Below are 47,822 nucleotides of genomic sequence, written 5' to 3' on the forward strand. Positions count from 1 at the left end.
TGATTGATGTGAAATATTTCATTAAAGAACCCTTGGTAGCAAAGGTAGACGGAGATATGGTAACAATTCGTATGGCTATTGGCGTATATCCAGAAGGGACTATGAAGCCAGGGGATATGTGGAAATTGGGCAAAGAGCAATACGGTTGGCCCGTAACAGATAGTTATTCTATTCACCGTGAAGCGATTTTGATTGAAACGGATGGGGCTTGTATTACGCCTCTAGAAGTGGAATAAGGAGAGACTATGAATCGATTATATGCCAATGTGATGAAAGAGGAAACCCGTCTTGCCATTGTGGATGAGGCGGGGGATTTACAACAAATTATATATGAACGACCACAGCTATCGAATCGCGTAAATCATATGTATAAAGGGGTAGTGAAAAATGTTCTACCTGGCATGAGTGCAGCTTTCCTCGACATTGGCATCGGTCAAAATGTGTACCTAAACCTACAAGAACAAGGGAAACAGAAAAAAGTTCACGTAGGGGAAGTACTGCTCGTGCAAATTGTAAAAGATGCCATGCTTGGTAAAAGTGCGCGTGTTACTACAGATGTAAGTTTAGCTGGTCATTACATGGTCTTATTGCCCAATGATCAACAGATTCATATTTCTAAAAAGATTACAGACCCAGAGTTGCGTCAGTCTTTAAAAGATATGGCGCAACCTTATTTAGAACGGGGTGTAGGATTTATTCTGCGCACTGCTGCTATGGGGGCGAGTCCAGAAGAGATTGCCAGGGATATGGCTTATTTGCATCAGACTTGGGAGCATTTACAAAAGCGCTATAAGGTTGCTCAGAACGGCACTGAAATCTATGGAGATGCGAACCTTTGGTATCGTGTCATCCGTGATTATGTAGGTCCTACGGTAGGTTCTATTATGGTGGATGATATGGCTGCCTATGAAGAGTTGCAACAGCTCTTAGGGGCAGGACGATTTGGTAAGCCTGTAGACGTGAGTTTGTGGAATCAAAAGGAAGATATTTTTAAGACACATGGTATCGAAGAACAAATCGATGCGCTGTTAAATCATCGTATTGATTTGCCATCTGGTGGTTCTTTGCAGATTGATCAAACAGAGGCGCTCACTGTCATCGATGTCAACTCGGCTCATTACAGTGGCAAGAATGAACAAGCGGGACAGGTAGCGAAACGTGTCAACCAAGAAGCGGCCCATATGATTGCTCGACAATTGCGATTGCGAAATCTTGGAGGTATCATCATCTGTGACTTTATCGATATGCCGAAGCAGGATATGGAAGAACTTGTGCAGTTGATGCATCATTTAGTGAAAAAAGATCCTATTAAAACCGTGGTATGTGGTATTACCTCCTTAGGGTTGTTGGAATTGACACGGAAACGGGAGCGCCAAAGTATTCCATCCATCCTCTTTGATACCTGTTCCAGTTGTGGTGGTACTGGACATGTACTAAAAGGAGAAACTGTGTATTTGCAAATCTTACGACGTCTGCGGGAATTGTATCGCTTTGGTCGATTAAAAACGGATGTATCCATTGTGGTGCATCCAGATGTGGGGCAATTCTTTACCAAACAAGTATTGGAGTCGTTACGTACAGAGTTGCAACGAATTATACAGATTGAAAATGATACCACAATGGGATTAGAAGCCTATTCCCTATTAGCCTTAGGTGATGTATAATAATAAAATTAGTACTAAAAACAATTACAGTTCTCTATATGAAATGTAATGTTTTTAAGAAAAGTGCTTGGGATTGCCAAGCACTTTTGTTGTTATTTGCAGGAGGGACTTGTGTCATACCTTGAAATATTAATTTTATCGGTAGGTCTTGCCATGGATGCCTTTGCGGTTTCTATTTGTAAATCATCGCAGATGAAAGCAGATCCAAAGATGAAAAAAATCACTTTGGCATTCTTGTTTGGTGCATTCCAGTGCTTAATGCCGATCATAGGGGCAGCTGTAGGAGCTCAATTTTCGCAGAATTTTGATGAGTGGGACCATTGGGTTATTTTCATTACTTTAGGCTATTTGGGTATTAATATGATTCGTACCTCTCTTAGCGATGAGGAAGAGGATACATCTTCCGTGGATTGGAAAGAAATGTTAGCGTTGTCCATTGCCACTAGTATCGATGCATTGGCAGTGGGAGTCACTATTGCGTTATTACATGCGGATGTACTCACTACGTCAGTTACCATTGGTGTGATTACCTTCTTGGTATGTCTGGTGGGCATATTTAGTGGGTACCATATGATGAAAGCATTCCGTGAAAGAGCGGAAATGGCTGGGGGCGTTATATTGATTCTGATTGGAGTGAAAATATTGCTGCAGCATTTGGGGTATCTACCTCGCTAAATCGTCTCTTGTATTGCTATTCTGTCCGTGGCTCTTTATTGTTAGTGTAAGGGAAAATCGCCACACATTCCTCCACAAACTGATACAGTGGTTAGGTTTGTTCCGGAACATGCGGCGCTTTTCTAGCGTTTGTGCTATTTAGGTAATTACAGTGCCATGGGACATTCTACGCGACATGGTGTTCCTCACGGAGGGGGCGCACTCTTCTTGGATTTATGCAAATTAGCTAGTAAGGGTCGCCACAAGGCTACTACACGCAACTGCGTTCCTCACGGGGTACTTTAAACAATCGCCGTACATTCCGCCTCGAACTGATACAGTGGTTAAGTTTGTTCCGGAATATGCGGTGCTTTTCTAGTGTTTGTGCTATTTAGGTAATTACAGTGCCACGGAACTTTCTACGCGACATGGCACTCCTCACGGAGGGGTAGCACTCTTCTTGGGTTTATGTAATTTAGCTAGTAAGGATCTCCACAAGGCTACTATGCGCAACTGAGTTCCTCTACGGGGAAGAAAAAAGTGCTTGACGGAATATATTTAGTGGTTTATAATAGTTAAGTATTCACTTGGAGAGGTGTCCGAGCGGCTTAAGGAGCATGATTGGAAATCATGTGTGCGGTGATACCGTACCGAGGGTTCAAATCCCTCTCTCTCCGCCAAGGTTTAAAAGCGTTTATGCATTGCATAGGCGCTTTTATTGTTATATCTATTGTATTTTGTGGCAAGATGGTATATAATTAACTCAACAAAAGTTATAGTCCCCATTATAGGGTAAACAAAAAAGGACGGGTGCAACCGTCCTTTTTGCTTTGTTTTACACCTAGTATCTTGCTCAAAAGAATGGTACAATAATTCCGTATGAGGAGGCGTTGTATGGATTTTTTATGGTTATTATTTGATATTATTGGAACGATTGCCTTTGCGATTTCTGGCGCACTTTTGGGGATTCAAAGGCGTATGGATATTTTTGGTATAGTGATTTTAGCACTGGTTACTGCTATTGGTGGTGGGATTGTGCGTGATATTATGGTAGGTCGTATACCTCCCACATCCTTGCAAACGGGCTTATATATTTCCATCACATTAATTACGGTAGGCATCATGTTCATTATGTATCGTTATGGATGGAATCGTTATATTGAAGGTAAAGGTGCGACGAAGGTATATCTTACAGCGGATGCCTTAGGGTTGGCTTCTTTCACAGTGACAGGAGCGACAATTGGAATAGCTACAGATCCAACTAACTTGGTGCTCACCGTTGTGTTAGGTGGAATTACAGCTGTGGGTGGCGGTATTATCCGAGATGTGTTAGCGCATCGCACGCCGAGTGTGTTGAAAGAAGAAGTGTATGCCTTGCCGGCCCTATTAGGAGGTATCACCTACTTTGTAGTGTATGGCATGGGACATCAAATTGTGGCGTCCTATGTGACTTTCCTCATCGTTTTCATCATTCGCATGGTAGCCATTGAGTATCATTGGAATCTGCCACGTATTGATCGGATTCACCGATAATCATGATATTTGACAGTATATAAAAGATTCTATTAATGAATTATATAAAAGATAATTTTGAGTGGTATACGAATTGGGAGTGGATGATTACGCATGAATCCCAATTATCCATCCAATATCAACATATTACAAACATATTTTGTGGAAATATAATGCATAAAGAACAGGATTAAATAAGAAGATAATTAGCGATTATGCTATGCAATAGGAGATATATATAACATGAGTAAACAACAATGGCGACATAAGTTTGCAATTATGGCTACAGCGGTGGCAACTGCGGTATTGAGCCATGCGAGTACTGCAGAGGCTACGACAGTGCTCTATGTACCACAAGATGACCGTCCTGTGAGCTTAGCCTATACGGTGGCGACGGCTCAAGATGCAGGGTATACGGTGTTAACACCACCTCAATACTATATTTCTGGGCGGAACTTTCAAGGAAATGCGGAGGCCATGTGGAGATGGGTGGACGAGAATGTTAGCAAAGCGGATGTGCTCGTGCTAAGTACAGATTCCTTAATTTATGGTGGCCTTGTAGATTCTAGAAAACATAATTTAGATTTGCATACGTTGGAATATCGTGTGCGTCATATCGAGGACTTGCACAAAAAATATCCCAATGTGCCAATCTATGCCTTTGGTACGGTGATGCGCTCTCCACGTGCTAGTGGAGGCGGTGTGGAGCCAGCCTATTATGATCAATATGGTCCGACTATTTTCCGTATTGCAGCTTTACAAGATAAATTAGACAGTCAAAAATTGACAGCAGATGAACAAAAAGAATTGTTCATGTTGCAAGCTACAGTGCCAGTGGAGTTTTTACAGGACTGGTTCCATCGTCGTCAAAAAAATATGGAAATCAACCGTCAGTTAATTGATATTACGAAAAAAGGTGTTTTTAAATATTTTGCATTGGGGCATGACGATACTAGTAGCTTATCTCAATCAGCTATGGAAGGGCGTTATTTACAGAAATATAGTAAAGGACTTTCGCCTACCCAATATGGCAGTTTTCCAGGGGCAGATCAATTAGGATTGTTATTAATTGCTCGTGACCATGTGGATCGTAATCACTTGACGCCAACATTTGAAGTTATTTATCCATTAGGTGGTGGTGGCGAGACAGTACCGCATTATGAGGACCAAAAAGTAGAAAAAACGATTGCCGAACATGTGGTAGCTGTAGGTGGCACGATGAAAGCCAAAGGCAAACCATCTGTGCTATTAGCAGTAAATACTCCTCTAGGTATGGTGACAGGTGAGTCAGAAGCTTTTGAAAACTTCCCGATGATTTCTAGAAGTACTAATGAATTTTTAGATCACATTCAAGCATCTATGAATCAAGGAGTACCTGTTAGTATTGCAGATATTGCTTTCTCCAATGGTTCGGATAATACGTTGGTTTATGGATTGTACCAACGGGATTTACTGTATAAAGTTAGTGCCTATAATGGATGGAATACGGCAAGTAATACTATTGGCTATGCCATAGCACAAGGTATTTTAGGGGTTCACATGGATGACCAAAGTCATCGAAATATGTTGACACAACAATATTTGGATAACTGGGCATACCAAGCAAATATCCGTAAAGATGTATATCGCATGCAAGATTCTATTCGTACAGATAATGTGAAATATACAGGTGCCTTAAATGAAGTGTTAGAAAGCTATTTAGGTGAGCGCGTGCAAGACTTTGCAGCAACCTATTTAAAATTGGATCCACGGACTGTATCAGCTCGATTCCCATGGGGACGATTGTTTGAAACAGATATTACTGTATATCGTGAACCGGTGGCTCCTTTACAAAAAGAATTGCGTTTACAACGTGAAGCGGCAGAACGAGAACGACTAGAAGCAGAATCGAAAGCAAAGGCGGAAGCTGAGGCAAAAGCTGCCAAAGAAAAAGCAGAGGCAGAAGCAACGAAAGTGAAACAAGCTCAATAATGTTATGTCATACAAGAAGAGGAGGGCGTAGCCCCTCTTTTTGGAGGAATTATGAGAAAGCCAGCTATACCGGCCATTACCTATATGCGGGGACTTTGTATGTTAGGTGTTATCGGTATTCATGTAGGGTCCTATGCGTTGGCAAACCCTGCGATTAATATACATCTATTAGGATTATTAGAAATTGTGTCTCGCTTTACAGTGCCAGCCTTTTTCTTTCTATCTGCCTTTGGATTGTTTTATCATACATCGGTGGAGAACGAATTTTCCTACTCCAATTTTTTGCGCCGGCGTATACAAGTGGTACTCTATCCATATATTGTGTGGACAATTTTATATACAGCCTATAATGCGGTGTTAGCCCATAGCGCTTGGGGATTGATGCCACATGTACTAGGACTGACTCTACTCTTTGGAAATGGCATGTATCACCTGTATTTTCTAGTTATACTTCTGTGGTTTTACGCTTTGATGCCACTTTGGCGCTGGGCTCTACGGTTTATACTGAAAGCGCCAATTCTTAGTATGACGATATTATTTTTTGTGCAAATGGCAGTGAACTATTGGTCATCTTATATGGCAGGTTCTGTGCAATTTTCACAAGAATGGTTGCAGTACATCTTTAGCATGCGCCTCAATTATTTTGTAGGATTTTATATATGGATTTTCCTACTAGGCGGACTCCTTGCAGAACGATTTGATGCGATGCTAGAATGGATTGATGCCCATGGTGTTGGTATCACTGTTGGATTTATCGTATCTTTGGTGACGATGCTAGGATCCTATTACTATGTGATGGCAGAGTGGGGATATACTCGGTTAGAGGCTATTTATACAGTTCATCAGTTGAGTCCTCAAGGGTTGGTATATACAGGGATGGGATGTATCTTTTTTGTATGGGCCTTTACCGTGTCATCCATGAGTGACATTGTGGAAACCTTTTGGACAGAACTGGGAAAAGCGTCTTACGGTATTTATTTGGTTCATCCGTTTATGCTGATTCTATTGGATAAAGTGTTACAAATCGGCGGACTAGGATATACAACAATGACAGTAGTGCTTATGTATGTGAGCGCAGTCATCTTGTCATTTGGTGTGACAAAAGGATTAGAAACATTGCCGAAATCTATACGTGGGTATTTCTTAGGTAAATAGATCGTCGCTTGTAACACTATGCAGCCTGTGGCGTTTTTAACTGAATAAGCAAAGGGAAGAGCACGGCATACCCCTCTCAAACGGTATTTCATAATGTTTGTTCGAGGCACGCCGTGCTCTTCTAGTGTTTGTGTGATTTAGGTAAAAAGGAACGCCACAAGGTTGCTACGTGTAACTGCGTTCCTCAGGTGGAGGGACGTTATTTGCAAACTTGCGCGTTGCTTAGTGTACGTTAGTGGTAGATTGTTTGCTCCTACAGGAGATTTGATGTAAAAGGTGTAGAATTTTATACTTGTCTGTACTATAATGAAGATAATACTTGATTCGTATGTATACTATGAGGTGTTACTATGAAAGAATTAACATATTTTAATGGCGAGATGGTAGAGTCTGGTGCCAAGGTGGTTAGTCTTGATGATAGAGGATATTGTTTTGGTGATGGTGTATACGAGGTAGTGCGTGTATATAATGGTCGCGCTTTTGCCTTTTCCTATCATCAAGATCGCTTGTATCGTTCGATGCGTGAAATGGACATTCCTGTGCGTATGCCGCCAGATGAGTTGCAAGAGTTGCACGAAATCATGATTGAGCAAAGTGAAATTACTGATGGATATATTTATTTACAAATCACTCGTGGTGTGAGTCCTCGTCATCATGCGTTTGAGCGGTCTAAATTAGAGCCGCAAATGTATATGTTTATTAAACCGATTACAACAGATTTAGGGGCCTTGCAAGAAGGGGTAAAAGCCATTACATTACCTGATGAACGGTGGGCTCGTGTAGACATCAAAACACTAAACTTAATTCCTAATATTTTGGCACAAACAAAAGCCGAGAAAAAAGGTGCTTATACAGCTATTTTAGTGCGTGATGGCATCGTTACGGAAGGGGCTACATCTAATGTATTTGTAATGAAAGATGGTGTGTGTTATACGCATCCAGCCAACCATCATATTTTAAAGGGCATCACTCGTCAGTTAGTGGTAACTCGTGTAGCACCAACAGCAGGGATTACGATTATTGAGCGTGAATTTGATGAAGCTTTCCTAAAAGATGCAGACGAAATCTTCTTCACCGATACGATTGGTGGTATTATTCCGATTACCACCTTGAATCGTGAACCTGTAGGTGATGGTAAACCAGGTAAAGCAGCAAAAGTATTAGCTGAACAATTACAACATTTAATGGAAGAAGGGTTAGCATAATGTCAGTCAAAACGATAACAGGAAGTGCCTTGCTCTTAGCGATTGCTTTGCTAAGCCAAGGATTTCTTCGCATGATTATTCCTATGCACGGGTTAGTGCAATTTTTAGTGGGCTCCATCGTAGGTGCTTGTACGGCACTGGCTACATGGCGCTATGGTTTGTGGAGTGGATTCGTAGTAGCTTGTGTGACACCGATTATGGCATTTCTACAAGGTATGTTGACTATACCTTTATTTGTACCTGTGGTGGCTATTGGTAGTATGGCATATGCAATTACTGTAAAGGTATTAGGAACAAAACGTGTATGGATGACAGCGATTACAGGTGCCATTGTAAAGAGTGTAGTTCTTTATGGACTATTCTTGGCTTTATTCCAATTGATGCCGGGCATTCCGGAAGCCATGCAAAAAGGGATTTTATTTAGCATGGGTTGGCCACAATTAATTACAGGCACTTGTGGTATTTTCTTAGCTGCATTCATTGCAAAACGCGGTGGTATTAAGCTACAGAAACAAGACTAGCTAGTATGTGAATTGTATGTAAGGGAGTGTATTTCATCACTATATAATAAGTATATAGTGAGTTAACATAGGGGTCCCTATCTAGGCGGGAGCACATTTGTTATAAAGAGTAAGCACCTCTAAATATGGAGTTATAGATTTAAGCTATAAAAGACGATAGGCAAGTAGTATAGTGGAAATTATTGACAGTCTGTCTACTCACATTGTACAATTTATGCATACCCAAGAGCTCTTAGGTAACTGAGGGCTCTTATTTTATTTAGTTTGAAAAGGAGAGGATTTCATGATAGAACTTAAACAGATTCGAAAAGTCTATGAAGGTGCTGTCCGCGTGGAAGCCTTGAAAGAAATTAATGTGACTATAAAAGAAGGCGAAATTTTTGGTGTTATCGGTCAATCTGGGGCTGGTAAATCTACCTTGATTCGCTGTATCAATATGTTGGAACGCCCTACATCTGGATCCGTTATTGTGGACGGTGTAGATTTAACGAAGTTGAACACAGCAGAACTTCGTGAAGAACGCAAACATATTGGTATGATTTTCCAACACTTTAATTTACTTTCATCCCGCACAGTCTATGAAAATGTAGCATTTCCATTGGAATTGCAAGGATTGTCAAAGGAAGAAATCAAAGAACGTATTTTGCCAATTTTGGACATAGTAAAATTGTCGGATCGTTTAGACAACTATCCGTCTCAATTGTCCGGTGGTCAAAAACAACGTGTCGGTATTGCCCGTGCCTTAGCAAGCAACCCAAAAGTGTTATTATGTGACGAAGCTACGTCAGCTCTCGACCCACAAACAACAAAATCTATTTTGGCATTGCTAAAAGATATCAATCGTCGATTAAACTTGACTATCGTCTTGATTACTCATGAAATGAATGTCATCAAAGAGATTTGTGATCGCGTAGCCGTTATTGAAGGTGGTACGATTATTGAAGAAGGTCCTGTAGTAGATGTATTTACAGAGCCAAAACAAGCTACAACGAAAGAATTCGTGTCTGCTATTATCAGACGTGATTTGCCAGAAGATGCATTGGCTCACTTGACGTTAAATGAAGCTTGGGTAGAAGGAGCCAATCCGATTGTACGATTGACTTTCAAAGGCAATGTAACAGATGAACCTGTGGTGGCAAGTATTATCCGTAAATTTGATACAGATGTAAGTATCTTGTTTGGCGGTGTAGATTATATTCAAGATATGAGCTTTGGTCATTTAATTGTAGAATTAAAAGGGGAGCGCACTAAATCCGAAGCGGCTATCGACTACTTACATAATTTACCAATCGGAAGCGAGGTGATCGGTTATGTCACAGCAAATCATTAATTTATTGCTACAAGGTTTCTTAGAAACTGTACAAATGACGGTGATTTCCACAGTGGTAGCCGTTCTATTAGGGATTCCATTGGGCGTAATTTTAGTCATCACCAGCCGTGGTCATATCATGCAAAATGAAGCGGTGAATAAAGTGCTAGGTGCTATCGTAAATGCCACACGTTCTATTCCGTTCATCATTTTAATGGTAGCCATCATTCCATTTACTCGATTAGTAGCAGGTACATCCATTGGTACGACCGCAGCTTGCGTGCCATTGACATTGGCGGCCATCCCATTCTTAGCTCGTTTAGTAGAAACAGCGATTAAAGAAGTGAATGGAGGTGTTATCGAGGCAGCTCAATCCATGGGGGCTACACCATTGCAGATTATTTGGAAAGTGTTGTTGCCAGAAGCGTTACCAACATTAATCGATAATATTACAGTCCTCATCGTTAACTTAATTAGCTATTCTGCTATGGCAGGTGCTATCGGTGGTGGCGGTCTTGGGGATATTGCGATTCGCTATGGATATCAACGTTTCCAAGGTGATGTTATGTTAGCCACTATCATCATTTTAATTGTATTAGTACAAGTTATCCAAAGTTTAGGGGACTACTTATCCCGCAAAGTAAATAAAAAATAAAGGAGATAGTTATGAAGAAAATTTTAGTCGGCTTATTAGCCATTGCATCCTTGGTGCTATTATTAGCAGGATGCGGTAAAGAAGAAACGAAACCAGCAGCAGATGCACCAATTAAAGTAGGTGTAACAGCAGGTCCACATGCAAAAGTTATGGAATTTGTAAAAGGTGAAGCAGCAAAACAAGGATTGAACATCGAAATCGTTGAGTTCAGCGATTATATTCAACCGAATATTGCCTTAGATCAAAAAGAATTGAATGTGAACTCTTTCCAACATCAACCATTCTTGGATAACACAGTAAAAGATAAAGGTTTGAAAATTCAATCTATCGGCAAAACAATCTTATTACCAATGGCGATTTACTCTAACAAATATAAAGATTTGAAAGATGTACCAAATGGTGCTACTGTAGCGATTCCTAACGATCCTACCAATGGTGGTCGTGCATTGTTATTATTACAACAAGCAGGTTTGATTACATTGAAAGACGGCGGTAATGTTAAATCTTCCGTAGCAGATATTACAAGTAATCCTAAAAACATTGATATTCGTGAATTAGAAGCGGCACAAATTGCTCGTTCCCTAAATGATGTGGATGTAGCAGCAGTTAATACAAACTATGCAATTCCAGCAGGTTTGAACCCACAAAAAGATGCTGTTGTAGTGGAAAGCACAGATTCTCCATATGCTAATGTCATCGCTGTTCGCACAGAAGATGTAAATAATGAGACATATCAAAAACTGTTGAAAATTTACCAATCTGAACCTGTACGCAAATTCATTCAAGAAGAATTCAAAGGATCCATTATCCCAGCATTCTAAGTGAATAAAAGCAACAAAGAAATATAAAACAGAGGCTAGTTGATGAACTATCATCAACGGCCTCTGTTTTTTGTATAAGAATGATGAATTTATGATATGTGTATAGTATTTCCTATGGTATAATGGTAGTGAAATAAAGTACATTCTGAATAGAATTATGAAGGAGTAGAAGGTTGAATCAAAAACTTAAGAATCCAATGCACGACCAGTTATTTCGGGCAGTCTTGTCTTTGGAAACACTAGAAGAATGTTATGAATTTTTTGAAGATATTTGTACCATCGGAGAATTGAAATCCATTTCTCAACGCTTAGAAGTGGCACGACTGTTAAAGGCGGGTACAGGATATGACCAAATTGTAGAAGTAACAGGAGCTAGTACAGCTACGATAAGCCGTGTAAAACGGTGCTTAAATTATGGCGCGGATGGTTATAATAAAGTTTTACCTCGTATTGAAGACTAGAAGATAGAAAAAGACATCAAAGTGATGTATATAAGAGAGGAGGGCTCATACTATGGAAGGTGATTTACTCATAGGTATTATACTATTTTTTGCAGGAGCCCTAGCGGGGTTTATTGACTCTATTGTAGGTGGAGGAGGGCTGATTTCGTTGCCAGCGTTGATGCTGACGAATATGCCGGTAGCCATGTGCTTAGGAACCAATAAATTATCTAGCGTTTTTGGATCTGGCACAGCGATGATTAACTTCGCCAGAAACAAATTGGTAGATTGGGCATTCGTGAAATGGATTATGCCATTTACTCTTCTTATCTCCATGGTAGGTGCTTATATAGCAGTCTATGTGCCAGGCACATTTTTAAAACCCCTTATCATTGTATTATTGCTAGCTGTATTCATTGTGGTGCTTACTAAAAAAGATTGGGGTGCCATAGCACAAGTAGAACGTAAAACAGGATGGAAGCTACTTGCTTATATAGCAGTGGCTATCGCCATCGGTTTATATGATGGATTTCTAGGACCTGGAACAGGAATGTTTTTAATATTCTATTTCTTGTTTATGGGCTACGATTTCTTAGGCGCATCAGGAAATGCCAAAGTACTAAATACAGTGAGCAACTTTGGGTCCTTACTAGTGTTCATCTATATGGATCAAGTGAATTATGGATATGGGCTAGCGGTCGCAGCAGGACAAATTATTGGTGCTACTACGGGATCTAAGTTAGCTATGGTGAAAGGCGCTGGACTAGTGCGATTTTTATTTATCGCTATGTCTTTGACGATGTTAATGAAATTGTCCTATGACTATTTACTTTCACTGGGAATTATATAGTAGGAGTGATTATGCAAAAGTTTAGTGATAATCAAGTAGCATTAATCAGTGGCGGCACATCGGGTATCGGGTTTGCTACCGCGGAATTACTGCTAAAGCAAGGTTGGTGCGTTGTCATCAATGGTCGCAATGAATGGGATGGACAAGAAGCGGTAGTAAAATTGCGCCGTATTTCCTCAAAAGTACGATTTGTACAAGGCGATGTAAGTAAAGTTATGAATTGCCGTCGTATTGTAGAAGATACGATTCGTTTATTTGGCAACTTGAATGCTTTGGTAACGGCAGCTGGTTACTATGAAGAGCGACTATTGGAAGATGTGGACGAGCAAAACTTTGATGAGATGTTCGGAACCAATGTAAAAGGCACTGTTTTTTTATGCCAAGCGGCAGCACCGTACTTGAAACAAGTGCATGGTAGTATTGTGACCATATCAAGTGATGCAGGACTACAAGGTAATGTGGCGTGCACTGTGTACGGAGCATCCAAAGGGGCTGTAGTGAGTTTTACGAAATCCCTGTCCTTAGAAATGGCACCTCATCGTGTTCGTGTTAATTGTGTATGTCCTGGTGATGTAGACACGTCATTAGTGGCAAAACAATTAGCCAATGAACCTTCTGGGGATATTGTAAAAGCTAAGGAAGAGATGGCACTGCACTATCCGTTGGGACGGATTGCGCAACCAAAAGAAGTAGGAGAAGTCATTGCTTTTCTAATTAGTGAGAAAGCCTCTTTTGTGACGGGAGCAGCGTGGACGGTAGATGGTGGATTAACAAGTTGGTAATTCATGGCGAAATTTGATACAATAAGGGTAATCAGTACATTTACACTTAAATGTTTTGTGGTAAGTATAGGAGACAAATATGGAACAGTTGGAATACAATAATGAAACACTTGCTCAAGCAACGAATGTACAAGAAGAAGTAGAAACAATTTGTCGTTGGGCAGCAGCTCGTGCAGCAGGAATTGCAGCATTGCCAAGTTTTACATATGCTGGATTATTGGCCAATGACGTATATATGGTGAGCCGTATCGCTCAAGCCTATGGTGTATGTCCTGCCAAAGAGGGTGTGACTAGCTTTTTAGTGGGCCTAGGTGGCAGCGCTGTAGCAGCCTTAGTGTGTACCATCGTGCCAACAGTGATTCTTCGTGTGCCAATAGCAGCAGCCATCACTTACGGAGTTGGTAAAATAGCGGCACAATGGATCGAAGAAGGCATGCCAGCATGTCCTAACTTTGAAAGTTATCGCCAACGTTTGGTGGAAATTTATGAACATAATAAAGAAACAGTAATGACATTAGCGTATACGCCACTTCGCGAGAAACCATTGGGCAATGAAAGCGAAGATTTCTTGAGTGATGTTCACATATCTGGTAACGACTATTTAGCAGGGGCAAAAGGTTTTGTAGGATCCTTCATATCCCCAGAAGCATTGGCGGCAAACATAGGGGCTGTAAAAGACCTTGCTGTAGGGGCAGCATCCATCCTGGCAGCTACGGTAAAAGACACATTAGAGAAAAGTGGTAATGAAGAATTATTAGATAATGCTCGTCATGCTGCAAAAGGCGTAGGCTCTTTACTTAAAATTTTAGCTACGGAAGCGTTGTCCTTAACAGGTGCTGTAGCAGGTACATCAGCATCTAAAGCAAGTGTATATACAAAAGCAGCTTATGAAAAAGCAGATACGGTGCGACAAACATTAAATGATTCCTTACAAACTAAAGTAGAACCAGTGGTGGAAAAAGCCACAGCTGTTATGCAAGATGTAAAAGAAGTGGTAGAACCAAAACTACAACAAGTAAAAGAAAAGGTAGAGCCGAAATTACAGCAAGTAAAAGAGGCAGTAGAGCCAACACTACAGCAAGTAGAAGAAAAAGCTTCTGAATTAACAGCCAAAGCGATTGACCAAGCACAAGAAGCTGTACAAGACATTCGTGAAAAAGCAGAAGTTGTGAAGGAAACAGCCGTAGAATTAGCGGAACAAACAAAAGAAAAAGCCGTCGATTTAGCAGAACAAGCAAAAGATAAGTTCAAACAATAATCAGAGAGGTCATCACTATGAATATCTTACAAATCCTTAAGTATGGAAAAACATTTACATCTGATGCCTTTATGTCTACTGTAAATCGTATGGGCCGTAATATTATGTTTGCACGAAAAGCAGTTATGTTATATTATTGTTTACGTGATAATGACACACCAAAATTTGTGAAAGCTGTTATAGCTGGGGCTCTGGGATATTTAATTTTACCTATCGATTTCATTCCAGATAGTGTACCAGGTCTTGGCTGGGTAGATGATGTAGCTGTTTTAGCTATTGCTATGAAAGTAGCCAATCGCTATATTAAGGCTTCTCATAAAGAGCAAGCACAAAAATTTGTGCCAATCGGATCAATTGATTAAGTAGTAGAAGGGGCTCCTTGGAGCCTCTTATTGCATAGGAAAGGTAGTATACGATGATTTCTACATCTTTACGTGTCCGATTTTATGAAACGGATATGATGGAGATTGCCCATCATACGAATCATTTACGGTGGTTTGAAATGGGGAGAATTGAATATTTTCGCCGCTGTGGTATTAGTCTATGGGACATGATGCAAGAGGGCATCGTCTTTCCTATTACAAAAGTGAGCTGTGAGTATAAGGAAGTGGCACGCTTTGATGATGTATTGCGGGTGGAATTAACAGTAGCCTCTTTGTCGAGGGCTCAATGTACTTTCACATATCGGATTATCCGTGACAGTGATAATGCATTGATCTGTACAGGGGAAACACAAAATGTGTTTACGGCTAAAGAAACAGGTAAAATTATTCGCTTGCCAGATGTATTTTTTAAACCCATGAAAGCCGTAGCAGAGGAGGAGTAGGGAATGACGCCCATACAGAAGGAATTACCTATTGGAGTATTCGACTCTGGAATCGGTGGATTATCTGTATTATCTGTGCTAGCACAAGAATTTCCGGAAGAAGATTTTATTTATGTTGGAGATAGTGCAAACAATCCAGTAGGCAATAGGCCGATTGAGGAAATTGAAGGCATTGCTACGAAAATTGCAGAGTTTTTAGTGGCCCAACCAGTGAAACTAATAGTCATCGCTTGCAATACATTTTCTGTGGTAGCCTTGGACAAACTATCCAAACAATTTGATGTACCTATTGTGGGGATGGCCCAGGGGATTCATGATGCTCTGCGTATCAAAGTCAAACAGAAACGTAAAGGACCTTTAGGCATTATGGCTACCGTCGCGACTATTAATAGTCATAAACATATGGATGCAGTTCATACCTTGAAGCCTCATGTAAAAGTAGTAGAACAAGGCTGTAAAGATTTGGCGGCCTGTATTGAAGAAGGTCATTTAGATGATGCAGTTTTACGACATTGTGCAAAAGAATATGTACAGCCTTTGGTAGAGGCAAATGTGGAAGTGACCATTTTAGGATGTACCCACTATCCTTTAGTAGAACCCATATTGCGTGAGTTGGCTAAAGAACAAATTTGCTTTGTGGATCCTGCGTGGGAAACATCTGATGCTGTAGGAGCTATTTTGTACGGAGAAGATTTAGAGCAGACATCAGGTAGAAAAGGCTCTATACAAGTTTGTGTTACTAGCCATGCGGATCGAGTAACGTCTATCGTACAAGATATTTTCAAGGATACTAGCTTAGAAGCTAAGCTCATTACTCTATAGGAGGAATTATGTATATTTACACATTAATAGATACCCTAGTGTGGATAGCCTGTATCATTGCTATCATTTATATTGCCTACCGCATATTTGCATGGCGCCAAGGCAATGAAGACATTGTGATTATGGTGAAACGTCGCACTCCATTTGTGGTAGAAGATATTAGTTTTGACCAAGTGGTATTATCTACGGATATTCCATTTGTGAACAGAGGCAAACAATATGGAACCATTATGGATATGTTCCCTCGCCATTTGTTGCCACAAGAACAATTTGACAATGTGCGAATTCAATCTTGGTTGACCGATGCAAAAGCAGAACGTCATGATGGCTATTGGGAAGCGTTAGTGTATAAGCAACGACAAGGCAGTACGATTCGTTTGCGTCTAGTAATGACTGCTAATAGTGGTAACATTCGTAAAGATTTAGTGGGATTCCCTGATATGCCTATCGATATTTACCATCAAGTGGTAGGTCGCGAGGCGTATCGTATTTCAAAAACTAGAATTACTCTAACTGCAGAAGAGTTAGAAGTAGCAATGCGTAAATAGGAGGTACATCATGGCAGAATTAGAACTTTTACCAATCCCTACTCGCATTTTAACGAATAAAGATGATATCGTAGAGGCTATCGTAGAATTTGCAGGTCCTTATATTGGACCAGAAGATATTGTGTGCGTAGCAGAATCCGTCGTGGCTATCACGCAAGGGGAGTTTACACGACCAGAAGATTTAAAAGTATCTTGGCAGGCTAAATTTTTAAATCGCTTTATCCATCCTGATGGATCTATGGCATCTGTGTATGGTATGCAAGCAGCTATGGATAAAGAAGGGGAATGGAAAATGATGTTTGCCTTCCTCTGCGGAGCCGTAGCTAAAGTGTTTAAAAAATCTGGCGTATTCTATCAAATGGCACGGACTGCATCTTTAACAGATGATGTGACAGGCACCATGCCTCCTTTTGATAAATGCATTGTATATGGACCAAAACAACCACATGCAGTAGCGGATGCTATTATGAAAGCAACAGGAGCTTATGGGGCTTGTGTGGCAGATGTGAATGATTTAAAACGAGCTGCTATTTTAGGCCATAGTCGTGGATTAAAACCACAACAAATTGCGCAAATTTTGATCGATAATCCATTTGGTAATGATAGCCAAATGACGCCAATCGTGGTGATTAAAAATTATGCCTCTGTGTCTAAGCGAAGAGGCTAAAGCGTATTGGAATCATGACAATATTGCATGTCGTTCATAGAAGATAAAAATTGTTGATACTTGTGCTTGCAAATTGAGCGGTATCAGCGTATACTGAAAGAGAACTTTGGGGAGCCTCATGGCTGAGAGTAAACAAATGTTTTGACCCATAACCTGATTTGGATAATGCCAACGTAGGATAAGTTTGATTCGTCATACCGAGGACATCCAACAGGATGTCCTTTTTTTTGTGTATTTTATAGATGATATCGTATATGGATACAAATTGAAGGTGCATCTAAGTGGATGTACAAGTGGAATAGAATAGTGAGACGATAGAGTGCTACAGCATGAAGGGGCATACCACCGCGGGTATGGTTTTTCGTGCTGTTTTTTTATACTAGTATGTGAGGAAGAATCCCGTACAGGTGATTGGTGGTATACTAGTTTTGAAATGTGTATATAGCAAATGCTATAGTTAGGAGGATACGATGAAAGTAAATGGAACAACCTATCAATATGAAGGACAAACAGTGCAAGAAGTGCTGACAGCCTTAGCGTTTCGTATGGATCGAATCGTAGTGGAATATAATGGGAAGATTCTTTCTAAAGCAGATTGGGAATCCACTCGTGTGAGCGCTTCGGACACAATGGAAGTAGTAACCTTTGTAGGAGGTGGCTAAATGGTATCCTTACAAGATAAAAAAGTATTGCTCATCGGTGTGGGCGGTGTTGGTTCTCATGTGGCAGTGGCATTGTGCCGTGCTGGAATTGGACAACTAGAAATCGTAGACTTCGACGTTGTGGATGAGAGTAATCTAGGCCGTCAATACTATGACGTGAATGATGTTGGAGTGTTAAAAGTGGAGGCTATGAAAGGTCACCTGAATCGGATGAATCCAAACTGTGAAGTCATCGTTCATAATGAATGCCTCACACCAGAGCGATTATCTGAATTAATCGATGGCTATGACATGGTCGTAGAAGCAGTGGATAAAGCGGTCACAAAAGCGTGGATGACAGAAGTTGTTTTAACGCATCCTACAGAACCTTTGCTAGTAGGTTGTTCTGGCATGGCTGGTTGGGGCGATAGTAATGGGATACGCCGTGAACGGAGACACCATCGCTGGTACTTATGTGGTGACGGTGTGAGTGATATCGATTCTATTGGAAAAATTACTGCCGCTCGTGTTATGGTTTGTGCCGGCCATATGGCAAATGCGGTCATTCAACTATTACACGGAGAAGATATTGATTAAGGAGGAATCTATGATACTTTCAGTACAAGATATGGAAACACAAGACACATGGACTTTAGGGGGACATACATTACAGTCTCGATTTATCTTGGGATCTGGCAAATTTTCTATCGACTTAATCGAGGCCGTCTTAGAAGAAGCAGGGGCTGAAATGATCACTTTAGCATTACGTCGTGCGGTGGGGGGCGAAGTAGAAAATATCTTAGACGCCATTCCCAAAGATACCATCTTAATCCCTAACACAAGTGGCGCTCGAGATGCGGAAGAAGCGGTGCGCATTGCACGTTTATCCCGAGCTACAGGTTGTGGAGATTTTGTAAAAGTAGAAATTATGAAAGATTCTAAATACTTGTTACCTCACAATGGAGAGACGATTAAAGCAACGGAGATCTTAGCTAACGAAGGATTTATCGTCTTGCCGTATATGTATCCAGATTTAGAAGTAGCTCGTGACTTAGTCAATGCTGGTGCCGCAGCGGTGATGCCTTTAGCTGCCCCTATCGGATCGAATCGTGGATTACAGACGAAGGAATTTATCAGAATTTTAGTCAATGAAATAGACTTGCCTATCATTGTAGATGCTGGTATTGGTGCTCCATCCCAAGCAGCAGAAGCTATGGAAATGGGCGTAGCTGCGATCATGGCAAATACAGCCGTAGCTTCTGCGGGTCATATTCGAGGTATGGCGAAAGCATTTGGTTTAGCCATCCAAGCAGGACGGTTGGCATATTTGTCAAAATTAGGGCCTACTCTTGAAACCGGTGGTAGCGCTTCATCTCCGTTGACTGGATTTTTGAGATAATAGGAAAGGAATAGCTATGTCTAGTACCACCAGATACCATATAGATGATCCATGTTGGAAGTATCGCCCCCACATGGATCAAATTGAAAGTCCCATTTTAGAAACGGTATTGCGAGAACGTGAGCAATATATGTACGATCAATATACAGCAGATGATGTGCGCCGTGTATTGCAAGAAGATACCATTGATGTAGAAGGATTGAAAATTTTATTATCTCCTGCAGCAGAACCATTTTTGGAAGAACTAGCGGAAAAAGCAAAGGCCGTACGAACACGATACTTTGGCAATTCTGTGTATTTATTTACACCGTTATATATTTCAAACTATTGCGATAACCTATGCGTGTATTGTGGCTTCAACTGTAAAAATCAGATCCATCGGGCGAAGTTAGATGAAGCAGGTATTGAAGAAGAGTTAAAAAATATTGCCAAAACAGGATTACAGGATATTTTAATTTTGACTGGGGAAAGTGAACGTCATAGCCCTATTTCTTACATTGGGCGTGCCTGTGAATTAGCAAAAAAATATTTCAAAGTAGTAGGCGTAGAAATTTACCCTGCCAATGTAGACGATTATGCGTACCTACGAGAATGCGGTTGTGATTATGTGACCGTATTCCAAGAAACCTATAATTGGGAAAACTATAAAACATTGCACTTGTTAGGCAATAAAAGCATCTTTCCATATCGATTAGAAACACAGGAACGAGCTTTACGAGGAGGAATGCGTGGAGTAGGGTTAGCAGCCTTATTGGGATTGGATGATTTCCGAAAAGATGCCTTTGCCACAGCCTTGCATGCCCATATGCTACAACGTGCCTATCCGCATGGAGAAATTAGTATTTCCTGTCCACGCCTGCGGCCTATCGTCAATGATGATACCATCAATGCAGGGGACGTAGGAGAAGCTCAATTATTACAAGTCATCTTGGCATATCGCTTATTCCTACCTTATGCAAATATTACGATTTCCACTAGAGAAACAGCCAGGTTCCGTAACGGGGTCCTACCATTAGCAGCGACGAAATTGTCAGCAGGTGTCAGCACAGGCATTGGTGAACATTCCTCAGAAGAAAATAAACAAGAAGAAGGGGATGCACAATTTGAAATTGCTGACAGTAGAACTGTAGCAGAAGCCATGGAAGATGTGAAAGCCTTAGGAATGCAAGTGGTGATGAGTGATTATATCGATGTGCTCTATGAAGAAAAATAGCCCATCTATAGACACCTTAGTGTTGATTACAAATCGCCAGCTACTGAAAGATGACATTAGCTTAGCCACATATGGTGTAGCACTGTCTAGAGGGATAGAAAGACTACAAAAGTATGGCAAACATTGTATTAATCATACAGAAGAAAGCAGTTTACCATATAATATACGTAGAACGTATAGCTCTACAGTAAAAGCGAATCTTCATAGTACTAAATTGCCTGGTGCAAGGGCAGATAGTGCTGAACCAGACAACTGGATGAGAAATCACAGCAGTCTGTACACCCTATGCCGTGACACTGATTTACCCTTTGAGGAGTATCTCCAACTCTGCGATACCATAGGTAGTACCGTGGTATACCATGGCAAGGTTATTACGAATCGAGAGCAATTAGCTATTGTTTTGGCAACAGCAAAACGAATCCATCTACCCACTAATCTAATACGCTATTGGCAATCCGAACAAGAAGAACTATGGATTACCTTGCAACAACATTTTCAGGACATAACTATGTGGAGCACCGTCCACAACGAAGATGACATCAAGTTATTAGCATCCCTAGGAATCCCTAATTTGGAGTACGTCTTAATCAGTCCCATCTTTCCCACACAATGCAAAACAGGACACCCTGGCATCGGAGTCAAGCGAGGACAAGAACTGTTGACACAAATCCAGACACATTACCCACAAGTACAAGGTATTGCTTTGGGAGGTATCCACGAGCACAATTACCTAACGTGTTTGCAACATTCCTTCACTGGCGTAGCTATTATGTCTGATTTCATGAAGCGAGTGCATAACCATATATAGCTATAAGAACGCCATACATTTCGGAGCAAATCTCAGTGGAACGTAAATTTGTGGAGAAGTGTATGGCGTTCGCTCCTTGCGTTCTAGGCACGAAAGCGGGGAAAGAACGCCATATATAGCGGAGTTTGCAAAACAAGTCTCAATCCTGTAAAATAGATAGGTAAAGATCATAAGGAGGAGCTATGTTACTGTCAATTGTTGTTCCCGTATTTAATGAGGAAGATAATATTCAAAAATTTTATACTACAGTCAAAGATGTATTGCAAACTCTTGACTATGACCATGAAATTATTTTCGTCGATGACGGGTCCAGTGATGATAGTGCAGGCATGCTACGATATATTGGTAATCAAGATCCAAAAGTAAAAGTGCTGTTATTAGCAAGGAACTTCGGTCATCAATTAGCCTTGACCTGTGGATTAGATTACGCCCAAGGTGATGCGGTAATCACTATGGATGGAGATATGCAACATCCACCGGAGTTGATTCCGGAGCTAGTGAAGCATTGGGAAGCAGGTGCAGATGTAGTACGTACCATTCGCGATTCCACAGAAGATGCTAGTTGGGCAAAAGCTTTTACATCGAAATACTATTACAAAGTGCTTAACAAATTAGCCAATGTTCCTATCGTGGAAGGTGGTTCGGATTTTCGTTTGATGAATCGAAAATCCTTAGAAACATTGAAAAACTTTCGTGAACATGGCAGATTTTTGCGGGGCATTGTAGGCGACTTGGGGTTCGTGCAACATGAATTTCACTTCGTAGCACCCCCACGCTTTGCAGGCACTTCTAAATTTAGTGTAAAAAAAATGATGCGCTTTGCGTTAGACGGCATTACAGCATTTTCTAGAGTACCCTTGCGTTTAGCCTTATATATCGGCTTGCTATGCGGACTATTAAGCCTGATTATGATCGGACACATATTGTTTGTTCACTTCTTCTCTGACAATGTTATCAGTGGTTGGTCTACCCTAGGGGTGGCTATCTTCTTCCTAGGTGGTGTACAACTGGTAGGCATTGGTATTATAGGAGAGTATGTAGGACGAATTTTTGAAGAGGTTAAACAACGACCGTTATATTGGGTGAAAGACACTATAAACTGTCACATAGAAGACAAATAATCGTATATAAGAGAGGAGTCCTATGACGAGTAAAAAGAAACAATACCTGGCAGTCGCTCTATTAGTAGGCTTTTTAGGTACTAGTGTACACGGAGCTTACCAATATGGCGATACAGGCAATGAAATTCTTGGAATTCAAAAAAAACTCATCGCTGCTGGTTATAAAGCTAGGGAAACTAGCGAATATGATGCAAATACAAAGTGGGCTGTTAGATTATTCCAAAAAGATAATGGATTAACAGTGGACGGTATATTAGGGGCAGTGACCTATAAAAAATTGATGGGTAAACCACTGCCGGCGACAACGAAAACGGTGTCTAAAAAGAAAGAAATTTCTGAAAAAGATGCGCTACTATTGTCCCATATCGATCCAAGTAGAGAATCTACAGCTATCACATCTACGTTAAAGCATAAAAAAGACAAAAGCTCTGCCCCACAAGGGTTGACTTTCAAAAAGAAAGGCAAAACATACAAAGGATTAGAGATTGGACATCAACCTGTATCTGGCAATGTGAAAGAGATTTTGACCTATGCCAATACATTTACGGGCGTGCCTTATAAATTTGGAGGCACTACACCAGCGGGATTTGATTGCTCTGGATATATTCGATATGTATTCCAAAAGATAGGCTTTGATATGCCGCGCCAAGCTGACGAACAGTATACAGTGGGTAAAAAAGTAGAAAAAAATAATTTACAACCAGGTGATTTAGTATTCTTTGAAACCTATGAACCGGGTATTTCTCATTCTGGCATATACATCGGAGATGGGCAATTCATCAGTGCCACATCTAGCAGTGGTGTAGCCGTAGCAGATATTGACGATAGCTACTGGGGACCACGCTATGTAGGGGCAAAACGCGTACTATAACACACAAGCTGTAATGATACTGTCATTACAGCTTTTGCCATATATGCGATAACTAGAAACATAAAGGAGTTAACAATGACGCACGCAGGCATTCATATACAAGATGTACAATTTTCCTATGGATCGCAGACGGTGATCCATAATATGACAATTACCATTCCCAAAGGCGAGTTTGTGCTGGTAGTGGGACCTAATGGATCTGGTAAAACCACGTGGCTTCGTATGGTAGCAGGACTATTAGAACCGACAGCAGGACATCTTTGTTTAGATGGTATTAGTCCAAAAGAGGCGCAAATGAAAGGGCTCATTCACTTAGTGCCACAAATTTATAACAAGAATGCAGCCCAATTTCCAGCTACCGTAGAAGAGGTAGTGGGACTCGCTTTATTTCACGTACCGAAGGAAGATAGAAAAGGACGCATCTTGGATGCTTTGGAATTGGTGGGCATGCAAGATTTCTTGAAACGCCGCATTGGAGAACTCAGTGGAGGTCAACAACAACGTGTCATGTTAGCCCAAGCCTTAGCACGGAAACCGAACTATATTTTGCTAGATGAGCCCACAAGTGGTATCGACTTTGAAACAAGCAAAAAAATATACGAAGTGTTGCGATCTTTAAAAGAAGAAAACATCACTGTTATTATGGTCACTCATGATGTGACAGAAGCTATGGAAGTAGCAGATACAATTTTATGTGTGGATGGACATGCTTGTTATTATGGACCTTGTAAAGGCTTTATGGAAAGTCATCAAGGCTCTCGTTTGGCATGGCATTTAGGAGGTTAAGATGGACATTTTATCCTATACATTTATGCAACGTGCCTTTTTAGCAGGCCTTATTGTGGCACTCATGTGCCCCTTAATCGGTATGTTCATCGTCATCAAACGTCAATCTATGCTCGGTGATGGATTAGGACATATTGCCTTTGCTGGTGTGACAGGGGCATCCTTATTGAAAGTATACCCTCCATTAGGGGCTGTAGTATTAACGGTGCTTTCTGCGATGGGCATAGAACTCGTGCGTCGCTACCAAAAACAATACGCAGATATGATTATGGCATTATTCTTTTATGGTGGATTATCCTTAGCCATCGTATTCTCTACGATGGTAAAAATGCCAAGTACTGGTCTATTGAATTTCTTATTCGGCAGTATTTTGACGGTAACTATGACAGATATCTATGGCATTGGTGCAGTGGCGATAGTAGTGGGGATCATCATGAAATTTGTGTATCATTCCTTAATGCTTACCTCTTTTGACGAGGAAATTGCTCGTACCGTAGGTATCAATGTGAATCGTGTGAACATGATCTTTGCCATCTTAACAGCCTTGGTCGTTGTGATGGGGATGACTGTAGTAGGAATTCTATTAATTAGTGCGTTGATGATAGTTCCTGTTGCCTCCGCTCATTTATGGAAGCGAGGCTTTAAAGAAACTTGGGGCATCGCCACCGTATATTCAGTGTTATCCGTTGTTGGTGGACTATGTAGTGCCTTTTGGCTAGACTTTGCACCAGGGGGGACCATCGTGTTGACAGCGATTGGACTCTATGTCATTACGTTTTTGGTGAATTTGTTTAAGTGTAGGTAATAAATATATATAAATTTTGCATAAGGGATTTTTCATAAGCAGCCTATAAGGCTGCTTATATGCTATACTCAAATGGTTCGTAAGGAGTATAAAGAATGAACCCATCGGAAGATACTTGTTGTTTCTATGTATGGTAAGGAATCCCTTACCTTATTGCATACTTTCATCAAAATCTGTGGTATAATAAAGTCAATAGACAATTTTAGGAGGGAAACCATGACAGGAAATGAATTACGCCAAGCGTATTTGAATTTTTTTGAAAGTAAAGGACATTTAAAGCAAGAGAGTTATTCTCTTGTTCCAGATAACGACCCATCTTTATTATTAATCGGTGCTGGTATGGCACCTTTGAAACCGTTTTTTACGGGTAAATTAGTGCCACCTTGCACACGAATTACGACAAGCCAAAAGTCAATTCGTACAGGGGATATTGAAAACGTAGGACGCACAGCACGTCACCATACATTCTTTGAAATGTTGGGAAACTTCTCTTTTGGTGATTATTTCAAAAAAGAGGCCATCCATTGGGCATGGGAATTCTTAACAGAAGTCATCAAATTGGACAAAGAAAAATTATACGTTACTGTATATCCAGATGACCAAGAAGCCTACGATACATGGCATAATGAAATTGGCTTGCCAGAAGACCATATCAGCCGTTTAGAAGATAATTTCTGGGAAATTGGCGAAGGCCCATGTGGTCCAGACAGCGAGATTTTCTTTGATTTAGGACCAGAACGTGGTTGCGACGATCCGAACTGTGCACCAGGTTGTGATTGCGACCGTTTCCTTGAAATTTGGAATCTTGTGTTCACGCAATTCAACCGTACCGCAGAAGGTACTTACGAGCCATTGGCCAAGAAAAACATCGATACTGGCGCTGGTTTAGAGCGTTTGGCATCTGTGTTGCAAAATAAAGAAAGTAACTTTGAAACAGATTTGATTTTCCCAATCATCGAGGCGACAGCGAAAAAAGCAGGTGTTACGTATCATACAGATGCGAATACAGATGTTTCTTTGAAAGTTATCGCTGACCATATTCGTGCCATCGTAGCATTGATTGCAGATGGTGTGTTACCATCTAATGAAGGCCGTGGATATGTACTTCGCCGTATTTTGCGCCGTGCTGTTCGCCATGGTCGCCTATTAGGTATTCAAGGACTATTCTTGGTACCATTAGTAGATATCGTAGTAGATATCTTGGGTGGAGCTATTACGAATATTGTGGAAAAACAAGACTTCGTTAAACGAGTGGTGGCGAACGAAGAAGAACGCTTTAACCAAACGTTGGCATCCGGCCTAGATATGTTGAGCCAATTATTGGATACATTGAAAGCTGACGGTGCTACTACTGTACCTGGTCAAGACGTGTTCAAATTATATGACACATACGGATTCCCTTGGGAATTGACAGAAGAAATCGCTCACGAAGCAGGTTTCACGATCGACCAAGCTGGTTTTGAAAGTGCTATGAATGAACAACGTACTCGTGCTCGTGAAGCTCGTGAAGACGTAGACGCAAAAGTGGCAACTCCAGATATTACCCATTTATCTGGCGAACATATTTCTGACGATGAAAGTGCCACAGCATCTACAGTCTTGTTAATCGGTGAAGGGGCAAAAGCCATTGAACGTGCTGAAGATGGACAGGATGTAACCATCATCGTAAAAACGACTCCATTCCATGCAGAAGGAGGCGGACAATTAGGTGACACTGGTTTCATCGTAGGCCCATTGGGTAAAGTAGAAGTGCATACGGCTAAAAAATTGCCAGAAGGCACTACTTATCATGTAGGTACCGTGGTAGAAGGTAGCATTTCTCTAAATGATGAAGTGACATTCGAAGTCGATATAGAACGCCGTCAGTATATGGCACGTAACCATACAGCAACACACTTATTGCATGCTGCATTGCGTGCTGTATTGGGCAATCATGTTAACCAAGCAGGTTCCTTAGTAACGCCTGATTACTTGCGCTTTGATTTTACACACTTCTCCCCAGTGACAGCAGAAGAATTACAAATCATTACGAACATGGTAAATGAACAAATTCTTCGTGCTTCCACATTGGAAGTAGAAACTATGTCCATTGATGCGGCGAAAGCAAAAGGTGCTATGGCGTTGTTCGGTGAAAAATATGGTTCCGAAGTACGAGTTGTATCTGTGCCAGAATTCTCCATCGAATTGTGTGGCGGTTCTCACGTAGAAAATACTGGTTTTATCGGTCAATTCCGTATCACTTCCGAAGGTGGTATTGGTTCTGGCGTACGCCGTATCGAAGCGGTGACAGGTAAAGCAGCACTTGTGTTAGCACAACAAGAAGAACAAACGTTAAAAGCAGTAGCTTCTCTTGTGAAAGGAAAACCACAAGAAGTAGTAGGTAAAGTACAACAAGTATTAGACCATGCAAAAGCTGTAGAACGTGAGTTAGATCAAGTGAAAAAAGAATTGAATAGCGGTAACCTTGATGGTGTCTTAGCTGGTCAATTTACAGTAGGCGATGTAACAGCAGTAGTAGCCTCCGTACCAGTATCTGATATGGGTGAATTGCGTGACATGGCGGATATGGTTCGTGATAAAATTGGCTCTGGCGTAGTATTATTAGGTGCAGCTGGTGACGATAAAGTAAACTTTGTCTGCATGGCTACGAAAGATGTAGTAGGCAAAGGTATCCATTGTGGTAACATCGTAAAAGCAGCAGCACAAGCAGCTGGTGGCAATGGCGGTGGCCGTCCAGATATGGCACAAGCTGGTGGTAAAGATCCAGCTGCTATGGACCAAGCCTTAGCAGCAGGTAAAGAAACGATCCAATCCATGGTTGGATAAGTTTACGATAGATGAGACTTTCAGTAGAAAGCTCATGATAAGGAGGGATTATATGAATCTTTCAGATAAAACAATGGTGATTAAGCCGGTTCAAACAACACCGTTAACACCAGAAGAAGTATTTCAACATGTGTTTCAAGCGTTGGTAGAAAAGGGATATAATCCGATTAGCCAAATTACGGGGTACCTCATTTCGGGAGATCCAACGTATATTACAAGTTATAACAATGCTCGGAAAGATATTCGTAGTATTGAACGAGATGAACTCATTGAAGAACTTGTAAAAGAATATGTGAAAGCGAAACAATTATAATGCGAATTATGGCACTAGATGTGGGAAGTCGGACCATAGGCGTCGCATGCAGTGATGCGTTGTATATTACAGCGCAAGGCATCGAAACTATTCGCCGCACATCTCATGAAAAAGACTTTCAGCGTATTGCGGAGTTAATCCGTGAATACGAGGTAGACACTATTGTGGTAGGTATGCCAAAAAATATGAATGGCACCAAAGGAGAACGGGCTGAAAAAACGGAAGCCTTTGTGGAAAAGATGCAAGAAGTCATCTCCACACCAGTCGTATTTTGGGACGAACGTTTATCTACTGTGATGGCAGAAAAATCCTTAATTGCCGCTGATGTAAGTCGTAAAAAACGGAAAGAAGTCATTGATAAGATGGCAGCAGTTGTCATTTTACAAGGCTATTTAGATAGTCGTTCATAAGGAGGTTACCATGATCGAACAAGGTTATGAAGGTGAAGTATCTGTGATTGTCATTGAGGACGAAAATGGAGAAGAAATGTACTATGAAGAGGAAATGCTAATTCAATATGATGGAAAAGCATTTGCGATCTTAGTATCTCTTCCTCCAGAAGAAGACACTGAACATGATGAACCAGAAGTGATTATTGCACGCATTGATGAAGAAGAGGGAGAACAAGTTTACGTGGCTCCAACTGATGAAGAATTCGATGCAGTCATTAAATTGTACGAAGAAATGGACTAATCGCTAGTAAGGGCTGTAACAGATTGCCGATAGGCAGTGTAGTTACAGCTCTTTTTCTGTATAGTGGTCATCATGTTTAGAAACAATGAGTACAGTGGAGAACTAAGAGATATGGCAACAGAAGAAAAGAACAAACAAATTCAGTATGAACTATATATTCCCGCCCAATTTAACGAGGTAATGCGAGAGTCATTAGAATCGTTGATGGAGGATATGTTAGAAGATATAGGGAATGTGCATGAAGGGGAATCGCTGTATAAAGAAAATGGTGTCATTGACCATTGCGTACTTCGCTTTTCCATGGATGAAGGGGATGAATTCGTAGAGGAAATACTCACCTGTTTGAGAGAAGCGGGCATACCTTATGGTGCTAAGTTATATCAAAATGGAAATGTCATTGCAGAATTAGGTAATTTACATCATATCTATGTTGTGTTGGACGCGTCATTAGGAGATGCAAAACAGTTCAAACGGCTGGATACAAAAATTTCTAGGGCCTTGAAAGAAAATAACGTTGTCAGCGACCCCACACTACGTATTCCAGAGGGAGTGGCTATCTTTGCGTATTATGTAGCAGATAAGGATCTTGCAGTTAACACCATTGAGAAGTATCTTCGTCGAAGTGTGCTAGGAACAGGAGCTACGATCGATGTGGTAGACTCTGGCCTTACGATTCATGAACGGTTTATGACAGATATTTATAGCATCTATCGTGGGGTAGTGCCTGATTTGTGGTCTGCCATTAAAAATGAGTGGAAAGGCATCTCTTCGCAAGAGTGGATACAATTGTTGCGCCGCTATCCAGATACGCCGGAAGGGCTTAGTTTCTTACTTAATATTGTGAATGGTACGTACCAACAGGAATACACATCCATGAAGGTCACATTCCCTATGTTCCTCTACGAAGGCAAACGATTCTACTTGTTGTCAGCACGTCAAATGTTAGAATTTGATCTTCAAGGGCAAGATGTGATGAACATGGATATATTAGGGCCTGATGTAAAACCGTCACAAGTACGAGCGCCTTCTAAACAGAGAAATCTGTGCTTGTTTGCGACTACTGGGGAAGGGGAAGAGGCATCGCGTTTTTACCTTGACTATAATCCGACAAAATCCGGTCATGTAGGACAAGTGCTCTATTACGATGGGGACACGCATATGCTAGAAGTGTTGGGGCCGTCTTTCAGTCACGCCTTATTAGAGATTATGAATGAAATGTCTGACAATTTAGCGGATTCCATTCTAGAAAGCGTTATGGAACACATCATGAATTTGAATGTAGAAACATTGGACCTTGACAGCGATGATAATCAGCTCCTGATGAGTACTATGGTTATGCTAGCTGAAAGTACCATAGGAGATGACATTGGATCTATCTTGGAACATGGTATGGGCCCCGTGATTGGCAGACGTGGATGTATGGGTATAGTATTGTTAGAAAATACTTCTTTTGATGTGGAACGATTTAAAAAGGATTTGCTCGCTCAATGGGATATTCTTTCTGTAACGAGTCCAGAGGGGATGAAAGTCCGTGCAGCCGTTACCATAAAAGATGTGGATACCGTCGAAGAAGAGGAGATGGAGGAGGCATACTTCTTAGTCATTGATGACTATAAAGTAATGGTAGCACCATTTTCCTTTACCATGCCGATGGAAATTGTTACGCAAGGGGCTATTCGTAATTATCTTTGGGACGATGCATTGGATGCTGTAAGCCAACACACAAGCCATGTGGCGATTAGCATTGTAGAAGGACATGGGAAGCCATTAGAAGAAGGAAGCTTATTAGCGAAATTACTTTCAGTGGCAACAGTGCAAACAGGAGCTACTGCTATCTATACGAATGACGTTCTCTATAAAGCGGACATATATTACAAAGAAACAGAGCGCCTACGAGATGATGTGTTACCTATGGTGAACCTAGTGTGGGTTGATATGGATTTTGAAGAAGATGGAACTATATCTTTGTATACTAATGGCATGGAAGAGTTCGGCCAATTAAATGTGGAATTCTTGCATTGTTCATGGGATCCAGAGCGTGCATGGAATTATATCCTTAGCGTGGCGGAATATGTGCTGACATCTGGGAAAGAACTAACAGACGGTGATGCTATCGGTAGAACAGAGGAAGAACAACTGATAGTTCATATCGATGAACCAGTCCATGCAGATGGATGGCGAAGTATACAAATTTTCTTTGATACAAGTGAAGAAGAATAAATAATGAAAGGGGCTGTAGAATAGTGACAGCCCTTTTTCTCTATGGATGGGATGGTAGCCTTAAGGGGGCCCTGTAACTTGGAGTAGAGAGTACTTTCATAGGTCTCACATATAGTGTAGGTGAGTGTAGGATCTAGATTGACCTATGCTATATAGAAAAATTGCTATATACACTCTTAAAATGGTATAATATAGTATTCATTGAAAAGGAGATTGCTGTGAAACAATATGTAAAATACATCTACGGATGTGTAGCGATTCTGTTGGCCACTGTACTTGGTGTGCTAGCAGGTATGTATTATATTCCTTGGACAGGCGGTTCTAAGGAAGAGGTAGAAACGGTTGTTATTAGTGAGAACCAAACGGGTGCAGAGATTGGCGATGTGCTCTATGAAAGAGGACTTATTACATCACCTACGGTATTCCGTGGAGCTCTGCGTTTGACGGGAACCATGGATAAGCTGCAACATGGGTATTACCAAATCCCTCATCACTCTAGTTTGAGCGAGATTATTGGTTTGCTCCAACAAGGGCGATTACAAACGGTGAAGTTGACCATTCCAGAAGGATTTACGATCGGTGAAATTGGCAAGCGTATCGAAGAACAAGGTATCGATACGCAGTATGCTTTCATGGAATATGGCAAGACCTATACGCCGTATGAGTACATGGTAGGTACGAAGCCTGTGACCTATCGGGTAGAAGGATTTCTATTCCCTAGCACTTATGAGATTCCTGTAGGGAGCAAAGCAGAAGATGTGATGGCTATCATGGCGGATGAAATGAATCGCCAATTGACACCGAAAATGCGCCAAGATATTGAGGCGCAGGGGATGACTATTTTTGAGTTCATCACACTAGCATCGTTAGTGGAAAAAGAAGCGAAGTTCGACGAAGATCGCCCCATCATTGCAGCAGTATTTCGTCAACGCTTGAAAACAGGTATGCCTCTAGAATCTTGCGCTAGCATCCAATACATCCTAGGCTATCCAAAACCGCTCATCACCATTGAAGATACAAAATTAGAAAGCCCATACAACACATACCTTCATAAAGGATTGCCACCGGGGCCAATTGCAAACCCAGGCATCAAATCCATGGAGGCTGTTCTCTATGCACCACCGACAGACTATCTATTCTTTGTGGCTGACAAAGAGGGGCACCATCATTTCACAAAAACTTATGAAGAACATTTGAAAATAGTGGATCAAATTTATGAAGATTAAAGAGATTTTAAATGAACAACGCATTTATGCGCTTTTGCATGATGTGCCAATTTTACGAGAATCGGAAGTAGAGCTCTTTGAAGACTTAATTGGCTTATATAAGCCAAAACGTGTTTTAGAAGTGGGCACTGCTATCGGGTATTCTTCCTTGTTATTGGCAAAACATATGGATAAAGAAGGTCAGCTCATCACCATAGAATTAGATGATGTGCGTCATGGTATGGCGACTCATTTCATTTCACAATCAGACTATGCAGAGAAAATCACTCTATTAAAAGGGGATGCTACAGAATTGCTCGAGGGCCTAGAAGGTCCCTTTGATTTAGTGTTTTTAGATGGTCCGAAAGGGCAGTACTTAAAGCAACTGGAGCTGATTGAACCGAAACTAGCCAAAAATGCCGTAGTGCTAGCAGATAATGTGCTGTTTCGTGGCTATGTGCGGGGAGACAAAGAACCACCACGCCGCTTTAAAACCATTGTGAAACGCTTGCAAGAGTACTTACATTATGTAGAACAAAAAGAACACTACAACACCACCATTTACCCTATGGGAGATGGCATGAGTGTCAGTGTATGGAAAGGATAGATCATGAAGAAACGACATATGGAATTACTAGCCCCAGCTGGTAATATGGATAAATTGAAAATGGCCATTCGCTACGGTGCGGATGCTGTATATTGTGCAGGTCGTGCCTTTGGCTTGCGTGCAGCTAGCTCTAACTTTGATAATGATCAATTGAAAGAGGCTGTAGAATTTGTACACAGCCATGGCAAAAAAATCTATGTGACTTGTAACATCATTCCTCATAATGAGGACTTAACAGGTTTAGAAGAATACTTGCAATTCTTGGAAAGTATCAAAGTGGATGCTATCATCGTGGCAGACTTGGGGATTTTCTTGCTAGCCAAACGTGTGGCTCCGGGCTTAGAATTGCATGTAAGTACACAGGCGAATACAACAAACTATTTGACAACAGAGTTCTGGAAAGAACAAGGGGCAGCTCGTGTGGTTGTAGCGCGCGAAGTAAGTATCGAAGACATCAAAACAATGCGTGAAAAAGCAGATATCGAAATTGAAGCTTTCGTTCACGGTGCTATGTGTATTTCATACTCTGGACGTTGCTTGCTAAGTAATTACATGACCAACCGTGATGCGAATCGTGGGGCTTGTACACAAGCGTGCCGTTGGAAATACAATTTGGTGGAAGAAAACCGTCCCGGCGAATACTACCCAATCGAAGAAGACGAGCATGGCACATACATCTTTAATTCCAAGGATTTATGCTTGTTGAAATATATTCCCGAGTTGTATAAAGCAGGCGTAGATAGCTTGAAAATCGAAGGTCGTATGAAATCTGTACACTATGCAGCGACTGTATCTAAAGTGTATCGTGAAGCCATCGATACATTCTTAGAAGAAGGTGACGATTGGTATGTACGTGATGAATGGTATGCAGAATTAGAAAAAATCTCTCACCGTCCATACACAGAAGCCTTTGCCATGGAAAAGCCAGGAGAAGAAGCACAAAACTACGGCAAATCTTCCAATACACAAACCCATGATTTCATTGGTCTTGTAGAAGGATACAATGCAGAAGAAGGCTATGCGTATATGGAGCAACGGAATAACTTTAAGGTAGGCGAAGAAGTAGAATTCTGCCAACCGAATGGTCCATTAGTAAAACATGTTATCACACGCATCACCGATGAAGATGGAAACGACATCGATGTGGCGAAACATGCACAAATGAAATTACGTCTATACATCGACACACCATTGGAAGAATACTCCATGATGCGCCGTGAAACTAAGCAAAAATAATGTCTTATTATATAAGGAGAGGACTAAGATGCAAGAACAGGAGATTGTCTATGATCCGCAGTATGTATACTTTCAGATTGAACGACAGCATACGAATTATGTGAATCGCATTTTAGAAGGCTATGAATATGTAGGGGTGATGACCACGGTCAATGCAGATGGGTTGTGCATGGTTCGTACAACAGAATCAACCCGTGAGTTAGCAAAACAAATTTTGGAATCCTTACCTATTTCTGTGACTCTCTTGGATTAAGTAAGTTCTGAAAGAGAGGCACCATATAAGTTATACTAGTATTACGTATTGGTGAGTAGAGTGGAGAACTAAGAGATATGGCAACAGAAGAAAAGAAACAACAAATCTCGTATGAACTATATATTCCAGCCCAATTTGACGATTCCTGTAGGGCCTCCTTGGAAGTACTGATAGAACATAAATTAACAGATGTGGGTACTATCCATGAAGGAGAATCCGTGTATAAAGAAAATGGTGAAATTGATCATTGTGTATTACGGTTTTCCATGGATGAAGGAGATGAGTTAGTAGAGGAAATGATCATTTCTTTGGAAGAACTAGGCATACCATATGGTGCTAAGTTATATCAAAATGGGAATGTCATTGCAGAATTAGGCAATCTACATCACATCCATGTCGTATTAGATGCATCTTTAGGGGATGCTAAACAGTTTAAACGATTAGATACAAAAATCTCTCGGGCTTTAGAAGAAAATAATGTTGTCAGCGGTTCCACACTACGCATCCCGGAGGGAGTGGCTACCTTTACGTATTACGTCGCAGATAAGGATCTCGCTATTAGTACTATCGAAAAGTACCTTCGTAGAAGTACACTGGGAAAAGGGGCTACTATCGATGTGGTGGACTCTGGTCTTACCATTCATGAGCGATATATGACAGATATATCTCGCGTGTATCGAGGGTTAGTACCTGATGTATGGAATGTCATTCAAAGTGAGTGGAAAGGAATATCTCCGCAAGAATGGATGAACTTATTGCGACGATATCCTCATACACCAGAGGGACTAAGCTTCTTGCTTAATGTAGTAAATGGGACATACCAAAAGGAATATACGTCGTTAAAAGCTACATTCCCTATGTTTATGTATGATGATAAACAATTCTATTTATTATCAGCTCGTCAAATGTTAGAATTTGATCTTCAAGGACGAGATGTGATGAATATGGATATCCTGGGGCCCGATGTAAAACCAACACAAGTACGAGCGTCTTCTAAACAGAGAGATTTATGCCTGTTTGCAGCTACTGGTGAAGGAGAACAGGCATCCCGTTTGTACATCGATTATAATCCAACGAAATCTGGCACTGTGGGACAAATTATCTATTTTAATGGAGATACGAATATATTGACTCTATTAGGGGCGTCTTTCAGTGAAGCCTTATTGGAGCTCATGAAGGAACAATCGAATGATGTAGGGGATTATTTAATTGAAAGCATCATACAGAAAACGATGAGCCTTGATATAGATATGGCGGATGTACAAAGTGCTGAGAATCAACTATTATTTGATGCAATGCGTAATTTGGCTGAAAGAATCTTGGAAAGCACCGGTGGCATAGGACCTATGGTTGGTAAACGTGGCTTTATGGGCATGGTGCTGTTGGACAATGCAGAGTTCGATGTGAAACGTTTTAAGAAAGATTTGCTTAGCAAATGGGATATTGAATCCATAACAAGTCCGGAGGGGATGAAGGTCCGAGCAGCCATTGCCACAAAAGATGTAGATTCCGTGGAAGAAGAGGATATGGAAGAAGCACACTTTTTAGTGATTGATGACTATAAAGTAGTGGTGGCACCATTTTCCTTTGCCATGCCGATGGAAGCTGTTATGCAGGGGGCTACTCGAAATTATCTTTGGGAAGATGCATTGGATGCAGTGCTTCATCATACAAGCCATGTGGCGATTAGCATTGTAGAAGCTCCTGGCAAGCCGTTAGAAGAAGGAATTTTATTAGCGAAATTGCTTTCAGTGGCGACAGAGCAAACGGGAGCTAGTGCTATATATACAAATGGCGTTCTGTACGAAGCGAAAAAGTACCACGAGGAGACCGAACAGTTACGAGATGATATGTTACCTATGGCGAATCTAATTTGGGTAGATATGGATTTTGAAGATGATGGTACTATTTCCTTGTCCACTAGTGGTATGGAACTGTTCAAGCAACTCAATATTGAGCTTTTACATTGTCCGTGGGAACCGGAAAAAGCTTGGAATTATGCGCTAACTGTAGCAGACTATATTTTGACATCAGATACAAAGGTGCAAGATGGTGATTCCGTTGGTAGAACTGAGGAAGAACGAATGACAGTTCATATTAAAGAGCCGGTCCATGCAGATGGATTGCAAAGTATACAAATTTTCTTTGATGAAAGTGAAGAAGAATAAATACATGATGAAAGGGGCTGTAGAACTGTAACAGCTCCTTTTGTTGCGTACGCAGTTGTAAAGTGTTGTTCGTATAAAAGCATAAAGTGCCTTGTTAATGGGGCTAAAGGTGTTCAATTTGGACTTGTAATGTGAGATTAGAAAAAAATAAATAAATTATAAAAAAATACTTGCATAGATGTAAGGGATATGATATTATATATTTGTTGTTACAGTAAGTAACAAACGGTAGCGAAACAGTGTTTCCCAAGGACAGTTAAGATGATTCGTTACTATGGATGGAAGATATCGGGGCATAGCGCAGTTTGGTAGCGCACCTGGCTTGGGACCAGGGGGTCGCAGGTTCGAATCCTGCTGCTCCGACCATTTTCTTATGTGCGGGTGTAGCTCAATGGTAGAGCCCCAGCCTTCCAAGCTGGTTGCGAGGGTTCGATTCCCTTCACCCGCTCCACTTATACATGTGCTTGTATTTAATACGTTCCCATACAGAGACAATGTCTATGTGATGGGTTATTTTATTATTTACAGTAAAAATACATGACATAACTACATATGGTTCAGTAGCTCAGTTGGATAGAGCAACGGCCTTCTAAGCCGTGGGTCGGGGGTTCGAATCCCTCCTGGATCACCACGTAAAAAAGCGGATAGTTCAGATTGAGCTATCCGCTTTTTTGTATAGTTTTTAGTAATTATTTTAGTAGAAAAGAAATAGTTAGTAGGAGAGATTAAATGATTAATGTGTATTTAGATAGCAACATATATATTCAAGAGAAGTATGGCCTTAATAATTCGTATTTCCTTTTGCTAAATCAACTTATTCAAACTCATGAAATTAGATTGTTATATTCAAATGTAACAAAAGGTGAAGTTTTCTATCATTTAAGAGAATCTGTAGAGTCTGCAGTAACGGCTTATAATAAAGCACAATCAGAGTTTTATAAAGCATATGCTCATTATGGGAGGTTCGAATATTCAAAATTGAAGACTGAGACGGAAATTTCTATATTAGAAAATGAGTTTAATAAATTTTGGGGACAAGAAAATTCTTTAGAACTTTTATTAAATAATATTGATATTAATAATATACTCTTAGCACATTTCAATATAGAGTATCCATTTGAGAAGAAAAAAAGAAATGAATTTAAAGATGCATTTATGATTGAAGGGATTAAATTATTTATAAGAGAACATAATGAACAGGTTTATTTGATTACACAGGATAATGGTGTTATTCAAGCTGTTAAGGATGAACCTAATATAAAAATTTTTGAATCATTAGAAAAGTTTTCAAGTGCTGATGAAATAAAAGCATTATATGATAACTCGTATGTAGATTTATTGAATAGGTATATAAATCGTGAAGACATTAAAAAGAAGTTTCTACGTGTGTTAGAGAATAGTGAACTTATTAGGATAGGTGAATTTGATTATGAAGTAGAATTATTTGATATTGATGGACTATCTATAGTAGTTGATTTTGCAACTTGCAATAATCAAGATAACATTCAGGCCAATCTTATGCTTATAATTGATTACTCAATAGAGGCTTCTTATATAGATATAGAGAATTCAACTTATGATCCTGAAGACAAATGTTTTATCTATAAAAAATACATTTATTTATCTGAAAAACATAAAAAAAATATTTCTGTGGATTTAGATTTTATTCTTAAACATGATGGTACATTTAATATACAAAATGATATTGGATCAGTAAAAGACTTAAGTGTAATTGAATTAGATGATGAGTCATTAGTAGATGAACCGATAATAGATATGGACGAAGGCTTAGAATATGCAGAAATGTTGGAGGATGATTATTATTATCAAGGTTCTTTTCTAGAAAACGATGATAGAATAGATCAATATTCTTGTGAGAACTGTTCATCTCCTGTTGATGAAACTACCGCTAAACTTGCATTAAATAAACAAGAGCGAATCCTATGTGATGCTTGTTTGTCTAATTACAATTCCGATGATGAATTGTAATTTAAGCAGAGGGTTTATATTTCTAAATTATCTAAAGCTTTAACAGCCTCTTTTTGTATATCAGGTACTAAGTGTGAATATGTATCTAGGGTTAGTGTAATTGTAGAGTGCCCTAATCTTTCTTGCACTATTTTAGGGTTTATTTTCTGAGATAGTAAAAGTGTAGCATGTGCATGTCTGAGATCATGAAATGTGATATGCTCTAAGCCTAGTTGTTTTAATATCGGTATAAAGTATCTAGATTTGAAATTACTGGTCGATAGAATTTTTCCAAAGGTACCTGAGATAACAACTCCATATGAATCAGCCCACTTATCTCCTAATTCTTTAGCATAGTTAGATTGGAATTCTTTGTAAGTAGTTAATTCACTTTGTAATTCTTGACTGATAGGGATACAACGACGAGAAGTTTTAGTCTTTGTATCTTGAAATACTTGCCCTTTAGTACCTGTTTGTATTGTTCGCCGTACAGAGATAGTTCCGTGGATTAAATCAACACAGTCCCAGCATAGTCCAAATGCTTCACCTAGTCACATTCCTGTGCCTAAGGCAATTTTTGTTGCGATATAGGATGCGTAATAATTAATTCTATAAGGTGAGGATATATTATTACTGACTAGTCATTTCATTGTGCTTGTAAGCTGATGAATCTCATCGAGTGATAAGGTATGAATTTCTGTAGTTATTAATCTAGATAGTTTAGTTAATTTAATGGGATTTTTTAACAATAAACCGATATTTACTGCATATTCAAATAGTTCTGAAAGATAACGTCTAGTACAACGTATAGTACTGGAAGATATGACATGTCCTTTTTTCCTTTCAATGTTCCATTGCCCCAGTTGTTTAGAACTGTTTGTACTTGTTGTGGCGTAATTGCAGTTATTTTTATTTCACCTAAGAGCGGAAGTATATATAGCCTTAGTGTAGAGTCATATTTTTGAAACGTTTTAGGCTTTACACTGACTTTCTTTACATCTTGTAACCAGTAGCTACAGATGTCTTTTAGTTTTGTATTTTTAGATGAGAAAATAGAAGTGTTTTGTTGTGTAGCCTCTATCCATTGTTTTCCTAATTTATATACTTCTAATTTTGAGTTTCCTGAGAAAGCACGGCGGATTAGCTTATTATCCTTGGTAATACTAAATTGGCCTCGCCATTTTTCATGGCTTTGAAAGAATGTACCTTCTCCATTAGATCTCCTTAGAATTTTCTTTTGAGACCTGTATAGTTTTCCTTTCTTTGCCTTTAACAATGGATGGCGTGAAAGTTGATGAAGTAATCTTTTGTTGGAAGCGCTTAGCTTGTTTGATTAGAGCTTCCTTATTATCAGTAAAAACTTTTACGCTTTTTTTAGCACGGCTTACATCTACATAAATTTTATTACGAGTATTGGAGTTCTTTTGTGTACTATCATGTACTATTAGAGCATTATCAACAGTAATACCTTGTGTCTTGAATGTAGTAATTGTATATCCATAATCAAAATGTTTATACTCTCTTGTATCAAATATAACATTTTGATTTGTGTTGGTTTGTACGGTAACTTTAGGTCCATTGATATTTATGATTTTACCAAGTTGGCCATTTTTAATTCCTACTGTTTCGCCGTTAGTATCTTTGAGTTTATAGTTATTTTTAGTGAAAATTACTTTTTCACCAATAGCATAAGGATTAGAAGTTTCTATACCATACTGATTTACGCTAGTTAGTAAACATTCATTTTTTAGGGTGCCTTTCGCTACAAGTCTGTTATGAATTTCTGTATTGAGTTCATTGCGATCATTATTACGAACTACTAAAATAGCGCTTTTATCTTGTTACTCAATTGTGTAATTACAGTATTCATGAATTACAGAATTTAAGCGATATTGTCGTTGAGGGATTTCCTTAATACTATCATCAATATAAGATAGTGGTGATTGTTTTTCTATATTATCAAATTTGCCAGATAAAGCCTCTACTGTTTTTCTAAGATTAGAACCTTCCTCTTGTCGATTGATTTCTCTCATTCGAGCAGAGGAACTGTTCATTATCATTTTTAGTCATCCTATCAAATGCATTACCTGTACCAATTGGAAGTAATTGGTTTGAGTCGCCAAGAAAGACTACTTTAGCATTTTTTTTCAGAGGCTTTTAGAATATTACTTAGTAGGTGATCTGTTAACATGGAGCTTTCATCTACTATCTAGACTTCTGGTATTTCTGCTTTCTTTACAGATGAAAAATCCCAGGAGTTATGAAGCGTAGTGGGTGATAGGTGGTTTAGATATTTATGAATGGTTTGAGATGAAATTGCTGCTTATAGCTCCATGGCCTCGGCTGCTTTTCCCGTAAATGCCATACCTATTACATTAACTCCTTGAGACTCGTATAGTAATTTAGCTTGTTCAAGCATAGTTGTTTTACCAGAACCTGCTATACCTTCTACTGCAATATATTTGTTAGAAGATGATAACATTGAATTAATAGCTTCTTTTTGTCCTTTTGAAAACTCCCAACCTTGAGCTAGCTTGAGATTATTGGAAAGTATATCAATTTTTGAGTTGGCATCATTCGAATATAAAGTACTATAATTTTCAATTTGGGGATTTAAAAGTAGCGAATCTATATATTTGGCACGAACCAAGTTTTTGGGAGTTGTAAAATATATCTCATTATTTAGTTGATGAAACTTAACTTGTATTAAAGTACTTTGTAAATGGTGTTCAAATATACTTTCAAATTCTGATACAGTTACGCCAAGCATTATACCTTGTTTATAGACTTCAATCATTAAGTCTGACTTAGAAAATGCATAGGACTTTTCTTGTAGTTGGTCAATGGATTTTTTTTAGATATTATTGATTTTTAAAAGTCTTGATGCATCCTTATTATGTGTAGATTTATTTATTACAAAACCGCCTAAATTATCAATAGATTTACGCCATTCCTGCTCTAAAGTTGCAATATCTTCTGGTGGCTTTGGTCTCCATGATACCAGACCTGCAGCGTGTGCACCATTCCATGTATTAGAAAAGCCTTGATTGGCTTGATAATTCTGAATTTGATGTTTTCTTTTTGAAAAATAATCGATTAGAGTATCATTTATACCTTCAATTTCAAAATATATATTTTTTTGATCTTTGCTCATGGATTTCCGAAGGGGAATCCTTTTTTTCTTGTAAGGCTTTAGATAATTCATTGTCATACATTAAAGAGAAAAGGTATTGGTTTGAGTGAATAAATCGGTCCTCAATCGTCATAATTTTGCCGTTTATTATTGTTTTTCTAAAAAGTAAGCAATGGGTATGTAATTGTGGATCTTGTTCTCTAGATACCCTATGTTGCAAATACGTAAATAAAGTATTTTTAGTTTTTATATTTTCTGTTCGATTATCTTTATTTGTGTGCTCGCGCCATACTACATAATTAGATTCAACGAAAGTTAAGACATTTTTAACCGCTTGATTATGTGCATCTAGAAGATCATATTTTAATGCAGGATTTAACATTGCAATTGAGATAGATTTTGGTGGAGAGAAGGTTAAATCTATTGCCAATTTTTTGCATCGGGAGTCAATTCGTCTTTTAATATATTTACTTTTTGTTCGTAATTATCTTGAGATAAAGGTGTTATAGTACTTTTATATGGATTCGAAATATCATCTCCTATAGGAGATAACAATCCATTACCAAACCAAAAGTCCTCTTGTGTAATTGTGCGACTATAATAATCATCTTTGTTATAGTATTGTCCTGCTTGTATGGTAGACACATTAAATGTTGTAACCATAATAGATTATTCTCCTTTTTTATATTTGTTAATTAAATCTTCTCCATAACGATGCTCTTTATATTCATTAAACTTTATTCTACGGGGGTGCATATTTGGCTTAAATCAATTTACTGTTTTTCTATTAATAGGATCAAAATGTTTTATATTGTTTTTTTTATTAAAGAACAATTGAGGAATTACTAAATTAAAAGGATTAAAACCTAATATCTTTCCGTATCCTTTAAATGGTGGTAGCGACTGTAATTGACTTGGAAGAATAAGTGATTTAGTTGTTGTATCTTGGCAAATTGAGGGGATAGGACTACCGTTTTGAGGTAGTTGAATTGATTTTTTGTATTCAATAATTTTCTCTACACCAAAGTTATCTGCTAGTTCTTTTGCAGTAGCTGCATCGTTAATCCGTAATACTATTTGCGTGCCAAAGTTATTTAAGAATGATTGCATTACTTGTGGCCCATATTTTCCCCTTAATAAACCTGAATCTTGTGTTAAAGCAAGAATACTTATGCCATAACTTCTACCTTTTGTAATTAAATCAGGTAGTAATTGAATTTTGCTGATCCTACCAATTTCATCAATAATAAAATACAGTCTGCAGTTTTGGCTTTCAGGTAAAGTGAGTGCTTGGTTAATCATAATATCCATGACTAGTGATAATAATGGAGCCATGATTCGTTGGCGGTTAGCAGAAACTAATAAATATAAGTTTGGTATGGTACCATTTGTTCGTTGATACTCCTCTCTAATGTATTGTTTAAAGGAAAATGCAACATTATTATCGGTTGAATCTTTTAAGTGCATGAAAGGCTTTAGACCGCTTGCAAGAGTTGCAAATATAGAGGCAAAGGTATTATCTGGAGCATTTAAGTACTGCTTAGATGTTATTAATGTTGGTGGTAGGGAGTTAATGGCTTCTGTTAGATCTTCTGCAGGCTGTTTAAAAAAATTCTACAATGTCTTGGTTCGTTTTGCACGCTTGTAAATCAAGATGCTTTAAACCATCTGCAAATATAGCTCCCGCAGCTAATCCCCAGAATGGATCTTTTTCATCTTCTTGCTCAAATAGAATAGAGGCGAAGGTGTCGTAATCTGAAATATCATCAATATCGTTAAAGATTGACCAACTAATACTACGTTTATCAAAGGGACAAAAATATAGTCATCGGATTTTGCAAATTTTCCTACGAATTCAGGTTTTACATCCGTAATAATATAATGACGCTTATCATTATATTTTTTGCTATATGTATTAATTTGATTAAGAAATTGACTGAGCAATACAGATTTACCAGAGCCACTAGCACCAAAGACAAGAATATGTTTACATTCGGTATCAGTAGGGATGTTTATATTTCCAATTGATAAAACATGAGGTTTATTTTTGTATATAAACTCATTTGCTTTTGAGATAATAATTGCATACCACGCTTGTGGAGTGCTTTTTTTGATATAGATGTGTCTTTTAAATATTTACTATAATTCCAATATAGAGATATCCCTAAACTTAATAACAGAGTTATGAGCCAGTATTTTTTGTAAATTTCCTTCAAGATATAAAGCTGATTATTGGTTAAATGGTCGATTACATCTTTATAATTTTTGAATGGGATTCTATTGTTAGGATCTACCTCAAAGTCAAATGTATGACTTGCAATAAATTGACCTATTTGAGTTTTATAAGTATCCGGTTTTATAGGATTAATATAATTTAACGCGACTTCTTTTGTTACATAAATATTTTGAGTGGATATGATATTTTCTGCCTGATAGAGAAAGCTACAAAATAGCCCTCCAGATGCAAGCGTTTGAAGGAGTAATACACCAATTGATATATTTCTTAGATACTTTTTCCATATGGCTAATGTAATCTTTCCTCTTTTTAGTTTTTTAAAAGCAATATTGTTGTTAATATTCGTTATGGTACTAGTCCTTTCTGTAAATTGTAGAGCAGATTTTTTCAAACTTATCCTTGGCACTGTATAATTCATATAGCCCTTTAAAAAGGCTTAATGTTAAAACTTCAATTCGATCTAGAGTTTGATTTAAAGAATTATAGGAATCTGAATCTATACCAGCGCTTTGTTGAAAGTGCAGGTCAATTAGATTTGTGATATAACTCGATATACTTTTATTCTCTAAAGCTGCAATATTTTTAATTTGTCGTTTTAATTGTGAGGTGCAATAGATTTTAATAGATTTATTTAGGTCTGTATTTGCCATAAAGGTCTCCTTTGAGTTTTAGAGGTGAATAGTAGAGTAGATAGTCCTAATCTACTTCATACACCATACGCACTGCATGCGAAGGTATATATTATTGATAGTGGTAGATTTTTTTCTGTGTTATTAATAGGAATGTTGATATATACCTAGTTTTTTACATTAATGTAGAAATGAATTTGTTATCTTTGTAATAAAAAAAGAGACACTAAAGACTCGTATTTTAGCCTCTAGCGCCTCTCGCTGCATAGATTTAAAGTGGTATCTAATTTGTGTTTTGCTCTAAAGCTTGTTCGATCCCGAACATATTTAATTTTGCCATTAGGGAGTCCAATAGGAAAACATTTACGTTTTTGTTGAGAATAATTTGAATTAATTTGCATACAATGTGACATCCTTATTGAATATTAAAATTAGCTTTGCAATACTCGTCTAAAGCATTTTCTGGGATTAGTATTTTATGACCTATATGAATGCAATTTAAGTTTTTAGTTTTAATTAGATTGTAAATATAACTCATACTTACATTTTTTGCAAAGTATTCCTCAGCAGCTTCGCGTACAGTGTAGAGTTTCATTCTGATCACCTCTCATTGTGTAAAAATAAATAATTCTATATAATTAAATAATAGGAAATTTAACCATTATAATTGCTCTTAAATGGTAAATATATTTCCTTTTAGTTAATAAATTAACCAAAAGGAAATTTTTATAAGTTAATTATATTATATGAAATAAAAAAACAATAGAAAATAAATGAAAGGGTATTTTATGGGATTTTTTGACTCTTTGATGAATGTTCATATTACAGATATGTCTATTAAGAGTGAATTTTCTAATAGATTAGAAATATTAATTCGAGAGTTTGGCCTACAGAAAAAGCAGCTTGCTAAAGAATTAGGAGTATCGGCTGTTGCAATCACGAAATATGCAAAGGGTCTCTCCATGCCTTCTTTTGAAATTGTATCTGCTATTGCTGATTACTTTAATGTAACTGTAGATTTTCTTTTGGGAAGAACAGCAATTCCTTTTTTAGAAAAAGATTTTGTATATTTCTGTCCTATAGGGAAGGTTAATTATAGTTTTTATATATATAATAAGGAACAAGAGAAAGAGAAACTTGAAGGGACTTTGGAGTATGTTTTTGGTCTAACTGTTTGGAATATGGATTTGCCTAAAGATGAAGTATTCTTAAATCAATTTTTATGCTTTAAATTTTTAAAAGAAGAAAGTAATCAACGCTTATATGAAGCTCTTTTCTTAACGGATGAGTTGAATGTTAGAGAATTTTTATTTGCGATGGAAACAGCAGTTGGGCTTCCCTTTATGAATGATTATGCTGGTCCGATGGCAATGGATTCTCAGTATCTTGCTAACTTATTGATTTGGAATGAGGATAGTATTAAGCCACCAATAGGTAGCATACCATTTAAAAAACCACAATATCTAGCGACTTTATCGAAACCAATATCCAATGAAAAAGTTCGTTTAAATTATATGTCAACAAGTGGAGCCATGCCCCATATGACTACGTGGCTAGCTATGAGTGAGGATGAGCGAAGAGACTTGTTAATGAGACGATTAAGGCGCATTAAACGTAATTACAACTAATTTATAATAATAATTCTTATAATTACCTTTTTACTAGAATAAAAAGGTTTGTTAATTTGGTGGTATTAAATAAAATAGGGTTGAATATGGCTAAATGTATTTTTGGCATTATAAATATAAAGAGTATTGAACTTTCTTGTTCGTTTATGGTAGAAGATTTTGTTGTTACATTAATTCCGAAACAAGATCAAGCTAGTAAACGTAAGTTACGTCAATGGGCAGAACAAGTATATGAGAACGATAGAATTGAATGGCTTTCGGGAATAACATCAGATAATAAAGTTATACATATTGCTCGTCGATTAAGGGGCGGCTATAGGTTTGGAACTGGAATAGATATAGGGGCTATTAATTTTTTTACTACAGTAGTTATAGAATATATTGATTCTTCTTGTAATAAACATAATGGTTTTTATGGTATAGAATTTATAGGTGGAGACATAAATTTAGTATATCCGCCAGATAAAGCGATTGACTATACTAGTGAGCCTTATGGTATACAATATACAGATTCTAATACTTATACTAAGAAATATGATATTGAGTTAAATGAAGATAAATTTAGACTAATTAAAACAATAGATGTACATTATGTTATGCTTTTAGGGAAGATAGTTGACTTGTCTAAAAATATTAAATCTAAGCTTAGAATTGAATTTGATCAAGAAAAGCCATTTGATGACTTATTAAAGTATTATGGTTATATTCGAAATTTAATAACTTTTTTAACTCGTATATCTAATAATATTTTTGCGGTTAAATTATTAACAAAGGATAGTGTTAATGGCAAGCCATATTATAAAGATTTTGCAAATGTTAGGCTTTATAGTGATTTTGCAGCTATGAATTCAGATATCTTAACAATCCAAGACGTATTGAAGTTGGATAATATAGGTGATGGAATAGTAGAGCTATTTAAATTGTTAAATAATGATGATGAAATGCCTAATTTACTTTTTTTGCCTGATAATTTAAAGGAGCGAGAGTTTATCAAGTATACTCAAATCGTTGATATTTGTTCTGCAATTGAAACCGAGTATAAACTAGGAGGGTGTAAGCAAAAAGAGAATAAAGATTTGAAAATAAAATCCAGAAATTTAGCTAAACAAATAAATACATTCGTTGATTCGGTTGATACTGACGATTTATTAAAAGAAAAGGCTAGAAATATTATTGGAGCTACGTTAAAAAATTATAGTCCATCACTTAGAGAGAAAATCAAAGCATTATATGATTTACATAAAGATGGATTAGAACTTGTTATTAAAAATCACCATTGGATTCCTAATTTTACAGATGAGATATTTTATAAACATATTAAGCAATTTATTGAAATGAGAAATAGAACTGCACATCAGAAGATGAATTGGAACGGGGGAGAAGCTATCTATACTCATATTATG

General features: G+C 38.7%; 53 protein-coding genes, 4 tRNA genes, 1 pseudogene and 1 riboswitch (1 of these 59 cut by a window edge). Of the genes and pseudogenes, 46 read left to right on the forward strand and 12 right to left on the reverse strand.

Features of this window, described 5'->3' with window-relative positions:
• From EO116_RS01675 to EO116_RS01890, 44 genes are all read left to right on the forward strand, one after another.
• A protein-coding gene (locus EO116_RS01675) for a TIGR03936 family radical SAM-associated protein (protein ID WP_127160411.1) crosses the window boundary here: on the forward strand, positions 1-236 show its end. Its footprint begins 454 nt before the window's first position; the window shows 236 of its 690 coding nt (coding positions 455-690); its start codon lies beyond the left edge, outside the window; it ends in the stop codon at positions 234-236.
• A gap of 9 nt (positions 237-245) precedes the next feature.
• Positions 246-1,664 (forward strand): Rne/Rng family ribonuclease, encoded by a 1,419-nt coding sequence (locus EO116_RS01680; RefSeq protein ID WP_127160375.1) that lies wholly within the window; start codon positions 246-248, stop codon positions 1,662-1,664.
• 111 nt (positions 1,665-1,775) lie between these two features.
• On the forward strand, positions 1,776-2,339 hold the full coding sequence (locus tag EO116_RS01685; protein WP_127160376.1) for a manganese efflux pump MntP family protein: 564 nt from the start codon (positions 1,776-1,778) through the stop codon (positions 2,337-2,339).
• Between the two features lie 568 nt (positions 2,340-2,907).
• Positions 2,908-2,998 (forward strand) — tRNA-Ser (locus EO116_RS01690).
• Between the two features lie 214 nt (positions 2,999-3,212).
• Positions 3,213-3,851, forward strand: a complete 639-nt coding sequence (locus EO116_RS01695; protein WP_127160377.1) for a trimeric intracellular cation channel family protein — start codon at positions 3,213-3,215, stop codon at positions 3,849-3,851.
• A 222-nt stretch (positions 3,852-4,073) separates the two neighbouring features.
• Complete coding sequence (locus EO116_RS01700; RefSeq protein ID WP_127160378.1) at positions 4,074-5,801, forward strand: DUF4127 family protein; 1,728 nt, start codon at positions 4,074-4,076, stop codon at positions 5,799-5,801.
• Between the two features lie 51 nt (positions 5,802-5,852).
• A complete protein-coding gene (locus tag EO116_RS01705; RefSeq protein WP_127160379.1) occupies positions 5,853-6,956 on the forward strand; it encodes an acyltransferase in 1,104 nt (367 codons plus the stop codon).
• A 350-nt stretch (positions 6,957-7,306) separates the two neighbouring features.
• Positions 7,307-8,161, forward strand: a complete 855-nt coding sequence (gene dat, locus EO116_RS01710; protein ID WP_127160380.1) for a D-amino-acid transaminase — start codon at positions 7,307-7,309, stop codon at positions 8,159-8,161.
• Positions 8,161-8,682 carry an ECF transporter S component gene (locus tag EO116_RS01715; RefSeq protein ID WP_127160381.1) on the forward strand — a complete coding sequence of 174 codons (522 nt, stop codon included), beginning with the start codon at positions 8,161-8,163 and terminating at the stop codon, positions 8,680-8,682. The genes dat and EO116_RS01715 overlap by 1 nt, the downstream gene beginning before the upstream one ends.
• Positions 8,683-8,965: 283 nt before the next feature.
• A complete protein-coding gene (locus EO116_RS01720) occupies positions 8,966-10,012 on the forward strand; it encodes a methionine ABC transporter ATP-binding protein (RefSeq protein WP_127160382.1) in 1,047 nt (348 codons plus the stop codon).
• Positions 9,993-10,646: a methionine ABC transporter permease gene (locus EO116_RS01725; RefSeq protein ID WP_127160383.1), complete on the forward strand. Its 654-nt coding sequence runs from the start codon at positions 9,993-9,995 to the stop codon at positions 10,644-10,646. The genes EO116_RS01720 and EO116_RS01725 overlap by 20 nt, the downstream gene beginning before the upstream one ends.
• Before the next feature lie 11 nt (positions 10,647-10,657).
• The gene (locus EO116_RS01730; RefSeq protein ID WP_127160384.1) at positions 10,658-11,467 is read left to right on the forward strand and encodes a MetQ/NlpA family ABC transporter substrate-binding protein; all 810 of its coding nucleotides are present in this window, start codon (positions 10,658-10,660) and stop codon (positions 11,465-11,467) included.
• A gap of 197 nt (positions 11,468-11,664) precedes the next feature.
• Entirely contained in the window at positions 11,665-11,928 is a 264-nt protein-coding gene (locus EO116_RS01735) for a YerC/YecD family TrpR-related protein (RefSeq protein ID WP_127160412.1), read from the forward strand.
• A 52-nt stretch (positions 11,929-11,980) separates the two neighbouring features.
• Positions 11,981-12,757, forward strand: coding sequence for a TSUP family transporter (locus EO116_RS01740; protein WP_127160385.1), 777 nt, complete (start codon positions 11,981-11,983; stop codon positions 12,755-12,757).
• An 11-nt stretch (positions 12,758-12,768) separates the two neighbouring features.
• Positions 12,769-13,539, forward strand: coding sequence for an SDR family NAD(P)-dependent oxidoreductase (locus tag EO116_RS01745; protein ID WP_127160386.1), 771 nt, complete (start codon positions 12,769-12,771; stop codon positions 13,537-13,539).
• A gap of 79 nt (positions 13,540-13,618) precedes the next feature.
• Entirely contained in the window at positions 13,619-14,797 is a 1,179-nt protein-coding gene (locus tag EO116_RS01750) for a hypothetical protein (RefSeq protein ID WP_127160387.1), read from the forward strand.
• 17 nt (positions 14,798-14,814) lie between these two features.
• Positions 14,815-15,159: a YkvA family protein gene (locus EO116_RS01755; protein WP_127147665.1), complete on the forward strand. Its 345-nt coding sequence runs from the start codon at positions 14,815-14,817 to the stop codon at positions 15,157-15,159.
• 53 nt (positions 15,160-15,212) lie between these two features.
• Positions 15,213-15,623: a thioesterase family protein gene (locus tag EO116_RS01760; protein WP_127135599.1), complete on the forward strand. Its 411-nt coding sequence runs from the start codon at positions 15,213-15,215 to the stop codon at positions 15,621-15,623.
• A 3-nt stretch (positions 15,624-15,626) separates the two neighbouring features.
• Positions 15,627-16,445 (forward strand): glutamate racemase, encoded by an 819-nt coding sequence (gene murI, locus EO116_RS01765; RefSeq protein ID WP_127160388.1) that lies wholly within the window; start codon positions 15,627-15,629, stop codon positions 16,443-16,445.
• Between the two features lie 8 nt (positions 16,446-16,453).
• Positions 16,454-16,993, forward strand: a complete 540-nt coding sequence (locus tag EO116_RS01770; RefSeq protein ID WP_009352952.1) for a hypothetical protein — start codon at positions 16,454-16,456, stop codon at positions 16,991-16,993.
• Positions 16,994-17,003: 10 nt separating this feature from the next.
• Positions 17,004-17,660, forward strand: a complete 657-nt coding sequence (locus tag EO116_RS01775) for a coenzyme F420-0:L-glutamate ligase (protein WP_127160389.1) — start codon at positions 17,004-17,006, stop codon at positions 17,658-17,660.
• 97 nt (positions 17,661-17,757) lie between these two features.
• Positions 17,758-17,857: riboswitch (TPP riboswitch) on the forward strand.
• A gap of 273 nt (positions 17,858-18,130) precedes the next feature.
• Positions 18,131-18,322 (forward strand): sulfur carrier protein ThiS, encoded by a 192-nt coding sequence (thiS, locus tag EO116_RS01780; RefSeq protein WP_127160390.1) that lies wholly within the window; start codon positions 18,131-18,133, stop codon positions 18,320-18,322.
• On the forward strand, positions 18,323-18,898 hold the full coding sequence (gene thiF / locus EO116_RS01785; RefSeq protein WP_127068123.1) for a sulfur carrier protein ThiS adenylyltransferase ThiF: 576 nt from the start codon (positions 18,323-18,325) through the stop codon (positions 18,896-18,898). It abuts the gene before it with no gap.
• A gap of 10 nt (positions 18,899-18,908) precedes the next feature.
• Positions 18,909-19,700 carry a thiazole synthase gene (locus EO116_RS01790; protein ID WP_370447256.1) on the forward strand — a complete coding sequence of 264 codons (792 nt, stop codon included), beginning with the start codon at positions 18,909-18,911 and terminating at the stop codon, positions 19,698-19,700.
• 73 nt (positions 19,701-19,773) lie between these two features.
• Positions 19,774-20,913, forward strand: a complete 1,140-nt coding sequence (gene thiH / locus EO116_RS01795) for a 2-iminoacetate synthase ThiH (RefSeq protein WP_206168308.1) — start codon at positions 19,774-19,776, stop codon at positions 20,911-20,913.
• Positions 20,900-21,721: a thiamine phosphate synthase gene (locus EO116_RS01800; protein ID WP_164726034.1), complete on the forward strand. Its 822-nt coding sequence runs from the start codon at positions 20,900-20,902 to the stop codon at positions 21,719-21,721. Before thiH ends, EO116_RS01800 begins: the two co-directional genes overlap by 14 nt.
• 182 nt (positions 21,722-21,903) lie before the next feature.
• Positions 21,904-22,842 (forward strand): glycosyltransferase family 2 protein, encoded by a 939-nt coding sequence (locus EO116_RS01805; protein ID WP_009352941.1) that lies wholly within the window; start codon positions 21,904-21,906, stop codon positions 22,840-22,842.
• 22 nt (positions 22,843-22,864) lie between these two features.
• Positions 22,865-23,713, forward strand: a complete 849-nt coding sequence (locus tag EO116_RS01810; RefSeq protein WP_127160393.1) for an NlpC/P60 family protein — start codon at positions 22,865-22,867, stop codon at positions 23,711-23,713.
• A gap of 75 nt (positions 23,714-23,788) precedes the next feature.
• Positions 23,789-24,499: a metal ABC transporter ATP-binding protein gene (locus EO116_RS01815; protein ID WP_009352919.1), complete on the forward strand. Its 711-nt coding sequence runs from the start codon at positions 23,789-23,791 to the stop codon at positions 24,497-24,499.
• A gap of 1 nt (position 24,500) precedes the next feature.
• On the forward strand, positions 24,501-25,304 hold the full coding sequence (locus EO116_RS01820) for a metal ABC transporter permease (protein WP_127160394.1): 804 nt from the start codon (positions 24,501-24,503) through the stop codon (positions 25,302-25,304).
• A gap of 216 nt (positions 25,305-25,520) precedes the next feature.
• Entirely contained in the window at positions 25,521-28,130 is a 2,610-nt protein-coding gene (alaS, locus tag EO116_RS01825; RefSeq protein WP_127160395.1) for an alanine--tRNA ligase, read from the forward strand.
• 52 nt (positions 28,131-28,182) lie between these two features.
• On the forward strand, positions 28,183-28,443 hold the full coding sequence (locus tag EO116_RS01830) for an IreB family regulatory phosphoprotein (RefSeq protein ID WP_126939627.1): 261 nt from the start codon (positions 28,183-28,185) through the stop codon (positions 28,441-28,443).
• A complete protein-coding gene (gene ruvX, locus EO116_RS01835) occupies positions 28,443-28,853 on the forward strand; it encodes a Holliday junction resolvase RuvX (RefSeq protein ID WP_126939628.1) in 411 nt (136 codons plus the stop codon). The genes EO116_RS01830 and ruvX overlap by 1 nt, the downstream gene beginning before the upstream one ends.
• Before the next feature lie 10 nt (positions 28,854-28,863).
• Positions 28,864-29,136 (forward strand): DUF1292 domain-containing protein, encoded by a 273-nt coding sequence (locus EO116_RS01840; RefSeq protein WP_127160396.1) that lies wholly within the window; start codon positions 28,864-28,866, stop codon positions 29,134-29,136.
• A 111-nt stretch (positions 29,137-29,247) separates the two neighbouring features.
• Positions 29,248-31,356, forward strand: coding sequence for a DUF4261 domain-containing protein (locus EO116_RS01845; protein ID WP_164726035.1), 2,109 nt, complete (start codon positions 29,248-29,250; stop codon positions 31,354-31,356).
• A gap of 218 nt (positions 31,357-31,574) precedes the next feature.
• Entirely contained in the window at positions 31,575-32,582 is a 1,008-nt protein-coding gene (mltG, locus tag EO116_RS01850; RefSeq protein WP_127160398.1) for an endolytic transglycosylase MltG, read from the forward strand.
• Positions 32,572-33,168: an O-methyltransferase gene (locus EO116_RS01855; protein ID WP_127160399.1), complete on the forward strand. Its 597-nt coding sequence runs from the start codon at positions 32,572-32,574 to the stop codon at positions 33,166-33,168. The genes mltG and EO116_RS01855 overlap by 11 nt, the downstream gene beginning before the upstream one ends.
• Positions 33,169-33,171: 3 nt before the next feature.
• A complete protein-coding gene (locus EO116_RS01860) occupies positions 33,172-34,404 on the forward strand; it encodes a U32 family peptidase (RefSeq protein WP_127160400.1) in 1,233 nt (410 codons plus the stop codon).
• Between the two features lie 28 nt (positions 34,405-34,432).
• Positions 34,433-34,657: a DUF4911 domain-containing protein gene (locus EO116_RS01865; RefSeq protein WP_127160401.1), complete on the forward strand. Its 225-nt coding sequence runs from the start codon at positions 34,433-34,435 to the stop codon at positions 34,655-34,657.
• A gap of 77 nt (positions 34,658-34,734) precedes the next feature.
• Positions 34,735-36,825, forward strand: coding sequence for a DUF4261 domain-containing protein (locus tag EO116_RS01870; RefSeq protein ID WP_127160402.1), 2,091 nt, complete (start codon positions 34,735-34,737; stop codon positions 36,823-36,825).
• Positions 36,826-37,114: 289 nt separating this feature from the next.
• Positions 37,115-37,191, forward strand: a tRNA-Pro gene (locus EO116_RS01875).
• A gap of 11 nt (positions 37,192-37,202) precedes the next feature.
• A tRNA-Gly gene (locus tag EO116_RS01880) sits at positions 37,203-37,276 on the forward strand.
• Positions 37,277-37,379: 103 nt separating this feature from the next.
• Positions 37,380-37,456: transfer RNA gene (locus tag EO116_RS01885), tRNA-Arg, on the forward strand.
• Between the two features lie 98 nt (positions 37,457-37,554).
• Entirely contained in the window at positions 37,555-38,814 is a 1,260-nt protein-coding gene (locus EO116_RS01890) for a PIN domain-containing protein (RefSeq protein WP_127160403.1), read from the forward strand.
• A gap of 14 nt (positions 38,815-38,828) precedes the next feature.
• On the opposite strand, the gene EO116_RS08570 is transcribed toward EO116_RS01890, so the two are convergent.
• From EO116_RS08570 to EO116_RS01915, 12 genes and pseudogenes are all read right to left on the reverse strand, one after another.
• Complete coding sequence (locus EO116_RS08570) at positions 38,829-39,302, reverse strand: site-specific integrase (RefSeq protein WP_370447258.1); 474 nt, start codon at positions 39,300-39,302, stop codon at positions 38,829-38,831.
• 251 nt (positions 39,303-39,553) lie between these two features.
• Positions 39,554-40,069 (reverse strand): N-terminal phage integrase SAM-like domain-containing protein, encoded by a 516-nt coding sequence (locus EO116_RS08575; protein ID WP_240629094.1) that lies wholly within the window; start codon positions 40,067-40,069, stop codon positions 39,554-39,556.
• A 565-nt stretch (positions 40,070-40,634) separates the two neighbouring features.
• Positions 40,635-40,847 (reverse strand): hypothetical protein, encoded by a 213-nt coding sequence (locus EO116_RS08580; protein ID WP_240629095.1) that lies wholly within the window; start codon positions 40,845-40,847, stop codon positions 40,635-40,637.
• A gap of 269 nt (positions 40,848-41,116) precedes the next feature.
• Positions 41,117-41,590 carry an AAA family ATPase gene (locus tag EO116_RS08585; protein ID WP_240629096.1) on the reverse strand — a complete coding sequence of 158 codons (474 nt, stop codon included), beginning with the start codon at positions 41,588-41,590 and terminating at the stop codon, positions 41,117-41,119.
• A gap of 57 nt (positions 41,591-41,647) precedes the next feature.
• Positions 41,648-41,947 (reverse strand): relaxase domain-containing protein, encoded by a 300-nt coding sequence (locus EO116_RS08700; protein ID WP_255416957.1) that lies wholly within the window; start codon positions 41,945-41,947, stop codon positions 41,648-41,650.
• Complete coding sequence (gene mobF / locus EO116_RS08705) at positions 41,916-42,356, reverse strand: MobF family relaxase (protein WP_255416958.1); 441 nt, start codon at positions 42,354-42,356, stop codon at positions 41,916-41,918. The genes EO116_RS08700 and mobF overlap by 32 nt, the downstream gene beginning before the upstream one ends.
• On the reverse strand, positions 42,347-42,589 hold the full coding sequence (locus EO116_RS08595; RefSeq protein ID WP_240629097.1) for a hypothetical protein: 243 nt from the start codon (positions 42,587-42,589) through the stop codon (positions 42,347-42,349). Before EO116_RS08595 ends, mobF begins: the two co-directional genes overlap by 10 nt.
• Positions 42,590-42,694: 105 nt before the next feature.
• On the reverse strand, positions 42,695-43,501 hold the full coding sequence (locus EO116_RS08600) for a type IV secretory system conjugative DNA transfer family protein (protein ID WP_370447259.1): 807 nt from the start codon (positions 43,499-43,501) through the stop codon (positions 42,695-42,697).
• 28 nt (positions 43,502-43,529) lie between these two features.
• Positions 43,530-44,047, reverse strand: a pseudogene (locus tag EO116_RS08760) (type IV secretion system DNA-binding domain-containing protein).
• Complete coding sequence (locus EO116_RS08615; protein ID WP_240629098.1) at positions 43,939-44,553, reverse strand: hypothetical protein; 615 nt, start codon at positions 44,551-44,553, stop codon at positions 43,939-43,941. The pseudogene EO116_RS08760 and the gene EO116_RS08615 overlap by 109 nt, the downstream one beginning before the upstream one ends.
• Complete coding sequence (locus EO116_RS01910; protein ID WP_127160404.1) at positions 44,516-44,812, reverse strand: hypothetical protein; 297 nt, start codon at positions 44,810-44,812, stop codon at positions 44,516-44,518. The genes EO116_RS08615 and EO116_RS01910 overlap by 38 nt, the downstream gene beginning before the upstream one ends.
• A gap of 394 nt (positions 44,813-45,206) precedes the next feature.
• Positions 45,207-45,386: a helix-turn-helix domain-containing protein gene (locus EO116_RS01915; RefSeq protein WP_127160405.1), complete on the reverse strand. Its 180-nt coding sequence runs from the start codon at positions 45,384-45,386 to the stop codon at positions 45,207-45,209.
• Positions 45,387-45,564: 178 nt separating this feature from the next.
• On the opposite strand from EO116_RS01915, the gene EO116_RS01920 reads away from it, so the two are divergent.
• Complete coding sequence (locus EO116_RS01920; protein ID WP_240629099.1) at positions 45,565-46,419, forward strand: helix-turn-helix domain-containing protein; 855 nt, start codon at positions 45,565-45,567, stop codon at positions 46,417-46,419.
• Between the two features lie 146 nt (positions 46,420-46,565).
• The coding region (locus EO116_RS01925; protein ID WP_206168309.1) for a hypothetical protein at positions 46,566-47,822 on the forward strand (1,257 nt) is incomplete at its 3' end.

Origin of the sequence: Veillonella sp. VA137 (genome assembly GCF_003992015.1) — a bacterium.
In the GTDB taxonomy this organism is placed as follows: Bacteria; Bacillota; Negativicutes; order Veillonellales; family Veillonellaceae; genus F0422.

What these genes read in the sequence shown, in the direction of transcription:
- EO116_RS01680 (WP_127160375.1), top strand. Translation starts at nt 246, where the DNA reads ATGAATCGATTATATGCCAATGTGATGAAAGAGGAAACCCGTCTTGCC.
- EO116_RS01695 (WP_127160377.1), top strand. Translation starts at nt 3,213, where the DNA reads ATGGATTTTTTATGGTTATTATTTGATATTATTGGAACGATTGCCTTT.
- EO116_RS01700 (WP_127160378.1), top strand. Translation starts at nt 4,074, where the DNA reads ATGAGTAAACAACAATGGCGACATAAGTTTGCAATTATGGCTACAGCG.
- EO116_RS01705 (WP_127160379.1), top strand. Translation starts at nt 5,853, where the DNA reads ATGAGAAAGCCAGCTATACCGGCCATTACCTATATGCGGGGACTTTGT.
- dat (WP_127160380.1), top strand. Translation starts at nt 7,307, where the DNA reads ATGAAAGAATTAACATATTTTAATGGCGAGATGGTAGAGTCTGGTGCC.
- EO116_RS01715 (WP_127160381.1), top strand. Translation starts at nt 8,161, where the DNA reads ATGTCAGTCAAAACGATAACAGGAAGTGCCTTGCTCTTAGCGATTGCT.
- EO116_RS01720 (WP_127160382.1), top strand. Translation starts at nt 8,966, where the DNA reads ATGATAGAACTTAAACAGATTCGAAAAGTCTATGAAGGTGCTGTCCGC.
- EO116_RS01725 (WP_127160383.1), top strand. Translation starts at nt 9,993, where the DNA reads ATGTCACAGCAAATCATTAATTTATTGCTACAAGGTTTCTTAGAAACT.
- EO116_RS01730 (WP_127160384.1), top strand. Translation starts at nt 10,658, where the DNA reads ATGAAGAAAATTTTAGTCGGCTTATTAGCCATTGCATCCTTGGTGCTA.
- EO116_RS01735 (WP_127160412.1), top strand. Translation starts at nt 11,665, where the DNA reads ATGCACGACCAGTTATTTCGGGCAGTCTTGTCTTTGGAAACACTAGAA.
- EO116_RS01740 (WP_127160385.1), top strand. Translation starts at nt 11,981, where the DNA reads ATGGAAGGTGATTTACTCATAGGTATTATACTATTTTTTGCAGGAGCC.
- EO116_RS01745 (WP_127160386.1), top strand. Translation starts at nt 12,769, where the DNA reads ATGCAAAAGTTTAGTGATAATCAAGTAGCATTAATCAGTGGCGGCACA.
- EO116_RS01750 (WP_127160387.1), top strand. Translation starts at nt 13,619, where the DNA reads ATGGAACAGTTGGAATACAATAATGAAACACTTGCTCAAGCAACGAAT.
- EO116_RS01755 (WP_127147665.1), top strand. Translation starts at nt 14,815, where the DNA reads ATGAATATCTTACAAATCCTTAAGTATGGAAAAACATTTACATCTGAT.
- EO116_RS01760 (WP_127135599.1), top strand. Translation starts at nt 15,213, where the DNA reads ATGATTTCTACATCTTTACGTGTCCGATTTTATGAAACGGATATGATG.
- murI (WP_127160388.1), top strand. Translation starts at nt 15,627, where the DNA reads ATGACGCCCATACAGAAGGAATTACCTATTGGAGTATTCGACTCTGGA.
- EO116_RS01770 (WP_009352952.1), top strand. Translation starts at nt 16,454, where the DNA reads ATGTATATTTACACATTAATAGATACCCTAGTGTGGATAGCCTGTATC.
- EO116_RS01775 (WP_127160389.1), top strand. Translation starts at nt 17,004, where the DNA reads ATGGCAGAATTAGAACTTTTACCAATCCCTACTCGCATTTTAACGAAT.
- thiS (WP_127160390.1), top strand. Translation starts at nt 18,131, where the DNA reads ATGAAAGTAAATGGAACAACCTATCAATATGAAGGACAAACAGTGCAA.
- thiF (WP_127068123.1), top strand. Translation starts at nt 18,323, where the DNA reads ATGGTATCCTTACAAGATAAAAAAGTATTGCTCATCGGTGTGGGCGGT.
- EO116_RS01790 (WP_370447256.1), top strand. Translation starts at nt 18,909, where the DNA reads ATGATACTTTCAGTACAAGATATGGAAACACAAGACACATGGACTTTA.
- thiH (WP_206168308.1), top strand. Translation starts at nt 19,774, where the DNA reads ATGGATCAAATTGAAAGTCCCATTTTAGAAACGGTATTGCGAGAACGT.
- EO116_RS01800 (WP_164726034.1), top strand. Translation starts at nt 20,900, where the DNA reads ATGAAGAAAAATAGCCCATCTATAGACACCTTAGTGTTGATTACAAAT.
- EO116_RS01805 (WP_009352941.1), top strand. Translation starts at nt 21,904, where the DNA reads ATGTTACTGTCAATTGTTGTTCCCGTATTTAATGAGGAAGATAATATT.
- EO116_RS01810 (WP_127160393.1), top strand. Translation starts at nt 22,865, where the DNA reads ATGACGAGTAAAAAGAAACAATACCTGGCAGTCGCTCTATTAGTAGGC.
- EO116_RS01815 (WP_009352919.1), top strand. Translation starts at nt 23,789, where the DNA reads ATGACGCACGCAGGCATTCATATACAAGATGTACAATTTTCCTATGGA.
- EO116_RS01820 (WP_127160394.1), top strand. Translation starts at nt 24,501, where the DNA reads ATGGACATTTTATCCTATACATTTATGCAACGTGCCTTTTTAGCAGGC.
- alaS (WP_127160395.1), top strand. Translation starts at nt 25,521, where the DNA reads ATGACAGGAAATGAATTACGCCAAGCGTATTTGAATTTTTTTGAAAGT.
- EO116_RS01830 (WP_126939627.1), top strand. Translation starts at nt 28,183, where the DNA reads ATGAATCTTTCAGATAAAACAATGGTGATTAAGCCGGTTCAAACAACA.
- ruvX (WP_126939628.1), top strand. Translation starts at nt 28,443, where the DNA reads ATGCGAATTATGGCACTAGATGTGGGAAGTCGGACCATAGGCGTCGCA.
- EO116_RS01840 (WP_127160396.1), top strand. Translation starts at nt 28,864, where the DNA reads ATGATCGAACAAGGTTATGAAGGTGAAGTATCTGTGATTGTCATTGAG.
- EO116_RS01845 (WP_164726035.1), top strand. Translation starts at nt 29,248, where the DNA reads ATGGCAACAGAAGAAAAGAACAAACAAATTCAGTATGAACTATATATT.
- EO116_RS01855 (WP_127160399.1), top strand. Translation starts at nt 32,572, where the DNA reads ATGAAGATTAAAGAGATTTTAAATGAACAACGCATTTATGCGCTTTTG.
- EO116_RS01860 (WP_127160400.1), top strand. Translation starts at nt 33,172, where the DNA reads ATGAAGAAACGACATATGGAATTACTAGCCCCAGCTGGTAATATGGAT.
- EO116_RS01865 (WP_127160401.1), top strand. Translation starts at nt 34,433, where the DNA reads ATGCAAGAACAGGAGATTGTCTATGATCCGCAGTATGTATACTTTCAG.
- EO116_RS01870 (WP_127160402.1), top strand. Translation starts at nt 34,735, where the DNA reads ATGGCAACAGAAGAAAAGAAACAACAAATCTCGTATGAACTATATATT.
- EO116_RS01890 (WP_127160403.1), top strand. Translation starts at nt 37,555, where the DNA reads ATGATTAATGTGTATTTAGATAGCAACATATATATTCAAGAGAAGTAT.
- EO116_RS08580 (WP_240629095.1), bottom strand. Translation starts at nt 40,847, where the DNA reads ATGAACAGTTCCTCTGCTCGAATGAGAGAAATCAATCGACAAGAGGAA.
- EO116_RS08585 (WP_240629096.1), bottom strand. Translation starts at nt 41,590, where the DNA reads ATGATTGAAGTCTATAAACAAGGTATAATGCTTGGCGTAACTGTATCA.
- EO116_RS08700 (WP_255416957.1), bottom strand. Translation starts at nt 41,947, where the DNA reads ATGAGCAAAGATCAAAAAAATATATATTTTGAAATTGAAGGTATAAAT.
- EO116_RS08595 (WP_240629097.1), bottom strand. Translation starts at nt 42,589, where the DNA reads ATGGTTACAACATTTAATGTGTCTACCATACAAGCAGGACAATACTAT.
- EO116_RS01910 (WP_127160404.1), bottom strand. Translation starts at nt 44,812, where the DNA reads ATGGCAAATACAGACCTAAATAAATCTATTAAAATCTATTGCACCTCA.
- EO116_RS01915 (WP_127160405.1), bottom strand. Translation starts at nt 45,386, where the DNA reads ATGAAACTCTACACTGTACGCGAAGCTGCTGAGGAATACTTTGCAAAA.
- EO116_RS01920 (WP_240629099.1), top strand. Translation starts at nt 45,565, where the DNA reads ATGAAAGGGTATTTTATGGGATTTTTTGACTCTTTGATGAATGTTCAT.